The sequence below is a fragment of the Roseateles sp. 22389 genome (assembly GCF_052044995.1).
Classification (GTDB): Bacteria; Pseudomonadota; Gammaproteobacteria; order Burkholderiales; family Burkholderiaceae_C; genus Roseateles.
Genome location: NZ_JBQEOF010000026.1, coordinates 1 through 56,414, shown reverse-complemented (window position 1 = coordinate 56,414; position 56,414 = coordinate 1). Strand labels below are relative to the sequence as shown.

Annotated in this window: 47 protein-coding genes and 1 pseudogene (1 of these 48 running past the window's edge); 12 read left to right on the top strand and 36 right to left on the bottom strand. The window is 69.7% G+C overall.

The features are described 5' to 3' along the window. The 3 genes in view from ACTJKJ_RS25030 to ACTJKJ_RS25020 are tightly spaced (at most 18 nt apart) and all read right to left on the bottom strand, a layout consistent with a single transcriptional unit that may run on beyond the window. Window positions 1–783: the 5' portion of a TRAP transporter large permease gene (locus tag ACTJKJ_RS25030; protein WP_440822828.1), read on the bottom strand. The gene continues 510 nt to the left of window position 1, outside the view; only the first 783 of its 1,293 coding nucleotides appear in the window; the start codon lies at window positions 781–783; its stop codon lies beyond the left edge, outside the window. A gap of 18 nt (window positions 784–801) precedes the next feature. Beyond that, on the bottom strand, window positions 802–1,341 hold the full coding sequence (locus tag ACTJKJ_RS25025; RefSeq protein WP_440822826.1) for a TRAP transporter small permease: 540 nt from the start codon (window positions 1,339–1,341) through the stop codon (window positions 802–804). Beyond that, complete coding sequence (locus ACTJKJ_RS25020; protein ID WP_440822851.1) at window positions 1,338–1,832, bottom strand: gluconokinase; 495 nt, start codon at window positions 1,830–1,832, stop codon at window positions 1,338–1,340. The genes ACTJKJ_RS25025 and ACTJKJ_RS25020 overlap by 4 nt, the downstream gene beginning before the upstream one ends. Window positions 1,833–2,178: 346 nt before the next feature. Between ACTJKJ_RS25020 and ACTJKJ_RS25015 the strand changes: the two genes are divergently transcribed. Continuing rightward, the gene (locus ACTJKJ_RS25015; RefSeq protein WP_440822824.1) at window positions 2,179–3,201 is read left to right on the top strand and encodes a LacI family DNA-binding transcriptional regulator; all 1,023 of its coding nucleotides are present in this window, start codon (window positions 2,179–2,181) and stop codon (window positions 3,199–3,201) included. Window positions 3,202–3,289: 88 nt separating this feature from the next. Here the strand turns inward: ACTJKJ_RS25015 and ACTJKJ_RS25010 are convergent, their stop codons facing one another. The 9 genes from ACTJKJ_RS25010 to surE all read right to left on the bottom strand — a co-directional run bounded on the left by ACTJKJ_RS25010 (window position 3,290) and on the right by surE (window position 15,935). Then, window positions 3,290–6,562 (bottom strand): efflux RND transporter permease subunit, encoded by a 3,273-nt coding sequence (locus ACTJKJ_RS25010; protein WP_440822822.1) that lies wholly within the window; start codon window positions 6,560–6,562, stop codon window positions 3,290–3,292. Between the two features lie 153 nt (window positions 6,563–6,715). After that, complete coding sequence (locus ACTJKJ_RS25005; RefSeq protein ID WP_183479898.1) at window positions 6,716–7,870, bottom strand: efflux RND transporter periplasmic adaptor subunit; 1,155 nt, start codon at window positions 7,868–7,870, stop codon at window positions 6,716–6,718. Window positions 7,871–8,138: 268 nt separating this feature from the next. Next, window positions 8,139–9,380, bottom strand: a complete 1,242-nt coding sequence (locus ACTJKJ_RS25000; protein WP_440822820.1) for an MFS transporter — start codon at window positions 9,378–9,380, stop codon at window positions 8,139–8,141. A gap of 56 nt (window positions 9,381–9,436) precedes the next feature. Next, window positions 9,437–10,546, bottom strand: coding sequence for a chorismate synthase (gene aroC, locus ACTJKJ_RS24995; RefSeq protein WP_440822818.1), 1,110 nt, complete (start codon window positions 10,544–10,546; stop codon window positions 9,437–9,439). A gap of 101 nt (window positions 10,547–10,647) precedes the next feature. Further along, window positions 10,648–12,096, bottom strand: a complete 1,449-nt coding sequence (gene rlmD / locus ACTJKJ_RS24990; RefSeq protein WP_440822815.1) for a 23S rRNA (uracil(1939)-C(5))-methyltransferase RlmD — start codon at window positions 12,094–12,096, stop codon at window positions 10,648–10,650. Between the two features lie 146 nt (window positions 12,097–12,242). Next, entirely contained in the window at window positions 12,243–13,376 is a 1,134-nt protein-coding gene (gene rpoS, locus ACTJKJ_RS24985) for an RNA polymerase sigma factor RpoS (protein WP_440822813.1), read from the bottom strand. A 24-nt stretch (window positions 13,377–13,400) separates the two neighbouring features. Next, the gene (locus ACTJKJ_RS24980; RefSeq protein WP_183479920.1) at window positions 13,401–14,282 is read right to left on the bottom strand and encodes a peptidoglycan DD-metalloendopeptidase family protein; all 882 of its coding nucleotides are present in this window, start codon (window positions 14,280–14,282) and stop codon (window positions 13,401–13,403) included. Between the two features lie 55 nt (window positions 14,283–14,337). Further along, on the bottom strand, window positions 14,338–15,183 hold the full coding sequence (locus ACTJKJ_RS24975) for a protein-L-isoaspartate(D-aspartate) O-methyltransferase (RefSeq protein ID WP_440822811.1): 846 nt from the start codon (window positions 15,181–15,183) through the stop codon (window positions 14,338–14,340). Next, complete coding sequence (surE, locus tag ACTJKJ_RS24970; RefSeq protein WP_183479922.1) at window positions 15,180–15,935, bottom strand: 5'/3'-nucleotidase SurE; 756 nt, start codon at window positions 15,933–15,935, stop codon at window positions 15,180–15,182. Before surE ends, ACTJKJ_RS24975 begins: the two co-directional genes overlap by 4 nt. A 107-nt stretch (window positions 15,936–16,042) precedes the next feature. On the opposite strand from surE, the gene ACTJKJ_RS24965 reads away from it, so the two are divergent. Then, complete coding sequence (locus ACTJKJ_RS24965) at window positions 16,043–17,020, top strand: NADPH:quinone oxidoreductase family protein (RefSeq protein ID WP_440822808.1); 978 nt, start codon at window positions 16,043–16,045, stop codon at window positions 17,018–17,020. An 82-nt stretch (window positions 17,021–17,102) separates the two neighbouring features. After that, window positions 17,103–17,846 carry a LuxR C-terminal-related transcriptional regulator gene (locus tag ACTJKJ_RS24960; protein WP_091724848.1) on the top strand — a complete coding sequence of 248 codons (744 nt, stop codon included), beginning with the start codon at window positions 17,103–17,105 and terminating at the stop codon, window positions 17,844–17,846. Between the two features lie 43 nt (window positions 17,847–17,889). Here the strand turns inward: ACTJKJ_RS24960 and ACTJKJ_RS24955 are convergent, their stop codons facing one another. From ACTJKJ_RS24955 to ACTJKJ_RS24915, 9 genes are all read right to left on the bottom strand, one after another. Then, window positions 17,890–20,283, bottom strand: coding sequence for a TonB-dependent receptor plug domain-containing protein (locus tag ACTJKJ_RS24955; protein WP_440822805.1), 2,394 nt, complete (start codon window positions 20,281–20,283; stop codon window positions 17,890–17,892). Between the two features lie 137 nt (window positions 20,284–20,420). Next, entirely contained in the window at window positions 20,421–21,191 is a 771-nt protein-coding gene (locus ACTJKJ_RS24950) for a DUF1828 domain-containing protein (protein WP_343603077.1), read from the bottom strand. Between the two features lie 2 nt (window positions 21,192–21,193). Then, entirely contained in the window at window positions 21,194–21,697 is a 504-nt protein-coding gene (locus tag ACTJKJ_RS24945; protein ID WP_440822803.1) for a hypothetical protein, read from the bottom strand. 117 nt (window positions 21,698–21,814) lie between these two features. Next, window positions 21,815–22,426, bottom strand: a complete 612-nt coding sequence (locus ACTJKJ_RS24940; protein WP_440822801.1) for a GNAT family N-acetyltransferase — start codon at window positions 22,424–22,426, stop codon at window positions 21,815–21,817. A 47-nt stretch (window positions 22,427–22,473) separates the two neighbouring features. After that, window positions 22,474–23,718: an MFS transporter gene (locus ACTJKJ_RS24935; protein ID WP_440822799.1), complete on the bottom strand. Its 1,245-nt coding sequence runs from the start codon at window positions 23,716–23,718 to the stop codon at window positions 22,474–22,476. Window positions 23,719–23,988: 270 nt separating this feature from the next. Continuing rightward, window positions 23,989–26,064 (bottom strand): alpha/beta hydrolase family protein, encoded by a 2,076-nt coding sequence (locus ACTJKJ_RS24930; protein WP_440822797.1) that lies wholly within the window; start codon window positions 26,062–26,064, stop codon window positions 23,989–23,991. Window positions 26,065–26,219: 155 nt separating this feature from the next. Continuing rightward, window positions 26,220–27,686 carry an efflux transporter outer membrane subunit gene (locus tag ACTJKJ_RS24925; protein WP_440822795.1) on the bottom strand — a complete coding sequence of 489 codons (1,467 nt, stop codon included), beginning with the start codon at window positions 27,684–27,686 and terminating at the stop codon, window positions 26,220–26,222. Between the two features lie 17 nt (window positions 27,687–27,703). Beyond that, a complete protein-coding gene (locus ACTJKJ_RS24920) occupies window positions 27,704–30,910 on the bottom strand; it encodes an efflux RND transporter permease subunit (RefSeq protein WP_440822793.1) in 3,207 nt (1,068 codons plus the stop codon). After that, window positions 30,910–32,211 (bottom strand): efflux RND transporter periplasmic adaptor subunit, encoded by a 1,302-nt coding sequence (locus tag ACTJKJ_RS24915; RefSeq protein ID WP_440822791.1) that lies wholly within the window; start codon window positions 32,209–32,211, stop codon window positions 30,910–30,912. Before ACTJKJ_RS24915 ends, ACTJKJ_RS24920 begins: the two co-directional genes overlap by 1 nt. Before the next feature lie 144 nt (window positions 32,212–32,355). On the opposite strand from ACTJKJ_RS24915, the gene ACTJKJ_RS24910 reads away from it, so the two are divergent. Next, window positions 32,356–33,747, top strand: coding sequence for an ATP-binding protein (locus ACTJKJ_RS24910; RefSeq protein ID WP_297384955.1), 1,392 nt, complete (start codon window positions 32,356–32,358; stop codon window positions 33,745–33,747). Next, window positions 33,740–34,486 carry a response regulator gene (locus ACTJKJ_RS24905; RefSeq protein WP_297384953.1) on the top strand — a complete coding sequence of 249 codons (747 nt, stop codon included), beginning with the start codon at window positions 33,740–33,742 and terminating at the stop codon, window positions 34,484–34,486. The genes ACTJKJ_RS24910 and ACTJKJ_RS24905 overlap by 8 nt, the downstream gene beginning before the upstream one ends. A gap of 75 nt (window positions 34,487–34,561) precedes the next feature. Here ACTJKJ_RS24905 and ACTJKJ_RS24900 read toward each other — a convergent pair whose 3' ends face one another. Beyond that, window positions 34,562–36,427, bottom strand: coding sequence for a GDSL-type esterase/lipase family protein (locus tag ACTJKJ_RS24900; RefSeq protein WP_297384951.1), 1,866 nt, complete (start codon window positions 36,425–36,427; stop codon window positions 34,562–34,564). Between the two features lie 137 nt (window positions 36,428–36,564). After that, the gene (locus ACTJKJ_RS24895; RefSeq protein WP_147240431.1) at window positions 36,565–37,044 is read right to left on the bottom strand and encodes a VOC family protein; all 480 of its coding nucleotides are present in this window, start codon (window positions 37,042–37,044) and stop codon (window positions 36,565–36,567) included. 266 nt (window positions 37,045–37,310) lie between these two features. Between ACTJKJ_RS24895 and ACTJKJ_RS24890 the strand changes: the two genes are divergently transcribed. Together ACTJKJ_RS24890 and ACTJKJ_RS24885 are read left to right on the top strand one after the other, a co-directional pair. Beyond that, window positions 37,311–39,551, top strand: a complete 2,241-nt coding sequence (locus tag ACTJKJ_RS24890; RefSeq protein ID WP_297384947.1) for a TonB-dependent siderophore receptor — start codon at window positions 37,311–37,313, stop codon at window positions 39,549–39,551. Window positions 39,552–39,740: 189 nt separating this feature from the next. Next, window positions 39,741–40,784 carry a GAF domain-containing protein gene (locus tag ACTJKJ_RS24885; protein WP_297384945.1) on the top strand — a complete coding sequence of 348 codons (1,044 nt, stop codon included), beginning with the start codon at window positions 39,741–39,743 and terminating at the stop codon, window positions 40,782–40,784. A 33-nt stretch (window positions 40,785–40,817) separates the two neighbouring features. On the opposite strand, the gene ACTJKJ_RS24880 is transcribed toward ACTJKJ_RS24885, so the two are convergent. The 3 genes and pseudogenes from ACTJKJ_RS24880 to ACTJKJ_RS24870 all read right to left on the bottom strand — a co-directional run. Beyond that, window positions 40,818–41,825, bottom strand: coding sequence for a Bug family tripartite tricarboxylate transporter substrate binding protein (locus ACTJKJ_RS24880; protein ID WP_440822787.1), 1,008 nt, complete (start codon window positions 41,823–41,825; stop codon window positions 40,818–40,820). Then, window positions 41,825–42,295: an AtuA-related protein gene (locus tag ACTJKJ_RS24875; RefSeq protein WP_440822849.1), complete on the bottom strand. Its 471-nt coding sequence runs from the start codon at window positions 42,293–42,295 to the stop codon at window positions 41,825–41,827. The genes ACTJKJ_RS24880 and ACTJKJ_RS24875 overlap by 1 nt, the downstream gene beginning before the upstream one ends. Window positions 42,296–42,433: 138 nt before the next feature. Further along, a pseudogene (locus ACTJKJ_RS24870) lies at window positions 42,434–43,852 on the bottom strand (acyclic terpene utilization AtuA family protein); the annotation flags it as partial. A gap of 70 nt (window positions 43,853–43,922) precedes the next feature. Between ACTJKJ_RS24870 and ACTJKJ_RS24865 the strand changes: the two are divergent. After that, on the top strand, window positions 43,923–44,954 hold the full coding sequence (locus tag ACTJKJ_RS24865; protein WP_440822785.1) for a LysR family transcriptional regulator: 1,032 nt from the start codon (window positions 43,923–43,925) through the stop codon (window positions 44,952–44,954). A gap of 108 nt (window positions 44,955–45,062) precedes the next feature. Here ACTJKJ_RS24865 and ACTJKJ_RS24860 read toward each other — a convergent pair whose 3' ends face one another. From ACTJKJ_RS24860 to bluB, 3 genes are all read right to left on the bottom strand, one after another. Next, window positions 45,063–45,920 carry a MipA/OmpV family protein gene (locus ACTJKJ_RS24860; protein ID WP_440822783.1) on the bottom strand — a complete coding sequence of 286 codons (858 nt, stop codon included), beginning with the start codon at window positions 45,918–45,920 and terminating at the stop codon, window positions 45,063–45,065. Window positions 45,921–45,993: 73 nt separating this feature from the next. Further along, window positions 45,994–46,401, bottom strand: a complete 408-nt coding sequence (locus ACTJKJ_RS24855) for a hypothetical protein (protein WP_091724865.1) — start codon at window positions 46,399–46,401, stop codon at window positions 45,994–45,996. A gap of 123 nt (window positions 46,402–46,524) precedes the next feature. Then, window positions 46,525–47,250: a 5,6-dimethylbenzimidazole synthase gene (gene bluB, locus ACTJKJ_RS24850; protein ID WP_297384935.1), complete on the bottom strand. Its 726-nt coding sequence runs from the start codon at window positions 47,248–47,250 to the stop codon at window positions 46,525–46,527. Between the two features lie 87 nt (window positions 47,251–47,337). Here bluB and ACTJKJ_RS24845 point away from each other — a divergent pair, with 87 nt between their 5' ends. Then, window positions 47,338–47,892 carry a GNAT family N-acetyltransferase gene (locus ACTJKJ_RS24845; protein WP_440822781.1) on the top strand — a complete coding sequence of 185 codons (555 nt, stop codon included), beginning with the start codon at window positions 47,338–47,340 and terminating at the stop codon, window positions 47,890–47,892. 16 nt (window positions 47,893–47,908) lie between these two features. On the opposite strand, the gene ACTJKJ_RS24840 is transcribed toward ACTJKJ_RS24845, so the two are convergent. Next, window positions 47,909–48,709, bottom strand: a complete 801-nt coding sequence (locus ACTJKJ_RS24840) for a bestrophin-like domain (RefSeq protein WP_440822779.1) — start codon at window positions 48,707–48,709, stop codon at window positions 47,909–47,911. 250 nt (window positions 48,710–48,959) lie between these two features. On the opposite strand from ACTJKJ_RS24840, the gene ACTJKJ_RS24835 reads away from it, so the two are divergent. Further along, entirely contained in the window at window positions 48,960–49,289 is a 330-nt protein-coding gene (locus tag ACTJKJ_RS24835) for a DUF4148 domain-containing protein (protein ID WP_091724868.1), read from the top strand. A gap of 64 nt (window positions 49,290–49,353) precedes the next feature. Here the strand turns inward: ACTJKJ_RS24835 and ACTJKJ_RS24830 are convergent, their stop codons facing one another. Next, window positions 49,354–50,283: a LysR family transcriptional regulator gene (locus ACTJKJ_RS24830; RefSeq protein WP_440822778.1), complete on the bottom strand. Its 930-nt coding sequence runs from the start codon at window positions 50,281–50,283 to the stop codon at window positions 49,354–49,356. Between the two features lie 111 nt (window positions 50,284–50,394). Here ACTJKJ_RS24830 and ACTJKJ_RS24825 point away from each other — a divergent pair, with 111 nt between their 5' ends. Beyond that, a complete protein-coding gene (locus ACTJKJ_RS24825) occupies window positions 50,395–51,168 on the top strand; it encodes an SDR family oxidoreductase (protein ID WP_440822776.1) in 774 nt (257 codons plus the stop codon). A gap of 63 nt (window positions 51,169–51,231) precedes the next feature. On the opposite strand, the gene ACTJKJ_RS24820 is transcribed toward ACTJKJ_RS24825, so the two are convergent. Continuing rightward, the gene (locus ACTJKJ_RS24820) at window positions 51,232–51,537 is read right to left on the bottom strand and encodes a YMGG-like glycine zipper-containing protein (protein ID WP_091724871.1); all 306 of its coding nucleotides are present in this window, start codon (window positions 51,535–51,537) and stop codon (window positions 51,232–51,234) included. A 235-nt stretch (window positions 51,538–51,772) separates the two neighbouring features. Here ACTJKJ_RS24820 and ACTJKJ_RS24815 point away from each other — a divergent pair, with 235 nt between their 5' ends. Beyond that, complete coding sequence (locus tag ACTJKJ_RS24815) at window positions 51,773–52,093, top strand: plasmid stabilization protein (RefSeq protein ID WP_091724872.1); 321 nt, start codon at window positions 51,773–51,775, stop codon at window positions 52,091–52,093. A 9-nt stretch (window positions 52,094–52,102) separates the two neighbouring features. Here ACTJKJ_RS24815 and ACTJKJ_RS24810 read toward each other — a convergent pair whose 3' ends face one another. The 4 genes from ACTJKJ_RS24810 to ACTJKJ_RS24795 form a co-directional block, all read right to left on the bottom strand. Next, window positions 52,103–52,396, bottom strand: a complete 294-nt coding sequence (locus tag ACTJKJ_RS24810; protein ID WP_141225299.1) for a hypothetical protein — start codon at window positions 52,394–52,396, stop codon at window positions 52,103–52,105. Between the two features lie 872 nt (window positions 52,397–53,268). After that, window positions 53,269–53,724, bottom strand: a complete 456-nt coding sequence (locus tag ACTJKJ_RS24805; RefSeq protein ID WP_440822847.1) for an RHS repeat-associated core domain-containing protein — start codon at window positions 53,722–53,724, stop codon at window positions 53,269–53,271. A 10-nt stretch (window positions 53,725–53,734) separates the two neighbouring features. Then, window positions 53,735–54,247 carry a hypothetical protein gene (locus tag ACTJKJ_RS24800; RefSeq protein WP_440822773.1) on the bottom strand — a complete coding sequence of 171 codons (513 nt, stop codon included), beginning with the start codon at window positions 54,245–54,247 and terminating at the stop codon, window positions 53,735–53,737. A 15-nt stretch (window positions 54,248–54,262) separates the two neighbouring features. Beyond that, the coding region (locus ACTJKJ_RS24795) for an RHS repeat domain-containing protein (RefSeq protein ID WP_440822771.1) at window positions 54,263–56,414 on the bottom strand (2,152 nt) is incomplete at its 5' end.

Here is a 56,414-nt window from a genome sequence, read left to right as displayed (position 1 = left end):
GTGCACGACGAAGCTGATGACCAGCGCGTAGAACGCCGCGACCACCGCGGCCTCGGTCGGCGTGAACACCCCGGTCTTCATGCCGCCGATGATGATCAGCGGCATCAGCAGCGCCCAGAACGCCTGGGCGGTGGCCTTGAGCCGCTCGCGCATCGGCAGCGCGGTGCCCGGCGGCAGGTCGATCTTGCGCAGCTGCAGTTTCCAGGCGACCAGCAGCCCCAGGCCCATCACCAGCCCGGGCACGATGCCCGAGAGGAACAGCGCCGAGATCGAGGTGTTGGTCGTCACGCCGTAGATCACGAACGGCATCGACGGCGGAATGATGGGCGCGATGATGCCGCCCGAGGCGATCAGCCCGGCGGAGGTCGCCATCGGATACCCATGGCGTCGCATCATCGGCAGCAGGATGGTGGCCAGCGCGGCGGTGTCGGCCAGCGCCGAGCCGCTCATGCTGGCCATCAGCACCGAGGCGCCGATCGCCACGAAGCCCAGCCCGCCGGGGATGTGGCCGACCCAGGCCTGCGCCATCTGGATGATGCGGCGGCTGATGCCGCCGGCGTTCATCAGCTCGCCGGCCAGGATGAAGAAGGGCACGGCCAGCAGCGGGAAGCTGTCGATGCCGGCCACCAGGTTCTGCGCCAGCAGCTGGGTGTCCCAGAACTCCAGCGCCCAGGCCATGCCGGCGCCGGTCAGCACCAGCGCGAAGGCCATCGGGATGCCGATGCCCATCAGCAGCACCATGCCGCCGACGAAGACGATGAAGGACAGTGCCTCGTTGCTCATGATCGACCTGCCCTGCCCTTACTCGACGTCCGACTCGTGCTCGAGGTCCAGCGGCTTGCCGCGGACCAGTTCCCAGGCCGCCATCGCCGCGATGGCGGCGCAGGACAGTAGCGCCGGCAGCGGCAGCAGCGCGGTCGGATAACCCAGCACCACCGAGCGGCTGTCCATGCCGACGACCACCTGCTGCCAGGCGCCCCAGCCCACCAGGCCCGCCGCGGCGATGACCGCGACGCGGATCACCCCGGTGACCGCCCGCAGCGCGCCGGGCTTGCCGCGCAGCGGCAGCAGCAGGCTGGTGAAGGCCATGTGCTCGCCCAGCGGATAGGCGGCGGTGGCGCCGATGAAGACCATCCAGACGAAGAGCAGCCGCGACAGCTCCTCGCTGGCCGCGATGCCGCCGCCGAAGCCGTAGCGCAGCACGACGTTGACGAACACCGCCAGCGCCATCACGCCCAGGCACAGCGCCATCGCGGCCTCGCCGGCCAGGAGCAGGCGCGAGCGCGGCGCGGCGGCGTCCGCGCCGGCTGCGGAGGAAGGATCGTGGTCGGACATGCTCATGCGTCGGTCTCCTGGGAGGGGGGGGCGGCGAGCAGCGCCAGCGCGCGCCCGACCTGCTCGTCCAGCGGCAGCGCCGCCGGCACGGTGACGACGCCCGGCTCGCCGGTCGGCGGCTCGAGCGTGGCGAACTGGCTGTCCACCAGCGTCGCCGAGAAGAAATGGCGGTCGGCTCGCGCGGCCACGCGCTCGAGCGCCAGCGGCTTGTCGATGTCCATGTAGACGAAGCGCACCGCCGGGCAGGCGGCGCGCAGCCGCTCGCGGTAGGCGCGCTTGAGCGCCGAGCAGCTCAGCACCACCGGCGCCTGCGTGCGCAGCATCTGCCCGAGCTGGTCCAGCCAGCCCCAGCGGTCTTCGTCGGCCAGCGGCTGGCCGGCCTGCATCTTGGCGATGGAGGCCGGCGCGTGGTGCGCGTCGCCCTCGATGAAGCCCCAGCCCAGCACGCGGGCCAGCGCCTCGCCGACGCTGGTCTTGCCGCAGCCCGCGACCCCCATGACGACAAGGGCCGTGGCCGGGATCGGGCCCGGGATCGAAGCGGCGGTGGCGGTCGGCGAAGTCATTGGATAGCGCTATCCCACTGGCTGAAAAGAGACGGCGAGCGGTGGTCCGTAATCGCCGTCGTGTCCTCGTCACGCAAGGAAGTTCCCCGGTCCGGCAGGTGCCACGGTGGGCGTCCGACGGTTGGGATAGCGCTATCTTAGGTGGTGCATCCAGGCACCAGGAGAGGGATTACGCGTAGTTTCGGGGCGTGGCGATCGGTGGGCGGCCGCGGTTCGCCGGGCCGGGGCCTCGGGTCCGACCCGGCTGGCGACGCAGGGGGATAGCGCTATCCTCCCGCCGATGAACCCGCCCTCCTCCAAACGCCGCCGCGCCACCGGCCGGGCCACGCTGCAAGACGTCGCCTTGGCCGCCGGCGTGAGCCCGATCACCGCCTCGCGCGCGCTGCGCGGCGAGCGCAGCGTGGCGGCGGAGCTGGTCCAGCGCGTCACCGCGGCGGTCGCCCAGCTCGGCTACGTGCCGGATCCGGCGGCCCGGGCGCTGGCGTCCGCGCGCAGCAACCAGGTGGTGGTGCTGATCCCGCTGCTGTCGAACGCGCTGTTCGTCGACCTGCTGGACGCGGCGCAGCGCACGCTGCTGGCGGCCGGCTACCAGAGCCTGATCGGCGTCACCCACTACCACCCCGAGGAAGAAGAGGCGCTGCTGCGCACCTACCTGATGAACCGCCCGGCGGGGCTGCTGGTCACCGGCTTCGACCGAACCGACGCGGCCCGGGCGCTGATCCACGGCAGCGGCGTGCCCTGCGTCCACGTGATGGAGAACCGCGGCGAGCCGGGGCTGTATTCGGTCGGCTTCTCGCAGCAGGCGGCCGGTCATGCAATGACGGCCGAACTGATGCGGCGCGGTTATCGCCGCATCGCCTTCGCCGCGGCGCAGCTGGACCCGCGCACGCTGCAGCGCGCGCAGGGCTATCGGGAAGCGCTGGGCGCCGCGCACGATCCGGCGCTGGAGTTCATGGACGCGGCGCCGTCGTCGTTCGCGCTCGGCGCGGCGATGTTCGAGCGCGTCCTGCAGGCCGTGCCCGATGTCGACGCGATCTTCTTCAACAACGACGACCTGGCCCAGGGCGCGCTGCTGCAGGCGCTGCGGCTGGGCATCGCGGTGCCCGAGCGCGTCGCCGTCGCCGGCTTCAACGACCTCACTGGCGGCGGCCAGATGCTGCCGCCGCTGAGCACCGTGCGCACGCCTCGCGGCGAGATCGGCCTGGAGGCCGCGCGCATGCTGGTGGCGCTGATGCGCAACGAAGCGGTCCCCGAGCCCTGCCTGGATCTGGGCTTCGAGCTGGTCCTGCGCGAGAGTTGCTAGACGCCGTCATGAACGACAACGCCGGATCGTTGCCGATCCGGCGTCCGTGCCATCGACGACGGGCGCCTGGCCCGTCGCGCGTGCGGCCTCAGTCGGCGATGCCTGGCGTCGGCGTGCCTGGGCCGATCGCCGGGCTTGCCAAGCGGTCGTCCGCCGTGGCGTCGAGATCCGCATCGGACGGCGTCGACGTCGCCGCGAAGGTCTTGCGGCCCTTCACCAGGTAGGAATAGATCACCGGCACCACGACCAGCGTCAGGATCGTCGAGGTGATCACGCCGCCGATGATCGCGCGCCCCATCGGCGCCTGGATCTCGCCGCCCTCGTTGAGCGCGATCGCCATCGGCAGCATGCCGAACACCATCGCCGCGGTCGTCATGATGATGGGCCGCATCCGCGTCAGGCCGGCCTGCAGCAGCGCCTCCGGCACCGACAGGCCCTGGTCCTTGCGCGCATGGTTGGCGAAGTCCACCAGCAGGATCGCGTTCTTGGTCACCAGGCCCATCAGCATCACCAGGCCGATCATCGAGAACACGTTCAGCGTGGTCTTCCACAGCAGCAGCGCCAGCATCACCCCGATCATCGCCAGTGGCAACGAGGCCATGATCGCGATCGGCTGCACGAAGCTGCCGAACTGGCTGGCCAGCACGATGTAGATGAAGATCAGCGCCAGCCCCATCGCGATCAGCAGGCCGTTGAAGGCCTCCGCCTGCTGCTTGCCGTCGCCGTCGACCATGAAGCTGATGCCCGGCGGCAGCTGCGTCTCCTTGATCAGCTTCTGCACGTCGGCGTTGACGTCGCCGCCGGGGCGGCCCTGCACGCCGGCGTAGACCGCCTCGCGGCGCTGCAGGTTCTGGCGACGGATCACCTCGGGATTGAACACCGGCTCGATGGTCGCGACCTGCTCCAGCGCGATCGGCGAGCCATCGCGGGCGAAGGCCACCGGCAGGTTGCGCATCTGCTCGATGCTCTGGCGCTGCGCCTTGGGCAGGCGCAGCAGCACCTCGACCTGGTTGCCGTCGGGCGTGGTCCAGTAGGTCGCGATGTCGCCGTTGACGTAGGCCCGCAGCGAGGACGCCACCTGCACCGCGTTGAGCCCCAGCTCACGCACCGCCGAGTCCTTGAGCTTGACCGCGTAGGCCGGCAGCCCCGGCTTGACCGTGGTGTCGACGTCCACCGCGCCCTTGATCTTCTTGACCTTCTCGGCGAAGTCCTTGGCCACCTGGGTCAGCACCTCCGGATCGGACCCCAGGATGGTCACCCACACCGGGCGGTTGAAACCGACGCTGACCTCGACGCCGGGGATACGCGCGATCTCGGCGCGGATCGCGTCCTCCACCTGCATCTGGGTGCGCTTGCGCAGCTTGCGGTCGACCAGCGCGATGTCCAGGTTGGCCTGGTTGCGGCCGGTGGCCATGCCCTCCCCGCTGCTGCCCACGACGGTCGCGACGGTCTTGATCTCGGGGAAGGTGGCCAGGATCTCCTCGACCTGGCGCACCTTGGCCTCGCCGCGCTCCAGGCTGGTGGCCACCGGCATGCGCAGCGTCAGGTGGGTGAAGCCCTGGTCGATCTGCGGCTGGAACTCGCTGCCCACCGCCGGCACCAGCAGCAGGGCCAGCACGAAGCTGCCGATGCCCGAGCCGGTCACGATGCCGCGCGGCGTGATGGTGGCCAGCCGCAGGCGGCGCGGCGCGCTCGTCAGGCGCTGGCCGTCCGGCCCGAACGGGCGACCGAAGGCCGGCAGCGGCGGCACCAGCATCCGGTAGCGGCGGCCGGAGAACACCCAGCGCAGCGTCTTCTCGTAGACGTCGTGGAGCAGGTCCATGCCGCGGTCGGTCGCGCGCACCAGGTGGCCGATGACCGGCACCTTCTTGATGTAGGTGCTCGGCGGATCGGGCCAGACCGAGGACAGCATCGGGTCCAGCGTGAAGCTGACGAACAGCGACACCAGCACCGCCACCGCGACGGTGATGCCGAAGGGATAGAAGAACTTGCCGACGATGCCGCCCATGAAGGCGACCGGCACGAACACCGCGCAGATCGCGAAGGTCGTGGCCATCACCGCCAGGCCGATCTCGTTGGTGCCGTCCTCGGCCGCGCGATGGTGGTCCTTGCCCATGCCGACGTGGCGCACGATGTTCTCGCGCACGACGATGGCGTCGTCGATCAGCAGGCCGATGCACAGGCTCAGCGCCATCATCGTCATGAAGTTCAGCGTGAAGCCGAAGGCATAGATCGCGATGAAGCTGGAGATCACCGAGATCGGCAGCGTCAGCCCGGTGATGATGGTCGAGCGCCAGCTGTGCAGGAACAGGAACACGATGGCGATGGTCAGCAGCGCGCCCTCGATCAGCGTGTGGCGCAGGCCGTCCAGCGAGTGCTTCACGAAGTCGCTGTTGACGTAGACCAGCCGCAGCTCCATGTCCTTGGGCAGCGTCTTGCGCATCTCCTCGACCGCCGCCTTGACCGCCTCGCCGGTGGCGACGATGTTGGCGTCCTGCTGCTTGAAGATGTTGAAGGTGACGGCGGGCTGGCCGTTGATGCGGGCGATGCTGTCGAGCTCGCGCTCGCGCTCGCTGAGCGTGCCGAGGTCACCCAGCGTCAGCGGCAGGTCGCCGCGGCGGCCGACAACGACATTGGCGAATTCCTTCGGATCCTTGACCTTGCCCTCGACGCGCAGCATCGCGTCATCGAAGCGGTTGGAGATCAGGCCCACCGGCGCGTCGGTGTTGGCGGCGTTGAGCGCCGCCGAGATCTGCGCCGGCGTGATGTTGAAGGCGCGCAAGCGAGTCGGGTCCAGGTCGATGCGAACCTCGCGCACCGCCATGCCGCCGACGTCCACCTTGGCCACGCCCTCGACGCGCCCCAGCCGCTTGGAGACGGTCAGGTCGGCCATCATCGACAGCTCGCGCAGCGTGCGGTCCGGGCTCATCAGCGCGGCCACGATGATGGGCTGCGCGTTCTCGGTCTGGAAACGCTGCACCATCGGCGGCTTCACGTCGCGCGGAAACTGCGCCTGGGCCTGCGCCACGCGGTCGCGGATCTCCTGCATGCCGCGGTTCATGTCGGCGTTCAGCGAGAACTCGACCGAGGCCTGCATCCGGCCCTCGAAGCTGCGCGACTGCACCCGCTCCACGCCGGCGATGGTGTTGAGCGCCTCCTCGAGCGGCTTGGCCACCTCGCGCTCGACCGCCTCGGGCGAGGCGCCCGGGTACTGGATGTCGATCTGGGCACCGGGGAAGGTGATGTCGGGCGACTGCTCGACGCCCAGCTTGGAATAGGCGACCAGCCCCAGCACGCACAACGCGACCATGACCATGGTGGCAAAGACGGGGTTGCGGATCGAGACACGGGTCATCCACATGGGAAGCTCCCTTCGAGGGTTCGGTTCGGTCGTGGCCGGTCGGGCCGGTCGGGCCAGGCAGACGCGCGCGGCACCGGCGGTCGGCCGTTCTTGTCGTTCTTTCCGCCAGGCCCCGGGCGCGGCAGCGCCGCCGCCGCTGGGCCCGGGCGGCGATTACTGGGCGGTCGCGCCGCTCGCGGCGACGCTGGCCATGCTGGCCTTGGGCGCGCGGATCTCGGCGCGCTCACCTTCCTTCAGGTTGTCGAAGCGCGCGCCCAGCACCTGCGACTGCGGCGTCACGCCAGCCAGGATCTCGACGCGCCCTTCGCGCGGATCGCGCCGGCCGGTGGTCACGATGCGGCGCACCAGCATGCCCTTCTCGATCAGCCAGACATGTTCCTGGCCGGACACCGCGCCCACCGCCGTGGACGGCACCGTCAGGCGCGGCTTGTCGTCGGGCAGCTCGACGCGGGCGACGGCGTACTGGCCGGCACGGAAACGCTCGCCGGTGTTGTCCAGCGTCAGCGTCACGCCGATCGAGCGGGTGCCGGGCTCGGCGGCCGGCGCGATGCGGGCGATGCGGGCCGTCACCGGCTCATCGCTGCCCTCCACCTTCACCTGCACCGTCATGCCGGGCGAGAGCTTGCCCACCTCGTGCGTGCCGACCAGGCCGGCGAGCTCCAGCTTGGACAGGTCGACGATGGTCAGCACCTGCTGCTCCGCGGCGACCTTCTCGCCGGGCAACGTGTGCCGCTTGGCGACGATGCCGTCGATCGGCGAGATCAGCGCGGCCTGGCGCAGCAGCACCTCGCTGGTGCCGAGCTGCGCCTGCGCGGACAGCATCTGGCCGCGCGCGGACTCGAGCTGCGCGCGGGAGTTGTCCAGCGCCGTCGGCGCGATGAAGTTCTGCGAGGCCAGGCCCTGGTTGGCCTTGTACTGGCGCTCGGACTGCTCGTACATGGCACGGGCCGATTCGACGCTGGCGTTGCGCTCGGCGACCTTGTGGCGCAGTTCCTCCAGGTCCAGCTGGCCCAGCGACTGGCCGGCCTTGACCCGGCTGCCCTCGCCCACCGTCAGGCGGTCCAGGCTGCCCGAGGCCTTGGCGCGGACGATCACGGTATTGGGCGCGACCAGCGGGCCGGAGAACTCGATCAGGCCCGGCATCGGCGCCATCGTCGGCTTGATGACCTCGCCCGCCTGGAACTCCAGGGCCGGCTTGGCCGCGTCCTTCTTCGCCGCCGGAGCGCTGCTCCCGCTCGTGGCGTACACGCCGGCGCCGCCCGCCAGGACGGCCACCGCCACGCCACCCAACCACCATTGCTTGCGCATGATCTCCCCCATCCGTCGACACGGGATCACCGGTTCGATGATCCTTGAATGCGGCGGAGTGTAGGAATCCCCAAATTGATGCGGGAGACAGACGCGACGAACTGCTGTTTGTGCGTCATGGCCTGCTTATCTCTGGGACTGAAATCGGCCGTCTCAACGACAAATTGCTAGTCGGAGCGACGAAAGCGCAGAAGGAGGCGATGGCGCCCGATTGCCTTTTGGCTTTCGGAACCGGTGCGGCCATAGCGCCGGACCAGGCGGGCGGCGCTCAGGCCGGCTGCAGCGGATCGCGTTTCGCGCAGCGCCAATGACAGGCCGCGCCGACGAGCGCGAAGGCCGACGCGGCCCAGAAGCAGGCCGCGTAGCCATGACTTTCGGCGAGCCAGGCGCCGCCCAGGCTGCCCAGCACGCCCGAGACCCCGTAGCCCAGCACCGCGTACAGCGCCTGGCCGCGGCCCTGCAGCCGGCCGGGGAAATAGCGCCCGATCAGGCCGATGCAGGCGGTGTGCTGCGCGGCGAAGGTGACCGCGTGGCAGCACTGGAGCAGGACCATCGCCACGAGACTCGCGCCCAGCCCGGCGGTGCCCGCCAGCCGGAACGCCGCCAGCAGCGCCGCGACGATGAGCCAGTGATGCAGGTGCTGCTGCCGGACCCAGCGGCCCTGGAAGGCGAACCAGGCGATCTCCGCCGCGACCGACACCGCCCACAGCGCGCCCACCTGCCCCTTCCCGTAACCGAGCCGGTCCAGGTAGAGGCTGTAGAACGCGTAGATCGCGGTGTGCGCCAGCACGGTGAAGAACATCCCGAGGAAGAACCAGCCGACCTCCGGTCGGCGCAGCGTGGCGGCGATGGAGACCGGCGCGGCCGCGTCGTGCTGGACGGCGGCTCTGCGCGGCAGCCGCCAGGCGGCGATCACCAGCGTCGTGAGCCCCGCGACGATGGTCCACGGGAACACCGCCATGCCGGCCGCGTCGAACCACCAGCCGCCGCCGACGACGGTCGCCAGGAAGCCGACCGAACCCCACAGCCGCACACGGCCGTAGCGCTTCGGATCCATGCCGCCGCTGGCGGCCAGCTCATGCGCGATCAGCGCCTCGTTGAGCGGCGTCACGCAGGCGTTGAAGAAGTACATCAGGAACACGACCAGCGTCAGCCCGAGCACCGACGCGCCACTGCCGCTGCCGCCACCGCTGGGCGACACCAGCAACAGGCCACAGGCGCTGATCCAGCAGGCGAGCGCCGCGACCCGGATCAGCTCGACGCGCCGGCCGCTGCGGTCGGCCACCAGGCCCCACAGGTAGGGCGCGAACAGCCGGGTCCAGCTCTGCATCGACACCAGCAGCCCGATCGCCACCACCGGCAGGCCGAGCGACTTGTACCAGAGCGGCGCGAACGGGTTGAACAGGCCGATGCTGCCGTAATAGGCGCAGCCGAGCAGCGCGCTCGCGCGCAGCACGCGGGCGCCGTCCGGCGTCGCCGGGACGGCCGACGGGGCGGTGGATCGGGCCATGAGGCAGTCGGAGGGACGGACGGGGACCGCGCCGGCGTGCGGGCGCGGTCGCGGCTTCAGCCCGCGTCAGAGCGATGCGCGGCGATCGCGGGGATGGGCAGCTCGACGTCGGCGCACTGCGCGCGATCCATCAGCACATGGTCGATGACGACCAGCGCCAGCATCGCCTCGGCGATCGGCGTCGCGCGGATGCCGACGCAGGGATCGTGGCGGCCGAAGGTCTCGACCGTCGTCGGCTCGCCGGCGCGGTTGATGGACGCCTTGGGGGTGCGGATGGAGCTGGTGGGCTTGATCGCGATCGACACGCGCAGGTCCTGGCCGCTGGAGATGCCGCCCAGCACGCCGCCGGCGTTGTTGCTGGCGAAGCCCGCCGGCGTCAGCTCGTCGCCATGCTGGCTGCCGCGCTGGCGCACGCTGTCGAAACCGGCGCCGATCTCGACGCCCTTGACCGCGTTGATGCCCATCATCGCGTAGGCGATGTCGGCATCGAGCTTGTCGAACAGCGGCTGGCCCAGGCCGGCCGGCATGCCGGTGGCCTCGACCATCAGCTTCGCGCCGACCGAGTCGCCGTCCTTGCGCAGCGCGTCCATGTAGTCCTCCAGCGCCTGGATCTGCGAGGCGTTGGCGGCGAAGAAGGGGTTCTGGCCGACATGATCCCAGCCCTCGAAGGCCAGGTCGATCTCGCCCAGCGCCGTCATGCAGCCGCGGAACCGGACGCCCAGTTCCTGCTTCAGCCATTTGCGGGCGACGGCGCCGGCGGCCACCATCGGCGCGGTCAGCCGGGCCGACGAGCGCCCGCCGCCGCGCGGATCGCGCAGGCCGTACTTGCGCCAGTAGGTGTAATCGGCGTGGCCGGGACGGAAGGTGTCGAGGATGTTCCCGTAGTCCTTGCTGCGCTGGTCCACATTGCGGATCAGCAGGCAGATCGGCGTGCCGGTGGTCAGGCCCTCGTAGACGCCGGACAGGATCTCGACCTGGTCGGGCTCCTGCCGCTGCGTGACGTGGCGCGAGGTGCCGGGGCGGCGCCGGTCCAGCTCGGGCTGGATGTCCTCGACCGACAGCGCCAGCCCGGGCGGGCAGCCATCGATCACGCAGCCGATGGCCGGGCCGTGACTCTCGCCGAAGTTGGTGACGCGAAACAAGCTGCCGAAAGTGCTGCCGGACATCTGGAGAACCTGCCGAGGCGAGAAACCGAAGCTGCCGATTCTACGAGCGCGCCCCGGGCCGAGGGCTCATCCTGCGCCCGACCGGACCGCCACCAGCCTCATCAAGCGATGAAGCCAGCGCTCGGCGGCGGCGAGGCGTCGTCCTGCGCCGCGGTCCGGGCCTGCGCCTGCGCCTGCGCCTGCGGATCCCGCTCGAAGACGGCGATCGATTCCACGTGCGCCGTGTGCGGGAACATGTTCACCGCGCCGGCCTGCACGCAGCGGTAGCCGGCCACGTTGACCAGCAGCCCCGCGTCGCGCGCCAGCGTGGCCGGCGCGCAGGACACGTAGACGATGCGCTCGGGCGGCGTCCAGCCGGGTGCCAGCGACGGGTCCTGGACCAGGTCCGCCAGCGCCTTGACCAGCGCGAAGGCGCCCTCGCGCGGCGGATCGATCAGCCAGCGGTCGGCGGCGCCGTCGGCCACCAGCAGCTGCGGGGTCATCTCGAACAGGTTGCGCGCGACGAAGCTGGCCTTGTGGTCGAGTCCATTGCGCTTGGCGTTCTCCCGCGAGCGCTGCACCAGCGCCTCGCTGCCCTCGATGCCGAGGACTTCGCGGGCCTGCGTCGCCAGCGGCAGGGTGAAGTTGCCCAGGCCGCAGAACCAGTCGATGACGCGCTCGCCGGACCGCACGCCCAGCAGGCGCAGCGCGCGGCCGACCAGCACCGTGTTGATGTGGTGGTTGACCTGCGTGAAGTCGGTCGGCTTGAACGGCATCACGACGCCGAACTCCGGCAGCGTGTAGGCCAGCTCCGGTCCGTCCGCATCGAGCAGGTGCACCGTCTCCGGCCCCTTGGGCTGCAGCCACCATTGCACGCCGTGCTCGGCGGCGAAGGCGCGCAGCCGGGCGACGTCGCCCGTGCTCAGCGGCTCCAGGTGGCGCAGCACCAGCGCGATCACCTGCGTGCCGCCGTTGTCGCCGATGGCCAGCTCGATCTGCGGCAGGCGGTCGCGGCCGTCCATCGCGCCGATCAGCTCGCGCAGCGGCAGCAGCATCGCGCTGACCTTCTCGGGCAGCACCTTGCAGACCTGCATGTCGGCGATGTAGCGGCTCTTGCGCTCATGGAAGCCGACCAGCACGTGGCCCTTCTTCGGCACGTAGCGCACCGACAGGCGGGCGCGGTAACGGTAGCCGGTGGCCGGCCCCTCGATCGGGCGCAGCAGCGCCTCGGCCTTGACCTTGCCGAGGTGCCACAGGTTGTCCTCGAGCACGCGCTGCTTGACCGCCACCTGGGCGCCGGGATGCAGGTGCTGCATCTTGCAGCCGCCGCAGGCGCCGGCATGCAGCCCGAAATGCGGGCAGACCGGCCGCACCCGCTGCGCGCTCTCGCGGCGCATCGCGACCATCGCGGCCTGCTCCCAGTTGTTCTTCTTGCGGCCGACGGCGACCTGGACCTCTTCGCCGGGCAAGGCGCCCTCGATGAACACGACCTTGCCTTCGCTGTTGTGGGCGACGCCCTGCGCTTCAAGGTCCAGCGACTCGACCTTCAGCCATTCCGATACATCAGTCATGGGCGCGCATTATCCCAGCGCAGATCGCGACAGGCGCTCGACGGAACTCCCTCTCCCCGCTTGCGGGGAGAGGGTTGGGGGTGAGGGGTCGTCGCAGTACGGCGGTGCTAGCCAGGGGAAGCACCGGTGCCAGCGCCGTTCAGGGTTCAGAAAATCGAATCCCGGCTGATGCCCTGCCGCATCATGTTGCGCTTGAGCTTGGCCAGTGCCTCGATCTGGATCTGCCGGATGCGTTCGCGGGTCAGGCCCAGCCGCACGGCGAGGATGTCCAGCGTCTCGGGCTCGCGGTCGGCCAGGCCGTAGCGGCCGGCGAGCACCTCGCGCTCGCGGTCGCTCAGCGAGGCTAGCCCGCTCTTGAGCAGGTCCTCCAGCTCATGGCTGAGCCGGTGGCCCGCCGGGTCGACCGCCTGCTCGTCGGCGACCAGGTCCAGCATCGATTCGCCGCCGTCGCCATTGCGGTCCACCGGCGAATCCAGCGAGCTGGGCAGTTCGGCGTAAGCGAGCAACTCGGCGATCTCGTCGACCGGTCGGCCCAGCGCCTGCGCGACATCCTCGGCGCGCACCGCGCCTTCGCCGCCGCGCTGCGCCGCGAGCGCCTCCAGCGCGCGGCGCGCCTTCAGCACCTGGTTGAGCTCGCGCACGATGTGTACCGGCAGCCGCACCAGCCGCGCCTGATGCATCAGCGCGCGCTCCACCGCCTGGCGGATCCACCAGCTGGCGTAGGTCGAGAAACGGAAACCGCGCTCGGGCTCGAACTTGCCGATCGCGTGCATCAGGCCGAGGTTGCCTTCCTCGATGAGGTCGCTCATCGGCAGGCCGCGGCCCAGGTAGTTCTTGGCGATGCTGACGACCAGCCGCAGGTTGTGCTCGATCATCGCCTGGCGCGCCTCGAAGTCGCCGGCGCGCGCCTTCACGGCGGTGTCGTACTCCTCCTGGGGCGTCAGCAGCGGGGTGCGCCGGATGTCGCGCAGGTAGGCCTGCAGGGCGTTGGTCGCGTCGCCGTCGGCGGGACCCAGGTCGCCCTTGCCGTTCCTGGACTTGCTCTTGCCGTCCTCGGATTCGGCGCTGCGCAGCGCGCGGACTTCGTCGTCCTCGTCGGCCACGACCTCGGGACTGTCCGCCGCATCGCCCTCGGCCGGCGCGGCGGCCTCATGGTCCTCGGCCGGGTCGGCGGACTCGGCCGCCAGCTCGGGCGGCAATCTGAAACGGCCTGGATGACCGGGGCGGTCCAGGCCGTCGGGCGAGAGTCCATCTGACGAAGAGGCGCGTTGCAAGGTCATGTTGCGGCGCCTCCTTGAGCGCCCTCAGCGCGCGGGCAACAGCTTCGACGGATCGATCGGCTTGCCCTGCTTGCGCACCTCGAAGTGCAGCTTCACCGAATCCGCGTCGCTGCTGCCCATCTCGGCGATCTTCTGGCCCTTGCGCACCACCTGGTCTTCCTTCACCAGCAACGTCTGGTTATGCGCGTAGGCCGTCAGATAGTTCGTGCTGTGCTTGATGATGATCATGTTGCCGTATCCGCGCAACCCCGCGCCCGCGTACATCACGCGGCCATCGGCGGCGGCGAACACCGGGTCGCCGGGCTTGCCGGAGAACGCCAGGCCCTTGTTGCGGACTTCGTCGAAGCCCGCGGCCACCGGGCCGGAAGCGGGCCAGCCCCAGCTGATGTCGTCGTCGTCGCGGGTGGCGGGCGCGGGCGTCGCGGCGGCGGTCGCGGGCGCCGAGGCGGCGGACGCGCTGCCCGTCGCCGGAGCCGGGGACTTGCCATCCAGCGGCCGGGTCTCGACTTTCGAGCTCGCCAGCGGCTTGGTCGTCACCGCGGTCGGGTCCACGCCCGGGGGCGCCACGCGCAAGACCTGACCCACTTCGATCAGGTTGGGGTTGTCCATGCCGTTCCAGCGCGCCACGTCCTTCCAGCCCTGGCCGTTGTCCATGGCGATGCGGATCAGCGTGTCGCCGGGCTTGACGGTGTAGTAGCCGGGCTTGCCGGCGTTCTCGGCGCCGGGCAGCGGTTTCGATTCCGGCGCGGGCGTCACCGCGGTGCCCGGGATCGCGGACTGCGCGGACGCGCCCTTGCCGACGGCGCGGTCCTCCACCGGCGCGCGATGCGGTGTGTTCTGGCAGCCCGTGAGCGCCAGCACCACCACGGAGACCCAAAGCAGCGGAGAACGGAAGAGATGTTGCATGCGCGCGTGTTTGTCGTTGCGAAAGCCGAAGCGCGGGAGCCGTGAGGCTGCCGCGCTACAGGACCCCCGATTTTAGGGGCACGAACAGGACCGCTTCGTGCAGGCTGCGCACGAAGCGCGAGCCCGCCGTGTCACGGACGTGGTCGATGAGCACCAGCACCTGGCCGCGGCCGCTGGGCGCGGTCATCGGCGCGACCAGCCGGCCGCCCGGCGCGAGCTGGTCCAGCCAGGCCTTGGGGATGTCGTCGCCGCCAGCGGCCGAGATGATGCTGTCGTAGGGCGCGGACGGCGGATGGCCCAGCATGCCGTCACCGTAGACCAGCCGCACCTGGTGGTGGCCGACCAGGTTCGCGCGGGCCTTGTCGTGCAGCGGCCGCAGCCGCTCGACCGACACGACCTGTTTCGACACTTGCATCAGCAGCGCCGCCTGGTAGCCGCAGCCGGTGCCGATTTCCAGCACCTTGCCGAGATGGCCGCGTTGGCGCGCGCCCGGCGCGTCCAGCATCAGCGCCATCATCCGGCCGACGACCGACGGCTTGGAGATGGTCTGGCCGTGCCCGATCGGCAGGCTGGTGTCCTCGTAGGCCTGCGTCGCCAGCGCGGAGTCGACGAAAGCATGCCGGTGCACCGTCGCCAGCGCCTGCAGCACGCGCTCGTCCGTCAGGCCTTCGCGGCGCAGCCGGTCCACCATGCGCTGGCGCACGCCGGCGGAGTCCAGCCCCAGGCCGATCGGCGTCGTCTGGCGCGCCTTGATGGCGGCGGCCTGCTGCCAGTGGCCCTGCGGCTTGAGCGGCTCGCGGGCCTCGGCGGCCGCGGCCGCGGACGGCGTGCCCGGGCGCGCCGGGGCGAGCTTGTCCAGCGACAGCGGGAAGCGCTTGGGCCGGGGCGGCAGCGAGGTCATGGACGGCCGGCGGTCTGCAGCCGCTGGCGCCAGTCGTCCAGCGTCGCGTGTTCGGTGAGGTCGACCTGCAGCGGCGTGATCGAGACGGCGCCGTTGCCGGTGGCGTGGAAGTCGGTGCCCTCGCCGGCCTCGCGCTCGGCGCCGGCCGGGCCGATCCAGTAGATCATGTCGCCGCGCGGGCTGCGCTGCTGGATGGTGGCCTCGCTGGCATGGCGGCGGCCCAGCCGCGTGATGCGGCGCGGCAGCGCGGCGGCGTCGGCGCGGTTGGGGATGTTCACGCTCAGCAGGAAGGGCCGGTCCAGTCCGCCGGCGATCACGTCCTGGACCAGCGCCCGGACCACGGCGGTCGCGGCGTCGAGGTGGCCCCAGCCCTTCTCGACCTGCGAGAACGCGATCGAGGGTACGCCGAACAGGTAGCCCTCGGTGGCCGCGGCGACGGTGCCGGAATACAGCGTGTCGTCGCCCATGTTGGCGCCGTTGTTGATGCCCGAGAGCACCAGGTCGGGCTTGTAGTCGAGCAGGCCGGTCAGCGCCAGGTGGACGCAGTCGGACGGCGTGCCGTTGACGTAGCGATAGCCGTTGGACGCCGTGTAGACCGACAGCGGCCGGTGCAGCGTGAGCGAGTTGGACGTGCCGCTGGCGTTCTGCTCGGGGGCGATGACTTCCACCGTGCCGAGCCCTTCGCAGGCGCGGACCAGGGCGGCGATACCGGGGGCCAGGTAGCCGTCGTCGTTGGCGATGAGGATGCGCATGGGGCGGCATTGTAGGCAGGCCGTCACCCCGGCGACGCGGCCCGCGCGGCGCGCTGCCTATCATGCGCCCCGACCCTCCGCCGGAGGCCTGGACAAGGAGACGAGAGATGAAGGCTTGGCTGTGCGAGAACCCCGTCGGCGTCGAGGCGCTGCAATGGAAGGACCTGCCGTCTCCCACGCCCGGGCCGGGCCAGCTGAAGGTGGCGATCAAGGCGGCGAGCCTGAACTTTCCCGACCTGCTGATCATCCAGAACAAGTACCAGATGAAGCCGCCGCTGCCCTTCGTGCCGGGCACCGAGTTCGCCGGCATCGTCGAGGCGGTGGGCGACGGCGTGAGCGGCTTCAAGCCGGGCGACGCGGTGGCGGCCTTCACCGGCACCGGCGGCTTCGGCACCGAGGCGCTGGTCCCGGCCGCGCTAGCCATGCCGCTGCCGCCGGGTTTCCCCTTCGAGGACGCGGCCGCCTTCATCTGCACCTATGCGACCAGCCACCACGCGCTGATCGACCGCGCCGCGCTGCAGCCGGGCGAGACGGTGCTGATCCTGGGCGCGGCCGGCGGCGTCGGGACGGCGGCGATCCAGATCGCCAAGGCGGCCGGCGCGCGGGTGATCGCGGCGGCCTCGTCCGACGAGAAATGCGCGCGTTGCCGGGAGATCGGCGCCGATGCCACCATCAACTACACCCAGGGCTCCTTGCGCGACGAGATCAAGGCCCACACCGAGGGCCGCGGCCCCGACGTCATCTACGACCCGGTCGGCGGCGACCTGGCCGAAGCGGCCTTCCGCTCGATCGCCTGGCGCGGCCGCTACCTGGTGGTGGGTTTCGCCCAGGGCGCCATCCCGGCGCTGCCGCTGAACCTGGCCCTGCTCAAGGGCGCGTCGCTGGTGGGCGTGTTCTGGGGAGAGTTCGCCAAGCGCGAACCCAAGCGCAATGCCGCGATGATGGCGACCCTGGCGCAATGGTATGCCGCCGGCAGGATCCGGCCGGTGATCGACCAGGTGCTGCCGATGACGTCGCTGCCGCAGGCCTTCGAGCGCATGGCCTCGCGGCAGGTGGTGGGCAAGCTGGTCGTCGTCAACGGCTGACCGCCCGTCGACACCCTGTTTCACGGGGCATGCAAGCCGGGGGGGCGCTGCTAGGATGCGGGCAGCTTTTGCTCCCCACACCATGGCCGTCAAAGTTCTCATCGTCGAAGACAACCCCGTCGCCCGCAGCTTCCTGTGCCGCGTGGTGCGTGAAAGCTTCAGCGATGGCATGGAGATCACCGAGGCCGGCGACCTGGAAGGCGCCCGCCGGCAACTCGCCAAGGTCGAGAGCGACGGCAGCGCCGGCAACGGCTACAAGCTGATCCTGATCGACCTGGAGCTGCCGGACGGCAACGGCATGGAGTTCCTGGGCGAGCTGTCCGGCAAGCCGGCGGTCAAGATCGTCACGACGCTGTACTCGGACGACGACCACCTCTTCCCTGCCCTGCAGCGCGGCGCGGACGGCTACCTGCTGAAGGAGGACCGTTTCGAGGTGCTGGTCGAGGAACTGCAGCGCATCGTGCGTGGCCAGCCGCCGCTGTCGCCGGCGATCGCGCGGCGGCTGCTGTCGCATTTCCGGCCGGGCTCCACCGGCGATTCGGGGCCGATGGGACTGAACTCCGGCTTCGGCAGCCTGACCTCGACGGCCACGCCCAGCGGGCGCGGCGTGACGCTGGATCCGGTGCCCGAATGGGAACGCCTGACCCCGCGCGAGAACGAAGTGCTGACCTACCTCAGCAAGGGCTTCACGATCAAGGAGATCGCGAACCTGATGGGCATCAAGTGGTTCACCGTCAACGACCACATCAAGTCCATCTACAAGAAGCTCAACGTCTCCAGCCGCGCCGAGGCGGCCGTGCTGGCGAGCAAGCAGGGGCTGGTCTGAGGCCCGTGGCCGGCGCTCGCCGGCCGGTTCCGCGCCAGGTGGATCACCACCGATAACCCACCTTCGCGTAGTACTGCCGCCCATTGAAGCCGAAGGGCGAGAACTGGTTGTAGGCCAGGATCCCGCCGATGGCATTGGCGGCGATGACCCGATCCGGATAGCGGTCGGTGAGGTTGTCGACACCCGCGCTGACCTGCCAGGCGCCCTGCTCCCATCCCGCCGACACATCCAGCAGCCAGGCCGCGCCGAAGGTCTGGTCGTTCGCCGCGTTGGACTGGCGGATGACGAAACTGCCGTAGCGGCTGGCGGCCACGCGGCCGCTCCACGGTCCCCACCGGTGTTCCGCGCTCGCGACCAGCTTGTCCTTGGGCGAGCCGACGGTCGCCCGCGCCAGCGTCACGCGATCGATCAGCGTCAGGTTGTTGGCGCTCAGCAGCGCCGGGTTGTCGTCGACATGGCGCACCGAATTCCTGTTGTGGTTGTAGGCCAGCGTGTACTGGCCGCGGCCGGCACCGCCCCAGTCCTGCTGCCAGGTGCTCACGACATCGACACCGCGGGTGCGCGTGTCCAGCGCGTTGGTGAAGTAGCGCCCGGCACTCACCAGCACGCCCTGCGCGGCCAGTTGGTCCCGCAGCGCGGTCGGCAACGAGAGGTTGGCCGACAGCAGGATGCGGTCGTCGATGTCGATCTGGTAGACGTCCACCGTGGTCTGCCACTGCGCCAGGGGCTGCAGCAGCAGGCCCAGGCTGAGGTTGCGGGACTTCTCGGGCTTCAGCGGCTTCGCGCCCAGGGCCGCGGCGGCGGCGGACTCGACCGGGAAGGTGCCCGCTTCCACCAGCGCGCCGTTGATCAGGTTGGTCGAGGTGGTGGCGAAGAACCGCTGCGCCAGCGACGGCGCACGGAAGCCGGTGGACACGGTGCCGCGCAACGCCACGGCCGGCGACCAGGCATAACGGCCCGACAACTTCGCCGAGCTCGCGCCGCCGAAGTCGTCGTAATGCTCGGCCCGCAGCGCGGCCGAGGCGCTGAAGGCCTGCGTCACGCGGCCTTCCAGGCTGGCATAGGCCGCCACGTCGCGGCGCGCATGCGCGCCGGCATTGCCAGGCTGGAAGCCGGGGAAACCGGACGCGCCGCCGCTCTGGTACGACGCGGGCTCGCCGGCGTCGATCTCGTAGCGCTCGCGGCGAGCCTCCGCGCCCAGGGCCAGCGTCCAGGGCGCGGCCAGGCCGAGGTCGATTTCGCGCGAGAGATCCAGGTTGAGCACTGTCTGCTGGTTGCTCAGCCGGCCCGCGTCGAAGCGCGTCGGGCTGGCATTGCCCAGCGAGTAGTTCGCGGTGTCGGTGACGTCGATGTCGAAGCGGTTGCGGCCATGGTTGAGGCTCGCGTCCCAGGACCAGCCGGCGAGTTCGCCCCGCACGCCGGCGATCAGGCCGACGTCGACCGTGGTGCTGCGCTGCAGCGGAAGGAAGCCCTCGGGATACAGGTCGGCGACGTCGTTGGCCACCGCGGTGGCGCGGGTGCGCCAGAAGGCGGCGGACACCGTGTCGCGATGGCTGAGCGTGGCGACGGCATAGGCCTGCAGCGCGCCGGCCAGCGGCAGCTCGGCGTTCAGCACGGCGGCCTGCTGATGGCTGTCCGGATCGCCGAGCCGGTTGTTGACCTGCACGAAACGCGGCTCGGTCGCCGCCTCGCGGGTGTCGACGCCGGCGCGGTTGGTCCGCTGCTGATGGCGGTTCTCGAGCGCGAAGCGGATCCATCCGTCCTGCCCCAGGGCGAATCCGGCGCTGGCGGATTCGGTGTGCCGCAAGCCGTCGCCGGCATCGGTCTGGCCGAGTTCGGCGTTGACGCTGCCGCCGCGCGCGCCCTTCTTCAGGACGATGTTGATGACGCCGGCGATCGCGTCGGACCCGTACTGCGCCGCGGCGCCGTCGCGCAGCACCTCGATGCGCTCGATGGCGGCCAGCGGAATGGTGTTCAGGTCCACCGGCGCGGCCCCCCGCCCCTGCGTGCCGTTGATGTTGACCACCGCAGTCGTGTGGCGGCGCTTGCCGTCGATCAGCACCAGCGTCTGGTCGGGCGAGAGCCCGCGCAGCTGGGCGGGCCGCACGGCGTCGGAGGCGTCGGTCAACGACGGGCGCGGGAAGTTCAGCGAGGGCAGCAACTGCCCGAGCGCTGTCGCAAGCTCGGTGGTCCCGGTGCGCTGCAGGTCCGCGGCGCTGAGGACGTCGACAGGCGACTCGGACTCGGCGACCGTGCGATTGACGCGGCGCGTGCCGGTGACGACGACCTGCTGGAGCTGATCCGCCGATGCCGCCGCCGAAGGCAACGAGCTTTGAGCATGCACCGACGGCGCGAAGCTGGCGATGGCGGCGAGCGCGACGACGCTCAACGGGATGGCGTGGCGGTGCGGCAGAGGAAATGGCGAGCGAAGGACCATGGGGCTTTCAAGGATTCATCGATCAAGACAGTTCCGTAGCCTGCGTGAGCCAGCATGCCCGGACAAAGAAGCTCGGCGCAGATGCTCATGCGGAGGGAGTACTCGACAGGCAAGGAGCGAAGACCGAGGTGTAGCGCTCAGGCCCGAAGCCTGTGATCGATCTTGTCGCGGATCGCGCGCTTGTCGTCGAGCCCGAACACCATGTCGTTCGCCACCTTGGCCAATCGCTCGATGTCGGCCTTCGACACATCCCCGAGATCATTGACGACCACCAGGGAATCGAAGTTGCCCGCGTAAGTCTTCAGGTGCTGAAGCGTGATGGCAGTCAACCGCGCCTTGTCCGCCCCCTTGACTCCAAACAGGTAGAGCGGTGCGCGAGCCCCCTGAACGTAAAAATCGATCGGATAGTTCTCACTGGCGGGGACGTCGGGGTCCACATAGTCCCTGATCAATCGATCACCGCCGACGACATCACGCAGGACGGAGTTGAGGTCGTCATAGAACGTGGATTCGACTCGTCCACGGCTCCAGAGCCCAAGATCCTCAAGACGGCAGATGCACCGCCCCAATCGGAACAAGCCCTGCACGAGTTCCTCCGCGCCGGCTTTGACGACCAGTTCCCCGTCCTGATCCGAAACCCCGCACTCTCGCAGAACCTGCTCATAGAGCTTGCCGCGCGCGCCGCTCAGAAGTTTGGACAGATCGTTCTCGTAGCTGAGCCGCATCAAGGTCTTGGCGAGATCGCTCAATCGCCAGCCTTCCCCTTCTTGCGAAAGGTGGACGACGGGGTGATCGCCGTCCCGCCCTTCAAACGGCAGCGACACCATGAGCTGCCCCCTTCGCTCGACGACTTGCACCTCGCGGCAGAGCATCGTGCACAGCTGCTGCTGAAGATTCGTTCGACTCATGTTCAGCGCCCCCTCTCGAGCAGCTCTTCCGCAGGCTCGATGCTTGCGCCATCCAGGTCCAGCGGCAGATTGGCAATCGCGCACAAGTCGGCAAGATGCCGTGTCGCGCCGACGAGATCGCCATAAGCCTCGCAATGCTCGGCAAAATGTTCCGGTTTCATTCCTTCGGCGATGTATCGCTCGGTGGCGACGTGCACATGGCATCGATAGTCGAGGCGGGCCCCTTCCAGCGGATTCCCGTGAAGATGATCGGGCCCATTGCACCGCACGAGCGTCAGATCCTCACCGTCACCATCGAGCACGCTCAATCCGCATGAGAAGGCATTCGGATCCACCATGTTCTGACGCTGATAGACCCGGAACCGGTGCCGGCCGTCCACGCTCTCGACGTCAAAAGTCCGTCGCCTCGACTTCTTCTGCTCCGTCCACCGCGCCCTGGGATTGCGCACCGCCTTCGGCATCTCGATCAGCGATTTGATCGACTCGTCTGTCATCCACTGCTTCATTGACCACGCCCTCGCTTCACCTGAGACCGAAGCCCAGTCTAGGCACGCCCTAGCAGGTCGATTTCAAGCGAGTTGGCATGAACGCAACGCTTCACAGCGCGCCGGCCGGACTGCCGCTCACGCCACCGGCCGCTGCGTCTCCCCCCACCCCGGATTGATCAACGCGAAGGTCTCGTGGTCGCGCCACGCGCCGTCGATGAACAGGTAGCGCGGGCTGAAGCCCTCGCGCCGGAAGCCCAGGCGTTCCAGCACGCGGCGGCTGCGCGCGTTTTCCGGCCTCACCGACGCCTGCACCCGATGCAGCGACACCGCCGGTCCGAAGGCCTGGTCGAGCAGGCACTTCAGCGCCTCCTGCATCAGGCCGCCGCCGACGCAGCCCTGGTCCAGGCTGTAGCCCAGCATCGCGCTCTGGAACACGCCCCGCACCACGTCGGAGAGCGCGCACTGGCCGATCACGCGATCCGGCGCCTCGTGCAGCGACAACCAGAAGCGCCAGATCGTGCCGGCCTCGAAACCGGCCTCCTCGCGCGCCAGGCGGGCCCGCGTGGGCTCCAGCTCCCAATGATCGGCCGGCCGCGTCGGGTCCCAGCGCGCGAGGTGCGCGGCGTTGCGGGACTGGTAATCGATGATGGCTTCGGCCATCGCGGGCGCCGAGGCGTGCATCAGCAGGCGCGCGGTGCGCAGCCGCTTGAGCGGCGATCCGGCTTGGGGCTGGGGTTCGGACGACATGCCGCGACTGTAGGGCCTCGCACCGCGGTCCTCACCGCGAAGCCAGCTCAGCGCGGCGGCGTTGACGGCGTTGACGGCGTTGACGACGCTGCCGCGTTTCGCGCCGGAATCCACACCCCCAGCATCCCCGCCGCCAGCAGCGCCAGCCCGCCGGTGACCGCGATGCCGCCGGCCAGCGACGCGGTCGCCACCAGCGCCGAGAGCAAGGCCGGGCCGCAGGAGCCGCCCAGGTCCGAGAGGAAGCGCCACACCGCGAGGAAGTAGGCGCGGCCGTGGCGCGGGGCGTGGTCGGCGCCCAGCGTCATGATCAAGCCCGACCCGATGCCGTTGCCCAGGCCGATCGCCGTCGCGGCCGCCAGCAGCGAGACGAAACCGGTGCTGAACGGCATCGCCAGCAGAGCCAGGCCGATGAGGACCATCGACGGCACCGCCACCCAGCGCCGGCCCTTGAGGTCCATCACGCGTCCGGCCGGATAGAACAGCAGCATCTCGATGCCGCCGGAGATGCCGTAGATCAGCGAGGTCACCGCCGGCGCCAGCAGCAGGTGGTCCGCCCACAGCGGAATCACTGCCTGGCGCGAGGCCCGCACCGCGCTGACCAGCAGCACGCCCAGCCCCAGCGTCAGGAACACGCGGCGGTGGTCGGCCAGGATGCTGCCGAGCGTGACCGGCGCCGGCGCGCTCGCGCCCGCGAGGTGCGGCGGCAGCTCCAGGTCGGGCAGCCGCGCGCCGATGGCCGCCGCCGCCAGGACGCCTGCGATGCCCACGCCGAAGGCCGCCGACAGCCCGAAGGCATGGACCGCCGCGGCCGACAGGAAGGGGCCGATGAACATGCCGATGCGCATCACGCCGCCCAGCGTCGAGAGCGCCCGCGCGCGATAGACGGCCGGCACCGCCTCGGTGAGATAGCTCTGGCGCGCCAGGTTGTAGACCGCCTGCGACATGCCCACCATGAAGCAGCCGATCGCCAGCGGCACCACGCCCGGCAGCAGCACGCACAGCGCCATGCCGAGCGCGCTCCACACGCCGGCCGCCACGATGGCCCAGCGCTCGCCCCAGCGCATCGTGATCAGCGAGGCCGGGATGTTGTTGAGCAGCGAGCCCAGCCCGATCAGCGTCACCACGAAGGCCGCCATTGACACGGATGCGCCCAGCTCGCGCGCCATCAGCGGCACGATCGGCAGGATGGCGCCCTCGCCCAGGCCGAACAGCAGCGACGGCCCGAAGGCCGGCACCGCGATCCTTCGGAACGAGAAGCTGGCGACGGGATCGGCGCTGGGGGTGGGCTGCATGGCGGGGACAGGCTGCGAGGTCCGGGACGACGATAAGCGAGGTCGGTCCGCACCGATGCCGCCACTCGCCCGTCCCGCGCCGGCCGCCCGGACATCGCACAGCCCTGCGCACCGAGGGCCACGTCAACGGCCATGGGCTGGCCGATGGCTTCGCCTACGACGACGTCGGCGGTCTCAGCCCCTCGCCGCACACGAACGCGCCGACGACGGTGACCTGCACCATCGGCTGGTAAGCCGCGCCGCGCGGGNCTCCCGGCGAGGCCGGGCGCCTCACTGCGCGCTGGTCGGGGTCGCGGGATCCTTCGTGGCGAGGTGCTTGGCGAGGAAGCGCTCCATCCGCCCGAAGAAGTCGACGTCCGTGGCCAACATGCGCCAGCCGTGGCCTTCCCCGTTGTAGGTGACGTACTCGACGTCCTTGTGGCCGGCCCGCTCGAGCGCACGGCGGAAGTCGGTCGCGTGGTCGATCGGCACGCGGCGATCGTCGATGCCGTGGGCGATCAGGACCGGCGCCTTCAGGTCGGCCGCGCGGCGCAGCGGCGAGGTGCGCCGCAGCCGCTCGGCCTCCTTGACGCGGTCGCCGATCATCGCGGTCATGCCGAAACGGCGCGAAGCATCGCTCGCGTCGCTCCAGTCCAGGGTGAACAGGTAGTCGAGGTCGGTCACGCCGGCCCAGCTCACGCCGCAGCGGTACTGCCCCGGGTCCTTGATGAGCGCCATCATCGATGCGTAGCCGCCGTAGCTCGCGCCCGCGATGCAGACCCGCTTCGGATCGACCAGGCCCTGCTTGACGGCCCAGGCCAGCGCATCGCTGAGATCGTCGATCATTCCCTCGCCCCATTGCCGCCAGCCGGCGCGGAAGAGCCGGTCGCCATAGCCGCTGCTGCCGCGGAACTCGGGTTCGATCACGACATAACCGCGCGAGGCCAGGAACTGCGGCAAGGCGTTCCAGCCCCAGGAGGTGCCGCGCACGAAGGGCCCGCCGTGCACCAGCATGACGGCCGGACGCGGACCGGCCGCGGCGCCGCGAGGCTTGGTGACCATCACCGGGAATTCGAGCCCGTCACGGGCGCGCACGCGCGACAGGTCGACCTGCGCCATCTCCGCGGCGCGGATCCACGGCCGCGCGGCGCCGAAGGCCAGCAGCTTGTGGGTGCCCTGGTCGTAGAGGAAGTACTCCGGCGGCTGCGTGTCCGACATCGAGGTCACCATCACCCGCCCCGTCTTGAGGCAGCGCCGGCAGGCCAGCCGGTTGATGCGGCCCGGCAGCGCGCCGTCGACCTCGGCCTGCATGCGCTTGAGCGTCGGGTCGAACCAGTGCGTCGCCGGCGCGTCGTTTTCATAGTGCAGGCCCAGCAGGCGCCGGCTCTCGGCGTCGAAGACCGCCTCGCCCTGGAAGTCGTAGCCCTGCAGCGAGACCAGCGGCTCGTCCTCCTGCTTCAGCGTCTTGGGATCGATGCGGTACAGCGCCTGCGTGCCCGCCGGCGTGCCGGCGATCACCAGGCGCAGGCCGCGGCCGTCGGAGGCCAGCGGCTCCGCCGTGGGCGAGTTGACCCAGTCGCCAGACTGCGCCAGCGTCCAGGCGCCCTCGGCCGTCTTGAAGTACAGCGCCTCGCGGTCCTCGTCATGGGTCTGCAGCGCCCAGGGCTCGCCGCCGGGGTCGAGCTCCCAGCGGACCACGTTGGGCGGCGACTTCGCCTCCAGCGTCCGGCGCTGCTGCGTCTCGATGTTCAGGCGGGCCAGTTGGACCGACTTCAGGTCCCAGCGCGCGTCGTAACGGCCGTAGCCGACGATGACCTCGCCGCTGTCGTCGTCGGGCACGTCATAGAGGAACCATTCGAAGGGCAGCGCGCGCGTGATGATGCGCGACTCGAGCCGGCTTTCCTGCGCGTAGCGCGTCAGGATCAGCTGCCGGCGCTCGCTGCCGTCGCGCTTGACCGTCCACAAGCCGGCGCTGTTGCCGTCGCGCCGCCTGCCGGCCTCGTCCTTGCCGGAGGTGTAGACCAGCCGGTCGCTGCCCACCCAGTCGAAGAAGGCGATGTCGGAGTCGGTGAAGCTGGCCACCACCGTGATGCGGTTGCCCTGGTCCGGCTCGATCACCGCGAGCGCGCTGCGTTCGCTCTCCGAGTTGCTGACGATCATCGCGACCGCGCGGCCGTCCGGCGACAGCTTGGGGCGACGCACCTGCGGGTCGCGGAAGAAGTCGGCGATCGGCGGTGGTGAGGCGGCCGTCGTGGCCGCCGTGGCCTGCCCTGCGGGCGCGCCTTGCGCCGTTCCCATCAGGCCCAGCGCGGCCAGCGCGCACAGGCTCGCCCAGGCGGTCAGCCGCCCTGCGCGAATTCGATTCATCCCTCGCTCCCTGAAACAAGAATGGTGTGGTTCGTGTCCCCGCATTCTTGGCCAGTTCGCTCCGGCCCGGCACCGGGTCGATCCATGAGGGAAAAGCCTCGGTCGTGATCGACACGACCGGGGCCGCGTCACCACCGCGTCACCGCGTCACCTCATCAGGGCGTCCACCGGCCGCCGAGCGCGCGCAGCAGCGCGACGCGATTGACCTGCTCGGTCTGACGCAGCGTGACCAGCACGCGCTGGGCGGTGGTCAGCTGCCGCTGGGCGTCCAGCAGCTCCAGCTGGCTGCTGCCGCCGAGCCGGTAGCTGCGCTCGGCCAGGCGCAGCGACTGCGCCGCCGCGTCGACCTGCGCCTGCTGCGCATCGAGCCGCTCGGCCAGTTGATCGCGCACCGCCAGCGCGTCCGCGACCTCGCGGAACGCGGACTGCAGCGCCGACTCGTAGTTCGCCAGCGCCTCGCGCCGGCTGGCCTCGCTGACCTCGACCTGCGCGCGCCGGGCGCCGCCATCGAACAGCGGCAGGTCGATCTGCGGGACCAGGCTCCACACTCCGCTGCCGCTCTCGAACAGGCCATCCAGGTCGGGACTGCGCGTGCCGGCGCTGGCCGTCAAGGTCAGGCGCGGGAAACGCGCGGCGCGTGCGGCACCGACGTCAAAGGCCGCCGCGCGCAGGCGCTGCTCCGCGGCGCGGAGGTCGGGGCGCTGCAGCAGCACCTCGGCGGGCAGGCCGCCGGGCAGCTCCGGCAGCGCGGTCACCATGGGCAACGCGGCCTGGGGCGTGGGCAGCAGCCGGTCAGGCACCGGCTGCCCGACGAGCAGCTCCAGCTGCAGCCGTGCCTGCGTGACCGCGCCGACGCTTTCCGCCGCATCGCCCCGTGCCGATTCGAAGGCGGCGCGCGCCCGCGCGCGGTCGAGGCCGGACGCCGCGCCCAGCGCGTACTGCCGCTCCGCCAGGTCGAGGGAGCGCTGCTGGCTGTCGCGCAGCGCCTGGTTGAGCACCAGTCGCTGCTGCGCCGCCGCCAGCGACAGCCACGCGGTCGCGACTTCGGCGGCCAGGCTCAGCCGCGCGCTGCGCTGCGTCTCCTGCTCCGCGAGGAAGCGCGACAACGCCGCGCCCTCGAGGCTACCCAAGCGGTTGAACAGGTCGATCTCGTAACTCGCCAGGCCCAGGTTGACGCCGTAGGTGGTCGTCGCGCCCTCGCCGTTGGTCGTGCGCTGGCGCGTCGCGGAGGCGCCCAGGCCGATCTCCGGCAGGCGATCCGCCGCCGCGATACGGTACTGCGCCCGTACCCGCTCGACGGCGGCCGCGCTCGCGCGCAGGCTGCGGTTCTGGTCGAGCGCGAGCGCCACCACCTCGTCCAGCCGGGCGTCGGCGAAGAAGCCGCGCCACTCGTGCGCGGCGGCGGTCGATGCTTCGGTCGAGGCCGCGTTCGCGGTCGGGGCTGCGGTGGGCGTCGCGGCCGAGGCCGAGCCGGCGCCCGATGCCGCCGAAGCCGGGGCGGCCGGGGGACGGAAGTCCTCGCGCAGCGGCGGACGCGGCGTGTCGGTCGACGGCACCAGGCTGCCGCACGCGCCCAGGCCCAGCAGCAGCGCGATCGCCGCGCACCGGGTCGTCAAGCTCATGGATGCATGCGCGCGCCTCATGTCCGCGCCTCCGGCCCGGCCGCATCGCCAGCGGCGTGAGGGCCCTCGTCGGTGGGCCTCGTCCCGGCATCGCGGGCGGTCCCGGTCCTCTTCATGCGGCTGAAGCGCTGCTTGACCCACAGGTAGAACAGCGGCACGAAGAAGATGCCCAGCAGCGTCGCGCTGCCCATGCCGCCGAGCACGCCCACGCCGATCGCGCGCTGCGAACCCGAGCCCGCGCCACTGGCGTAGGCCAGCGGCAGCACGCCCATCATGAAGGCGAGCGAGGTCATCAGGATCGGCCGCAATCGCTGCCGGCAGGCCTTGAGTGTGGCGTCGAGCAGACCCATGCCCTGCGCCAGCAGTGTCTCGGCGAACTCGACGATCAGGATCGCGTTCTTCGCCGACAGGCCGACCGTCGTCAGCAGGCCGACCTGGAAGAACACGTCGTTCATCTGCCCGCCGAGGTGGCTGGCCGCGAGCGCGCCGATGATGCCCAGCGGCACCACCAGCATCACGCTGAAGGGCACCGACCAGCTCTCGTACAGCGCCGCCAGGCACAGGAAGATGAACAGCACCGAGACCGCATACAGCATCGGCGCCTGATCACCGGACAGCCGCTCCTGGTAGCTGCGGCCGGACCACTCGAAGCCGATGCCCGGCGGCATCTCGCGCAGCACCTGCTCCATCGCGGCCATCGCGGCGCCCGAGCTCACGCCCGGCGCGACGTCGGCCTGGATCTCATAGGCGGCGCTGCCGTTGTAGCGGACCAGCTGGCGCGGACCGTTGGTCCAGCCCGCCTTGGCGAAGGCGCTGAAGGACACCATCTCGCCGCTGCTGTTGCGCACGTACCAGAAGCGCAGCGCCTCGGGATCGGCGCGGTAGGCGCCCTCGCCCTGCACCAGCACCCGCTTGACGCGGCCGCGGTCGAGGAAGTCGTTCACATAGCTGCTGCCCAGCGCGATCGACAGCGTGTCGTTGATCGTCGAGGTCGTCACGCCCAGCGTGCCCGCCTTGTGGTCGTCGATGTCGATCTGCAGCTGCGGCGTCTCGGTCAGGCTGTTGGTGCGGGCACGGCTGAGTTCGGGCCGCTGGTTGGCCAGGTCGATGAGGCGGTCGCGCGCGGCGATGAGCGCCTCCGAGCCGACGCCGCCCAGGTCCTGCAGGAACAGCTGGATGCCGGCACTGCCGCCCAGGCCGCGCACCGTCGGCGGCTGCACGACGAAGATGTTGGCGTCGCGCACGCGCTTGCCGAGCTCGCGGCTGAAGCGCTCGGCCAGCGCGCCGGCGCCCTGCGCCTTGCCGGTCCGCTCGGACCAGTCGGTCAGGCGGATGAAGCCCTGCCCCGAGCCCTGGTCGCCGCCAGCGCCGCGCACGATGTTGTAGAACTGGACTTCCTTCTGGTCGGCCAGGTAGCCCTCGATGCTCTGGGCGACGGCCTCCATCCGCTCCGCCGTGGCGCCCGGCGCCATGCGCACCTGGATCTGCAGGCCGCCCTGGTCCTCGTCCGGCAGGAAGGAGGTCGGCAGCGTCTTGTAGAGCGCCGCCAACCCCGCGATCAGCAGCAGGTAGACCATGAAGCTGCGCACGCCGCGCGCCGTCAGCCAGCGCACGCGCGACACATACCGCTCGGTGAAGCGGTCGAAGCCGCGATTGAAGCCGCCGAAGAACCAGTCCAGCTGCTTGCCGAAGGGCCCGCCATGCGCGGCATGCTCGCCCTTGTGGACCGGCTTGAGCAGCGTCGCGCACAGCGCTGGCGACAGGCTCATCGCCACCAGCACCGACAGCACCATCGCGCTCACCACGGTGATCGAGAACTGGCGGTAGATCACGCCGGTGGAGCCGCCGAAGAAGGCCATCGGGATGAACACCGCCGACAGCACGACCGCGATGCCGACCAGCGCGCCGCTGATCTCCTTCATGCTGGCGCGGGTCGCGTCGCGGGGGCTCAGGCCCTCCTCGCGCATCAGGCGCTCGACGTTCTCGACCACCACGATCGCGTCGTCGACCAGCAGGCCGATGGCCAGCACCAGGCCGAACATGGTCAGCGTGTTGATCGAGTACCCCGCCAGCGCCAGCACGCCGAAGGTGCCCAGCAGCACCACCGGCACCGCGATCGCCGGCACCAGCGTGGCGCGCAGGTTCTGCATGAACAGGTACATGATCACCACGACCAGCACCATCGCCTCGATCAGCGTGTGCACCACGCCCTCGATGGAGACGCTGATGAAGGGCGTCGTGTCGTAGGTGAAGGTGACCTTCATGCCGTGCGGGAAGAAGGGCTCGAGCTCCTTGAATTTGGCCTTGACCAGCTCGGCGGTCTTGAGCGCATTGGCGCCGCTGGCCGGCACGATGGCCATGCCGGCGGCGGTGACGCCGCTGCTGCGCACGTTGGTGGTGTAGCTGTCGCGGCCGAGCTCCACCCGGGCCACGTCCTTGAGCCGCAGCGCGGAGCCGTCCGGCTGCACGCGCAGCACGATGTTGCGGAACTGCTCCGGCGTCTGCAGCTTGGCGCGCGCGGTGATGATCGCGGTGAGCCGCTGGCCCTCGGGCACCGGCTGCGCGCCGAGCTGGCCGGCCGAGACCTCGGTGTTCTGCGCCAGCAGCGCGTTGCGGATGTCGCCTGGCACCAGCGCGTAGCGCTGCAACCGCGCCGGGTCCAGCCAGATGCGCATCGCATAACCGGAGCCGAAGACGTTGATGTCGCCGACACCCTCGATGCGGCTGATGATGTCCTGCAGCGTGCTGGACAGGTAGTCGCCGAGGTCGGCGGAGCTGACATTCGGATCGTCGCTGGTGAGCATGACCACCATCAGCGGCTCGGAGCCCGCCTTGGTGACGCGCACGCCCTGCGCCTGCACCGCCTGCGGCAGCCGCGAGAGCGACTGCGAGACCTTGTTCTGCACCTGCATCTGCGCCAGGTCGGGATCGGTGCCGGCGACGAAGCTCAGCTGCGTGTTGGCGCCGCCGGAGGCATTGCTGGTGGACTCGATCGAGAACAGGCCGTCGATGCCCTTGAGGTTCTGCTCGATGACCTGGGTGACCGAGTCCTCGATCGCCTTGGCCGAGGCGCCGGGGTAGCTGGTGTTGATCGAGATGCGCGTCGGCGCGATGTCCGGATAGCGCTCCAGCGGCAAGCCGAGCACCGCGGCGATGCCGGCCAGCATCACGACGATGGCCAGCACCCAGGCGAAGATCGGCCGGTCGATGAAGAAGGCGGCCATCAGAGGCTCCCGCCCGAGGCCGGGCCCGAAGCCGCCATGGACGCGGTGACAGACGCGGGGACGGACGCCGCGCTGGCCGCACCGCCGGCCGGGGCGCCCGGCTGCTCGCCGCCCTTCTTCTTGCCGGCGCCGGCTGGCACCGGCGTCACCACCTGGTTGGGCCGCACGCGCTGCAGGCCCTCGACGGCGAGCTTGTCACCCGGCTTCAAACCGCTGGCGACGACCCACTGGTTGCCCATCGCGCGCTTGAGCACGAGGCGGCGCAGCTCGGTCTTGTTGCCCTCGCCGACGACCAGCGCGGTCGCCTCGCCGGTCGGCGACCGGGTGACGCCCTGCTGCGGCACGACGATCGCGTCGCGGTCGACGCCCGCCAGCAGCTGCGCGCGCACGACCATGCCGGGCATCAGCATGCCCTGCGGATTGGGCACGACCGCGCGCAGCGTCACCGCGCCGGTGCCGCGGTCGACGGTCACGCCGCTGACCTGCAAGGTGCCGGGACGGGCGTACACGGTGCCGTCCTCGAGCACGACGCGGATCTGGCGGCTGCCCTGGCCGTTCGGGCCCTCGCCCTCGAGCTGGCGGCGCAGCTGCAGGATCTCGGCGCTGCTCTGGACGATGTCCACATGCATCGGATCGAGCTGCTGCACCGTGGTCAGCGCCTGCGTCTGGTTGGCGGTGACCAAGGCGCCGGCGGTGACGGTGGAAACTTCGATGCGGCCGGAGATCGGCGCCGCGATGCGGGTGCGGTCCAGCTGCACGCGCGCGGCGTCGAGCGCGGCGCGGGCCACGGCCACGTCGGCCTGGGCCTGCCGCAGCGCGCTGGCGCTGTCGTCGGCGCTCTGGCGGCTGAGCGCGTCGGCCTTGAGCAGCTCGGCGTCGCGCTCGGCGCGGGTGCGGGCGACGGCCACCTGGGCCTCGGCCTTCTGCAGCGCGGCCGCGGCGCGCGCGCGCTCGGCCTCGTAGCTGGCGGCATCGAGCTGGTAGAGCGCCTGGCCGGCGCGCACCGTCGTGCCTTCCTCGAAGAGCCGCTTCTGGACGATGCCGCTGACCTGCGGGCGGATCTCGGCGACCTGGCTCGCCGACAGGCGGCCAGGCAGCTCCAGCGCCAGCGGCGCGTCCTGCGTCGCGACGATGACCACGCCCACTTCGGGCGGCGCGGGCTGGGCGGAGGCGGTTTTCTTCTCGCCGCAGCCGGCGGCCAGGACGGCCACCAGGGCGATCAGCAGGGACAGCGCGGCGGGACGCGGCATCGACGCGCGCGGACCAGCCGCCCGCGCGCAGGGTGTCAGAATCTTCGGCATGGCGGCGGATGCTGGCCCACGAATGTGGAGACACCTTGAAGATCGCGTCCGCCGCGCGGGCTCCGCCCAGACGGCTTGCCTGCCGCACGCGGCGCCGGTCATCATGCGGCCCGCCCTGCTCCACTCGCCGCCCCGTTCTCCTGGATGAAGCTCCCGTTCACGCTCACCGCCCGGCTGTTCATCGCCGTCTTCAGCACCGCCATGGCGGTCGCGCTGGCGATGGGCGTGTTCTCGCACATCAACCTGAACCGGGACTTCATCGGCTACCTCAACGAGCAGGCGGTCAACCGGCTGGAGCTCGCGCGCACCAGCGTCACCGCCGGCTATCGGGAAAACGGCCGCAGCTGGGACTTCCTGCGCCAGAAGCCGGAGCTGTGGGGGCGGCTGCTGCGGCCGCTGGTGCCGGAGGCGGAGATGCCGGCGGTCAAGCACGGGCCGGCCGACCTGACCGGCGCGACGCGGCGCTTCACGCTCTTCGACGAGAACCGCGAGCGGGTGGCGGGCTATGCCGGGCCGGTCGAGCCGACGATCGAGCGGCCCATCATCGTGGACGGCCTGACCGTGGGCTGGCTGGCGCTGACCCCGATCGAATCGGTCAGCCCGGGCGCGGAGAAGCATTTCTACGACGCGCAGCTGCGCTCGGCCTGGGTGGTCGGCGGCGCGGCGGTGCTGCTGGCGGCCGGCGTGGCGTACTGGATCTCGCGCCGGCTGCTGCAGCCGGTGCGGCGCGTGGCGGACGCGACGCACCGCCTGACCGCCGGCGACTTCGGCGTGCGGGTGCGGGAGACGCGCGGCAACGACGACATCGCCGGCCTGCAGCGCGACTTCAACCAGCTGGCGCTGACCCTGCAGCGCAACGAGGCGATGCGGCGCGAGTTCCTGGCCGACGTCTCGCACGAGCTGCGCACGCCGCTGGGCGTGCTGCACGGCGAGCTGGAAGCGCTGGAGGACGGCGTGCGCAAGCTCGACGCGCAGGCGCTGCGCTCGCTGCAGGGCGAGGTCGCCATCCTGCACAAGCTGGTCGACGACCTGCACGAGCTGTCAATGGCGGACGTGGGCGCGCTGGCCTACCGCAAGTCGGAGGTCGACCTGCTCGAGCTGATCGGCGTGACGGCCGGCGCCTTCGGCGAGCGCCTGCACGGCAGCGGCCTGTCGCTGCAGTTGGACCTGCCCGAGCAGCCGCTGCGCGTCTTCGGCGACGAGCGCCGCCTGCGGCAGCTGCTGGGCAATCTCTTCGAGAACAGCTGCCGCTACACCGATGCCGGCGGCGCGCTGAGCATCAGCGCCCGGCGCAGCGGCGAGCATGCGGTGATCGACGTGCAGGACACCTCGCCCGGCGTCGGGCCGGAGCACCTGCCGCGGCTGTTCGAGCGCTTCTTCCGCGTCGATGCCTCGCGCAGCCGGCGCGGCGGCGGCTCCGGGCTCGGGCTGTCGATCTGCCAGCGCATCGCCGAGGCCCACGAGGGCCGCATCGAGGCCCGTCCCTCGCCGCTGGGCGGCCTGTGGATGCGGGTGGAGCTGCCGGTCCATGGCTGAGCGCGCGGCGGGCCCGGCGCCGATGCCGATGGAACCGGGGCCCTCGCGGGTGCTGGTGGTGGAGGACGAGCCCAAGCTCGCGGCGCTGCTGGCGGACTACCTGCGCGCGGCCGGGCACGAGCCCGAATGCGTGGCCGACGGGCGCGAGGTGATCCCGGCCTGGACGGCGCGGCGGCACGACCTGATCCTGCTGGACCTGATGCTGCCGGGCATCGACGGGCTGACGCTGTGCCGCGAGCTGCGCGCGGTCAGCAGCGTGCCCATCCTGATGCTGACGGCGCGGGCGGACGAATCGGACCGGCTGGCCGGCCTGGAGACCGGCGCGGACGACTACATCGCGAAGAACCCCTTCAGCCCGCGCGAGGTGATGGCGCGGGTGAAGGCGGCGCTGCGCCGAAGCCGCGCGCACGAAGTGGAAACGGCGGCCGCGGTGGCCGCCTTCGCGGCGGGCAGCGAGCCGCTGTCCATCGATGAATCCGGCTGGAAGGCGAGCTGGCGCGGCCAGCCGCTGGACCTCACGCCGATCGAATTCCGGCTGCTCCACATCCTGGCGACGCAGCCGGGCCGGGTCTACGCGCGGACCCAGCTGCTGGACCTGCTGCACGTGGACGGCCGCGAGGTCACCGAGCGCGCGGTCGACAGCCACATCAAGAACCTGCGCCGCAAGCTCGAGAAGGCCGGCGCGGGGGCGGACCGGATCCGGTCGATCTATGGGGTGGGATACCGGTTCGAGCGATGAAAGGTGGAAGGGCCCCCGAGTCGCCTCAGGAGCCCCGCGCCGATCGCCCCCTCGGGACCGCGCTCGCGACTCGCCTTACTGCTTGTAGAAGGTCACGTCATCGACGTTGAGCCAGCCGGTGCCCGTCGAGTCGCTCGTCCAGAACCCGATCTCGGCGTTCCCGTTGCTCACGTTGATGTTGCTGAGAGTGAGCTGCGTGTAGCCATCGGACGCCACCGTGGCGACGGCCACCTGGCTGCCGCCGAAGTTCTTCACGTACAGCTGGTGTCCGGCCGTGCCTCGCACCCAGGCCTTCACCGTGTACAGCCCGTTCGGGAGGCCCGTGAGGGTCTGGGCGGTGTAGGCCCAATACGCCCCAGTGCCGCTGTGCACCAGGTGGGATGCTCCGGAATTGGGACGCGTCGTAGCGGTGGACACCGCGCCCCCTTGCGACCCCGTGAACCAGCCGCCCAGCCCGTTCTCGAAGCCAGCGTTGCTCAGCAGGTTCACGCCACCGTCGATCACGTCCACGCGGTCGGCCGTGACGAAGGTGTTCGACGCGCTGGCGTTCTTCATGCCGGTGGCCCGCACCTTCAGCGTGTGGCCACCCGCCGCCAGCACGGGGCTGCTCCACAGCAGCACGTCATCCTTGCGAGCGGCCGAGTAGGTGTCGATGGCGACTTCCGCGCCGCCGTCGATGGACACCGCGGCGATGCCGTGCGCCGGCGCCTGACCGCCATACAGCTTGACCTGCGTGCCGTTGAAGGGCACCTGGTAGTAGGCGCTGGTCAGCCCGGACCAATGGTTGTCGTTCTGGTAGGCGCCGGTCTGGCTGCCACTGGGCCAGTTGGCGGTGTTGTCGTAGCTGAAGCTCGTATCGTTGCGCGTCACCCGGCCCAGGTAGGGCAGCAGGATCGGCAGCAGACGGTTGCTCACCTTGACGTGGCCGGTGTCGCTGGGGTGCAGGCCGTCGGTGAAGTCCGTGGACCCGCTGGACGAATCCAGCCAGCCGGCGGTGTCGATGTAATGCACCTTGGCATCGCCCGCATTGACGCGCGCGGTCACCGCCGCCTGCGTCTCGGCCTGGTAGAAGCCGCCGAAAGTGCGCAGCGCGAAGATGTCCGCGTTCGGATACTTGGCCCGGATGTTCTGCAGGAAGCCGGTGTAGCGGCTCTGGAACGTGGCCGTGGGCACCGAGTTGAACGAGTCGTTGCTGCCCAGGTTCACGACGACCAGCCTGGCCGTGTAGTTGGCGAAGTTCCAGGCCGGGTTGCCGGTGCACGCGACGTCGGGGCAGCGGTTGGCCTGCCACAGCTTGAAGTACAGCGACTCCATGCCCGGGAAGGTGTTGTCCGAGTAGTGATACCCGTCCGACAGGGTGATCCCGGGATAGGAGACCTGCGTGTGATCGGCGGCCATCCGCTCGCCGGTGAGCCAGGCGTAGTCCGAGACCGCGACGTCGGTCGTCGTCACGCCGGAGGTGATGGAGTCGCCGACGAACTCCACGAGCGGGAGAGCGTCGGGCCGCACCGTGACGGCGCCGGCGTCCAGCACCAGGCCCTGGAACGGCAATTCCGTCTTCTCGTACTTGGCGACGATCTTGAGCGAGTGCGTTCCGTTGGCCAGCGGCGCAGGCGTCAGGTTGATGGTGCCGACGGCATCCCAGTAGGTGGTGGGAACGCCGTCCACGATGGCCATGAAGACGGTCTTCTCGGCCAGCTTCACCTTCACCGTGGTGCCGGTGAACTTGGTGGACAGGTACGAGCCGTTCCAGTAACTGCGATACGTGGCGCTGCTGCTCTTGTCCCAGCGTCCGACGTAGTTGATGTTGGTGTCCGTGGGGTCACCGTTGCCGGTGGCGGCCAGGACGGAAGCGCTGCAGGAGAACGCCATCCCCATCAGCGCCAGACGAAGGAAATGCGGGGGCGCGATCGCCCGGACTGAACCACGATGACCGGTCATGTCTCGAAACCTTTCAACGCAACGCGCCATCACTTCGGAGTTGATTTAGCGCTAAATCCCGGTGGTATCCTAGTTCATGCACCCCACGAACTATCTAGGGAAACACCCGACCGAGGCGTGGGAGGCGCGGCTGTGCCTCAACCGCGCCGCGCCGCCTCGATCTTCGCGATGTCGATCTTCCCCATCTCCATCATGGCGGCGAAGGCGCGCTGGGACGCGGCGCGGTCCGGATCGTGCAGCGCGTCGGTCAGCACGCGCGGCGTGATCTGCCAGTTCACGCCCCACTTGTCCTTGCACCAGCCGCAGGCGCTCTCCGCGCCGCCGTTGTCGACGATCGCATGCCAGAGGCGGTCGGTCTCGGCTTGATCGTCGGTCGCGATCTGGAAGGAAAAGGCCTCGGTCTGCTTGAACTGCGGCCCGCCGTTCAGGCCGATGCAGGCCACCCCGCAGACGGTGAACTCGACCACCAGCACGTCGCCCTGCTGCCCCGACGGGAAGTCGCCCGGCGCCCGCGTGACGCGGCCAACCTGGCTGTCGGGGAAGGTCTTCGCATAGAAGCGCGCGGCCTCCTCGGCATCGCGGTCGTACCAGACACAAATGGTGTTCTTCGCAAGCATGGGGATCTCCATCAAGGGATTGCAACGAGGATCGGCGAGACATCGTCCGCGGCGCCGGGCGGTCGGGCAACCGGCATACCCCTGGCGAGGCCTCGTCTCCTCCCCCACGACGAGCGGCCGCGTGCCATTTCGACAACAGCTCGCACGCCTCGTCACGCGCTGCGCACGCGCCAAATGAGAATGTTCTCAAATAGGAATTACTATCAACAACTTCCCCATTTCCTGATGCCTGCCGGCCGACAAGGCTGGCGAGGTCTCCTGTTGCCATGCGAATCCGATCCCTCCCGCGCCTGGTCCGGCGCCCCGCTGCACGTTCGAGCTTCCGCCATGCCGGCATCGCCGCGGCGGCGTCCCTGTTCGCGGCGGCCGTCGCCGCCCAAGGGTCGGCTGCCGGCGCCGCCTCGACGACATCGGCCGCGCCCGCCGATGACGCCGACAAGCCCGTCACCATCGCCCCGGTGACCGTCAGCGGACAGCGCGCCGAAGGGTATGCCGCCTCCGAGACCGCCTCGGCGACCAAGCTGACGCTGTCGCCGCGCGAGACGCCGCAGTCGATCACCGTCATGACGCGGCAGCGCCTGGACGACCAGAACCTGACCTCGCTGCGGCAGGTGCTGGACGTGACGCCCGGCGTCTACTCCAACGCCTACGACACCGAGCGCGTCCTGTTCTACGCACGCGGCTTCCTCGTCGACACCCTGATGCATGACGGCGTGCCCGCCCACACCAACTTCAGCACCGGGTCGGTGGACGAGACGCTCGACACCGCGCTCTACGACCGCATCGAGGTCGTGCGCGGCGCCACCGGCCTGATGACGGGCGCCGGCAATCCGGCGGCGTCGATCAACCTGGTGCGCAAGCACGCGGACAGCCGCACGACCACCGCGTCGCTGAAGCTGACCGCCGGCTCCTGGAGCAACCGCCGCGCGGAACTCGACGCCTCCACCCCGCTGACCGCCGACGGCCGCATCCGCGCCCGCGGCGTCGCGGTGGTCGAGAGCACCGACAACTACCAGGACCTCTATCACAAGCGCCGCAACGTGCTCTACGGCGTGGTCGACGCGGACCTGACGCCGGCCACGCGCGTGTCCGCCGGCTTCGAGTACCTGGAGAACAAGCCGCGCGGCAACACCTGGGGTTCGTTCCCGAAGTTCTTCTCCGACGGCACGCAGGCCGACTGGCCGACCTCGGTGACCACGGCGCCGGACTGGTCCTACTGGGACCGCAAGACGCAGACCGTCTTCGGCGAGCTGCGCCACCAGTTCGGCAATGGCTGGACGCTGCGGTCGTCGCTGAGCCGCCGCGTCTACAAGGAAGACGTCAAGCTGTTCTACGTCTCGGGCTGGCCCGATCCGGCGACCGGCGAAGGCCTGGCGCCGTGGGCCTACCGCAGCAAGGGCAAGATCACCGAGACCGCGCTCGACGTCCACGCCTCCGGCCCCTTCGAGTTGATGGGCCGCCAGCACGAGCTGGTCCTCGGCTACAACGGCTCGCGCGCGAAGAACACCGGCACCGAGCAGGCGGTGGCCGGCGACCTCGCTCCGGTGGGCAACTTCTTCGAATGGAACGGCAGCTACCCGGAACCCGCCTGGGCCGATCCCACGCCGCTGAACAACATCAAGACCGACCAGGACGCGGTCTACGCCGCCGCGCGGCTGTCGCTGACGGACTCGCTCAAGCTGATCGGCGGCTCGCGCTACGGCCGCTGGAAGATCGATTCCTTCTACGTCTACGACTCGCCGACGACGTCCAAGTACGACTACACCAAGGCCATCCCCTACGCCGGCTTGGTGTGGGACGTGCTGCCCGAGCTCTCGGTGTTCACCAGCTACACCGGCATCTTCAAGCCGCAGAGCAGCCGCGACATCAACGGTCATTACCTCGACCCGATGGACGGCAACTCGGTGGAGGTCGGCATCAAGGGCGAGCACTTCAACAAGCGCCTGAACACCTCGCTGACGCTGTTCAAGACCAAGCAGGACAACGTCGCGGCGCCGGTGCTAGACCCGGTGACCGGCGCGCCGGTGCTGCTGCCGGACGGCACCACCGCCTCGCAGGCCATCGACGGCACCCGCACCCGCGGCTTCGAGTTCGAGCTGTCGGGCCGGGTGGTCGACGGCGTGCAGGCCTCGCTGGGCTGGACGCGCTACATCACCAAGGACGGCGACGACCAGACCATCCGCACCTTCATCCCGAGCACGATGGTGCGACTGTTCGCGACCTGGGACGCGGCCCGCTGGGTGCCCGGCCTGACGCTGGGCGGCGGTCTCAACTGGCAGTCGTCCAGCTCGGCGGCCGTCGGCACGCCCAGCGGCGGCACGACGCTGCGCCAGGGCAGCGTGACCAACCTGTCGCTGATGGCGCGCTACCAGGTCTCGCCCAAGGTGTCGGTGCAGCTCAACGGCAACAACCTCCTGGACCGCAAGTACTTCGTGCTGGACCAGTACGACAACACCTACTACGGCGCGCCGGCCAACTACTCGGTCTCGCTGCGGCTCGCGTACTGAGCCGGCTTCGGCGGCGGGAGCCTCCTCGGCGCGGCGGCAGGCCACCCGGCCGCCACGCGCGTCCATCCCGGGATCGGGTGACGCGCGGATGCCGCGCACCGGGAACGGACAGGGATACTCGACGGGCGACCGCGAGCCGGTGAATCACCGGTAGCGGTCGCCCGCCCTGCCCGCTTCCGAAGGAATCCCATGAGTGCAGCGTCACTCCTCGTCCTGCTGATGGCGGCCTGCATCGCGGGCCTGCTGTGGGGGCTCGCGCGTCAGCGCCGTGCGCACCGTGCGGCGCTGGCCCAGGCCGAACGCATGGGCCGCGTGCTGCTCACGATGGCGCGTGCGAATCGCCTGGTGCTGCGCATCGACGATGAACGCGCCCTCTTCCACGAGGCCTGCCAGATCTGCGTCGACGCCGGCGACGCTGCCCTGGCCGCCGTCTACCTGCGCGACGGCGAACTGGCGCACCGCGTGGCCTTCGCCGGCCCGGCGGCGCAGGTGCTGCGCAACGTGCCGGACCCGCTGGACCTGCGCCTGGCGGAGGTCCAGGGGACCTACACCGCGCGCGTGCTGCGCGACGGCCGCAGCGCCGTCAGCAACAACTATGTGCTGGACGCGCAGGCTGGCCGCTGGCGCGAGGAGGCGGTCGCCCAGGGCATCCGGGCGATCGCCTGGATCCCGATCCGCCGCGCGGGCGAGGTCGCCGGCGCGCTGATGCTGTGCGCACGCGTGCCCGACTTCTTCGATGACGAGCTGATGGCGCGGCTCGAGGAACTCGGCGCGGACCTGTCGTTCGCGCTGGACAGCGTGGACAGCCGCCGCGCGCGCGAGGCCGCGCTGCGCGAGATCGAGGCCGGGCGGGACCGCTTCCAGCGCCTCTTCGACGCAGCGCCGGTGCCCATGGCGATCGTGTCGGTGGAGGACCGCCGCATCGTCGAGGCCAACCAGGCGCTGTGCCGGCGCTACGGCAAGACGGTGCAGGAGGTGGCCGGCACGACCACCGCCTCGCATGCCTACGGCGTGATCGCCGAGGACCGCGATGTCTTCTACCGCGTGCTGGGCACGCAGGGCCGCGTGACCGACATGGTGGTGCGGCTGCGCGACGCCGCCGGCGCCATCCATCCGGCCGTGCTCAATGCGGAGCCGCTCGAGTACATGGGACGGCCCTGCTGCCTGATCATCAGCCTGGAGCTGCAGCATCTGCCCGGCCCGGGATGGCCGGAGCAGGCGCCAGCGCGCTGAGGGCGCCGCGATCGGCGCGCCCATCGCCTCGCCTCACTCCGGCTCGATGCCGGCGGCCTTGATGATCTGGCCCCACTTGCGCGTCTCGGCTTCCTGGAAGGCGCGCAGCTCTTCCGGCGTGCTGGACCACGCCTCAACGCCGGCGCTCTCGAAGAAGGCCTTCGCCGGCGCGCTGCGCAGCGCCGCGCCGAGCAGCTCGCGCAGGCGCTGAACGACCGGCGCGGGCGTGCCCGCCGGCACGTAGGCGGCGAACCAGTAGCTCATGTCGTAGCCCTTGACGCCGGCCTCGTCGAGCGTCGGCACATCGGGCAGCAGCGGCGAGCGGCGCGTCATCGAGAAGCCCAGCGCCCGCACCTTGCCGGCCTTGATCTGCGGCAGGCCGGTGGCCGTGTCGGTGATCATGAAATCGACCTGGCCGCCGATCAGGTCGGTCAGCGCGGGCGGATTGCTCTTGTAGGGCACGTGCAGCAGCTGCGTGTGGGACAGCTGCTGGAACTGCTCGCCGGCGACGCGGCTGGAGGCGCTGCCGCTGCCGAAGCTGACCTTGCCGGGCTCGCGCCTGGCGCGCGCGATGACATCGGCGACGCTGCGGTACGGGCCGTCGGCCTTGACCACCATCACCTGACCGCCCTTACCCAGGCCGGTGACCGGCGCGAAGTCCTTGACCGGGTCGTAGGACAGCTTGCGGAAGAGATGCGGATTGGCGGCCTGCGTGGTGTTGGTGGCGATCAGCACCGTGTAGCCGTCGGGCGCGGCGCGCGCGACCTGCTGCGCCGCGATCATGCCGCTGGCGCCGGCCTTGTTGTCGACGACGACGGCGATCCGCGTCTGCTCGGTGATCGCCTGGCCCAACGCCCGCGCCAACTGGTCCGTCGCGCTGGCGGCGGCGAAGGGCACGAGCAGCGTGATCGGCTTGCTCGGATAAGCCGCGGCGCCGGTCTGCGCCTGAGCGAGGTTGGTCCATGCGAGGGTCGCGGCGCATGCGGCGCACGCGGCGACCAACACCGCCCGGCGGCGGGTCGTCGGTTTCAAGACAGTCATCAAGCAGTCTCCATCGTCTCGTTGTGATCCATGCCCGGGCCTCTCAGCCACGGGACCAGCGTCTCCGGCACCATCAGCGGCATCGCCAGCACGACGAAGGACAAGGCCTTGCCGTGGCTGTCCAGGTTCAGCGCATCATTGACGCCACCGTCGAGCACGCCGTCCAGCACGAAGTTGATCGCGCCCAGGCGCGGCAACAGGTGGCGCGTCACCCGCGTCGGGCGGCGGGACGCAAACTGGCGCGCGACAGCATCTTCGGTCAGTTGCTCAACCAGCAGCGGATACAGCGCCAGGTGCCAGGCGATCACGCTGATGTTGGAACGGTCGCCCTTGTCGCCGGTGCGGCCGTGAGCGGCAGCGCGGAGTTCGACTTGGCGGGTGGGGGTTGAGGGCTCCGGTGCTGGGTGCGCTGGGTCTGCCGTGAGCGCTGCGGAGGCCGTCGGCCGGGAGGCCAAGCGCGGGCTCTCCACGGGGCATGGGGGATCCCTCCTGGACCCCCAAGCCCCATTCCGGCCCCACCCACCCTCGCTGCCAGCGGAAGACCGCGTGATCACGCCCTCGCGGCCATCGGGAGACGGCGTGGCGGCGCCCTCGTTGCCATCGGAAAACAGCGTGACGGTGGCGGGGGCATGTTCTCGGGGGAACAGGCAGGAACGCAGGCCCAGGCGCGGCCGAAGATTCGTGCGGACACCGCCGCCGCCCGCAGGACCACAGGTGTAGAGCGCAGTGACCTCGCGGGTCAGGCGGTCGGCTCCGGCACGGTCCGGATGGTTCGCGGCGACACGCAGACGCACATCGCTGGCGTCGCCCGCCGCGCGTCGCCGCAAGGCATCGCCGGCGTCATCGCCCAGCACACTCGTCACACCGATCAGGTCGATCCGCAACGGGCCCTGCCGGTCCCGTGCATCCAATCGCGCCCGCAGCACCTCGCCGGCGAGCCGCGCGCGCGCCTCGGCACCGGGCCCCGCATAGGAAATCTCACCCTCCGCCAACCAGCCGTTGGCGAAGAAGACATTGGCCTTGAAGGTCGCCGGGCGCGGATGACCCCGCACACCATCCAACCGCACCGCGTCCGGGCCAACCGGCGTCACGCTCGCGGCGCTGATGTCGGCGACGACGTCCGGCGTCAGGTAGGCAGCCGGATCGTGCAGCTCATACAGCAGCTGCTCCTTGACCGTGTGCGTGTCGAGGCGACCACCCGTGCCATCGGCCTTGAAGATCGTGCAGGCGCCGTCGGCGTCGATCCTCGCGATCGGGAATCCGACGCGGCTGAGGTCCGGCACCTCCTTGAAGCCCGGATCGGCGTAATAACCGCCGCAGACCTGGGCGCCGCACTCGAGCAGGTGACCGGCCATCGTCGCGCCGGCCAGCCGGTCCCAGTCATCCAGCGCCCAGCCGAAATGCGCGAGCGCCGGCCCCACGGTCAACGACGGATCGGCCACCCGCCCCGTTACCACGACATCAGCGCCCCGCCGCAAGGCCTCGGCGATGCCTTCGGCACCGAGATAGACATTGGCGCTGGCGATAGCGCCGTCGGGCAGCGGCGGGCCGTCCTGCCTGAGCGCCGCGGCGAGCAGCGCCCGCTGCTCCGGCGACACCAAGGCATCGCCGGCCACCACCGCCACGACCGGCGGGCGCAGGCCGAGCTCGGCCGCGATCGCGGCCACCCGTCGGGCCGCCGCGGGCGGATTCGCCGCGCCGAAGTTGCCGACGATCGGGATGCGATGCGCCAGGCAGTCGGCGAGCACCGGCCGCAGCATCTCATCCAGCAGCGGCTCGTAACCGGCCTCCGGATCCCGTTGGCGTGCGAGTTGAGCCAGCGCGAGCGTGCGCTCGGCCAGCGTCTCGAAGATCAGCACGGCAGGACCACCCAGCCGGATCAAGGTGTCCACCACCGGCCGGGCGGCGTCGGTGCGGTCGCCCGAGAAGCCCGCCGCGCAACCGACCAGCAAGCCACCAGCGTCGGAGGTCGCGGTGGTCGAGAGTGTCACGTCGGTGGCGCTGGTGGTGTCCTGGCGGGTGTCCATGTGGGCGACTCTAGTCGTGCCGGCCTTATCGGAGAATTCGATTGTTTGGATTCATTCATCGGGATTGCCAATGAATCAGCTCGCGCCGCTCTCGCCCTCCGCGCCGGATTTTCCGCTGGCCAACCTGTCGGCCCGGCAGCTCGCGGCCTTTGTCGCGCTGGCGGAGGAGCGCAGCTTCACCCGCGCGGCCGCGCGTTGCCATCTGTCGCAGCCGGCCTTCAGCGCGCTGATCCGGACGCTGGAGGACGGCCTGGGCGCGCGGCTGTTCGACCGGACCACGCGCACGGTGGAGCCCACCGCCGAAGGCGCGCTCTTCCTGGAGCCGGCCCGGCGCCTGCTGCAGGACATGCGGCTCGCGGCCGACGACCTGCGCGACCACGTCGCGCGGCGCCGCGGCCGGGTGGCGCTGGCCGCGTTGCCGGCGCTGGCGGCGGGATGGCTGCCGCCGCACCTCGCGGCCTTCCGCCGCGCCTATCCCGGCATCGAGCTGGACCTGGCCGACGTGCTGTCGGAAAGCTGCGTGGAGCGGGTGCGCTCCGGCCGCGCGGACCTGGCGCTCGCCGCCCTGCGCGCCACCGCGCCGGAGCTGTCCGTCGAGCCCTTCCTGTCGGATGTCTTCTTCCTGGTCTGCCGGCGCGACCATCCGCTGGCACGCCGCCGGAGGCCGTCGCTGGCGGAGCTCGAAGGCCAGCCGCTCATCGGCCTGGCGCGGCACAGCAGCGTGCGGCAGGCGCTGGACGCGGCGCTGCCGGGCCGGCCGCTGGCGCCCGTGCTGACCCTGGAGCAGTTGAGCTCGGTGGCCGGCATGGTGGTCGCCGGACTGGGCGTGACGCTGGTGCCGGCGCTGACGCTGTTCCACTTCGCCCATCCGGACCTGGTCGCCCGCCCGATCGCCGAGACCGGATTGCAGCGCCACATCTACCTGATCCGCCGCCGCGACCGCGCGCTCTCGGCCGCGGCCGAGGCGATGGCGCAGTCGCTCTGGCGCTGGGCCGGCGAGGGCCCGCGCCGTCCGGGCATCACGGTGCATGCGGCGCCGGCGTCGACGCCCGCCCGCATGACCGTCGGGCCGGCTACGGCAACGCCGGGCCGACGCGGATGACGACCAGGCGCAGGCCGGGATCCTCGGGCTCCGCCGACAGCGTCCGGCCATGCGCCTCGGCGATCGATGCGGGCTGACGCCTGGCCCCCGATCGCGCGCGGCGCGGCATCAGAAGCGGTACAGGTAGCCGACGAAGACGCGATTCTCGGTCGAGCCGTCCACCAGTGGGCTGTCCTTGATGCCGCTGCCCAGGCTGGTCACGCCGACGTCGACGAAGACCGCGTTCTTCGGATTGAACAGGTAGGTGCCGCGCAGACCCAGCTCGGCGTTGACAGTCGACTTGCCCTGGTAGGCGGCCCGCGTCGCGGTGACCTCGCTCGCGCGGACGCCGTAGTAGTAGTCGACGTATTTCTTGTCGACCCACTGCGCGCCCAGGCGCGGCGTCAGCATGACGTGCTGGCCCAGGCGCCAGGAGCGCTCCAGCGTCAGCGCCAGGCGCTGGCCCTTGCTGTGGCCGGAGGCATCGGCGGTCCACTCGGCGCCCAGCTCGGCGATGTCGCTCTTCCAGCTTGCCTTCGCGCCGGCCCACAGTCCGCCCTTGCGCTCGGCCATGCCGTTCAGGATGGGCGCGTCGCCAGCCTCGTAGCCGCTGCCGTCCCACTTGGCCACGAGGCCGAAGTCGACCTGGTGACCCGGCGCGACCTGCCAGCGCGGCAGCTTCACCGTCAGGCCCGGGCCGAAGACGCGCACCCAGCGGTTCTCGTACTGGATCATCGGCAGCGCCCTGTTCTCGCGGTCGATGTCTTTGTAGGCCTTCTGGGTGCTCACCACGCCCACGCCCAGGCCCCAGGAGGACGACTCGCCCTCCTGGCCGGCCGGGCCGCCCGGACCGGCCGCCAGCACGCCCGACGGGGCCGCGGCGCAGAGCACCGCGGCGGAGGACAGGGAGGCGCGCGCCAGCGCCGTGCGGGCGTGCGAACCAGCAAGCGATCGGGCGAGCGAGAGGAGTCGTTTCTGCGTGAGCATGAGAGTTCCCGGGAGGGCGGTGAAAGGAGGCCGCATCCTCGAAGGGCACGTCTTACTGCGCACTTACCAACGATCACGCGCGCGGGCCCGGCGCGACCGTCCCCACCGCCTTGAGCGCCGCGATGGCTGCCGTATGCGCATGCACCAGCGGCGGCGACTGGTCGAAGCGCTGCGCATACCGCTGCTTGAACGGATCGGCGCTGTCGCGGTCCAGTCCCAGCAGATCACGCGCGCGTTGCGCCACCGCACGCGGCGTGGCGGCCGCGTCGGCGGCGCCATCGATGGCTTCGTCCAGCATGGTGATCAGCCGGCTCAGCGGCTCCAGCCAGCGCATGTCCTCGCTGAAGGCCATGACCTGCAGGAACTCGCCCGCGCTCTGCGGACCATGCTGTTTCTCGAAATCGCCGCGCTCCAGGTCGACCAGCGCGCGGTGGAGGTCGAGCAGCGCGCGGCGCAGTTGCTGGCAGGTATCAGTGGTCATGGGGCCGTCCAGTCATGGGAAGGCGCAAGCGTACAGGGGCTTGCGGCGCGGCGCCTGTCCCCTTTGGCAGACGCTTGGCAGAACGCTCGGCAGACGGTTTCACAGCCGGCTCGGGCCGGCGCCTCAGGGCGCCGGCGGCTCCATCAGCATCTCGCGCAGCGGCCGTGCCTGGCGCCAGCCGGTGGCTTCGAGCATCGGCTGCTCGTAGAAGTCTGGGACCGGGCCGAGGCACAGCAGGCCCAGTGGCTCCGCGCCCTCGGGCAGGGCCAGCGCCTGGCGCAGCGCTGCGGGGTCGAACATCGAGACCCAGCCCAGGCCCAGGTGCTCCGCGCGCGCGGCGAGCCACAGGTTCTGGACCGCGCAGGCCGCGGAGCACCAGGCCATCTCGCGCGGCAGGCTCAGGCGGCCGAAGACGGTGCCGTCGTCCGGCGCCAGCACGATGGCCAGCAGCTCGGCGCAGTCGCGCAGGCCTTCGACCTTGAGCCGCAGGAACTCCGCGCCGCGCTCACCGAGCGCCTGCGCGGTGCGCCGGCGCTCCGCCTCGACGATCGGCATCAGGCGCTCGCGCCACGCGGTCGTGCTCAGCCGCATGAAACGCCAGGGCTGCATCAGCCCGACCGAGGGCGCGGCATGCGCCGCCTGCAACAGGCGCTCGAGTTGCTCGTCGGGCAAGGGCGCGGACGGCGTGAAGTGGCGCATGTCGCGACGCAAGGCGATCGCGCGATAGACGGCGGCGCGCTCGGCGTCGTCGAAGCGGTGTTGCGGGTCCGGCGCGGCGGTCGGGGTCGCGGATGAAGTCGCGGAGAAGGCCGAAGGGCGCGGCGAATCGGCGGAAGACGGCAGAGTCATGCCGCGATTGTCGGCCGGCGCACGAGCCATACTGTCGGCCGGTTTGACAAATCCGCGCTGCCGATCCCGGCTTGCGTCCCTTCCCGAATGTCTGTTTCACTGCCATCCCCCGAGTCCACCGCGTCGACCCTGCGCGGCCCGCTGCGCCTGTCGCCGCTCATCGACGCCGACCTCGACGCGATGGCCGCCCTGCTGTGGGACGAGCGCGTCTACCAGCACATCGGCGGCCTGCCGGACTCGCCGGCGCTGGTCGCGCTCGGCCTGCGCCGGGCCCTGGCCGGACCGCCCGAGGACCATACCGACCAGCGCTGGCTCAACTACGCGATGCGCCTGGCGGCGACCGGCGAGCTCATCGGCCGGCTGGAAGCGACGGTCCACGACGGCATCGCGGAAGTCGCGTTCCTGCTGGGGACCGCGCACTGGGGCCGCGGCCACGCGACCGAGGGCCTGCGGTGGCTCCACGAGGAAATCGCCCGTGTCAGTCCGGGCGTCGCGTGCTGGGCGACCACGCTGCCGGAGAACGCACGCAGCGCCCGCCTGCTGACGCGCTGCGGTTATGTGCCGATGGATCCGGCGGCCGCGCCACCGCTGCTGACCTACGACGACGGCGACCTCGTGTTCCGGCGCCCGGCCGCGGACTGACGTCGGCCCGGGCCGATCAGCGCGGCCCCTGGTCCCAGCTCTCCATGCCCGACAGCGTCCGCTCGTAGGGCCGCGGGCTGATGCTCAGGTCGCCGACGAAGGGCCGGTCCATCTGGGCGATGAAGAAGAACACCAGCCCGGTCGAGAAGGACAGGAAGATCACCGCGGCCCGGTTGAACGCCGTGGCCGGCAGCACCAGCAGCGGGATCAGCGACATGACGCCGCCCGCGATCACGACGAACCAGAGCGATGCCGGCACGGTCGACTCGCTGGCGCTGACCCGCTCGCGCCGGAACTTCAGCATCTCGTTGGTGCGGGCCCAGATCTCGTGCAGCAGCGCCTGCTGGGCCGCGGTGTCCGGCTCGATGCGCTGCACGGCGCGGAAGATGCGGTTGACGTGCAGGCCGCCGCCCGCCGTGCCGGTGCCGCCGGGCGTGCCCTGCATGTCCTGCCACTCCTCGTCGAGGATGGACCGCGTGTACGCGCGGACCCGCTCGCGCGCCTCGAGCGCCGGCGGCGTGCCCATCACGGCCAGGTCGCGGGACAGCGCGCTCAAGGTCACCGCCTCGCTGCTGACCGCGGAGTCCGCGCTGCGGAACGACTCCCACACGGACACCGCGCAGAAGGCCAGCAGCAGCGAGTTCAGCGTGGCCACCAGCGCCAGCAGCGTCAGGGCCAGGCCCTTGTCCGTGTCATCGAAGCGCGGCTTCCACAGGCGGTGCACCAGCTCGAAGCTGGCGAGCGCCGGGATGATCCAGCCGGCGAGCAGCAAGGATCCGAACTGCCAGACCGGCAGGTGATAGAGCCACAGCGGCATGGGGGGCCTCGCGAAGGATGGTGATGGCCTTCAGCGTAGGAATGCCGCGCGCTCGCGGCCATCGGCAATCGGCGGAAGCGGCGGGGACAAATGACGGAGGGCGGCGATTGTTGCGCCATGCACAACGGCGCATTCCGGAGTCCGCCATTTATGCGATCCGGGGCACTGCCTACTCTTCGTCCATCGGCAAACGCAACAGCGAACCGAACGACGACACCCCGATCCACCGCTCTCCTGGAAGGACACCATCATGAATGCCAAGACCCTGATCGCCTCCGCCCTGATCGCCCTGTCGACCGCCGCCGTGCCGGCCTTCGCGCAGAGCTACAGCCACCTGGACCCCATCACCCCGAGCCAGAAGAGCCGCGCCGAAGTGCTGGCCGACCTGGCGATCTATCGCGAGTCCGGCCTGGCCGCCGTCGACCGCACCGAGGACTTCGCGCTGAACGCCGGCCAGCGCGCCCAGGCTGAGGCCCGCTACGCGGCGCTGAAGGCTTCGCCCAAGTACGCCGAGCTGGTGCAGCGCTTCGCCGCCAAGGACGCCAAGGGCGCCGCCACCGACGGCGTGGCGGCCCGCTGATCCCCCGGCCGCGACGATCCGCGGCCTCGGCAGGCCAGTGCCCCGCCTCGTCGCCGCCTCGCGTTCAGCCGGCGGCGAAGCGCTCGGCGTGACCCCGCGCGCGGAACTCCTCGATGACGTGGTCGACGAACACCCGCACCTTGGCCGGCACCAGCTTGCGGCTGGTGTAGTAGATGGACAGCGGCCTCGAATCCGCGGACCAGTCGGGCAGCACGCGCACCAGCTCGCCCCGCTCCAGCAGCGGCAGGGCATGCGGCCGCGGCAGCATGGCGATGCCCATGCCGCTGGCCGCCGCACGCGCCAGCGCCTCGGGATCGTCCAGCACCATCACCGGCCGCACGCTGGCCACGACCTCCTCGCCGGCGCGGCTCTTCAAGGCCCACGGCAGCAGCCGCCCCGAGCTCAGCGAGCGGCGCAGCAAGCCGCGATGACGCGCCAGCTCCGAGGGATGCATCGGCGCCGGATGCGCCGCCAGGTAGCCCGGCGAGGCCACCAGCACGATGCGCAAGCGCGCCAGCTCGCGCGCGATCAAGGCATCGGTGAGCTCGATGCCGCCGCCGATCGCGACGTCGAAGCCCTCGGCGACGAGGTCCACCTGCCGGTTGTCGAAATGCAGGTCGGGCACCACGTCCGGATAGCGGCGGACGAAGCTCTCCATCATCGGCACGAAGTACTCGCGTCCCACGGTGTAGGCCAGCGCGACCTTCAGCGTGCCGGCCGGCTTGCCGGCGCCCTGCCGCAGGTCGGTCAGCGCATCGCCGATCTCCGCCCACGGCAGCCGGACCTGGCCATACAAGCGCTCGCCGTCGGTCGTCAGCGCCAGCCGGCGCGTGCTGCGCTGGAACAGGCGCACGCCCAGGCGGGCCTCGAACTGAGCCACGCTCTTGCTGACGGCCGCGGGCGTCAGTCCCAGGCGGCGCGCGGCCGCGGAGAAACTGCCGTCGTCCGCCGCGGCGATGAAGGCGTCCAGGTGGCTGCGAAGTTCGGTGGACATGGGATTCGATAGGGATGGTTGAAGCTGAGTGTCAGCTTCTGAGACTACCGGAATCAGGTCGCAGCGCCCAGACTTCGTTCATCCCAACTCCCTTTTCAAAAGGACGACGCCATGAGCACCTCGACTTCCACCTCCACTGCCACCTCCACGCCGCTGGCCGGCAAGGTCGCCTTCATCCACGGCGGGTCGCGCGGCATCGGCGCCGCGTCGGCGCGCCGGCTGGCGCGCGAGGGCGCCACGGTCGCGATCGGTTATGCGTCCTCGGCGATCGCGGCCGAGGCGCTGGCGGAAGAAATCCAGGCCGCGGGCGGCCGGGCGATCGCCATCAAGGCGGACGCCACCGACGCGCAGGCCCTGGCGGCCGCGATCGACGGCGTGGCCGAGCGCTTCGGCCGCCTCGATATCCTGCTCAACAGCGCCGGTGTGCTGCACGTCGCGCCGACGGAAGACTTCTCGCTGGCGGACTTCGACCGCACGCTGGCGGTCAACGTACGCTCGGTGTTCGTGGCCTCGCAGGCGGCCGCCCGGCATATGCGTGAAGGCGGCCGGATCATCAACATCGGCAGCACCAACGCGCAGCGCATGCCCTTCGCCGGCGGCGCGGCGTATGCGATGAGCAAGTCGGCGCTGATCGGCCTGGTCAAGGGCATGGCGCGCGACCTGGGGCCGCGCGGCATCACGGTGAACAACGTGGCGCCCGGGCCGGTCGACACCGACATGAACCCGGCCGACACGGATTTCGGCGCGGGCCTGCATGGCCTGATGGCCGTGCCGCGTCACGCCAAGGCGGACGAGATCGCGGCGATGGTGGCCTACCTGGCCGGACCGGAAGCCGGGTTCGTCACCGGCGCCGACCTGCTGATCGACGGCGGATTCGCCGCCTGAGGCCGAGGGCGCCAGTCAAGGGATCGACAGGTCGACGAATCGACGGACCGTCGGTCCGACGGATCAACGAACCGTATGGCGCCGGCCGTCCTCGTCGACCCAATAGCGGCCGCCCTGGCCATCCGAGTAGACCTGGCGCTCGCGGCCGTCGACGACCAGCCGCCCGATGAGCGCCCCGGCGACCGCGCCGACCGCCGCGCCCGTGAGGGCGTTGCCGCCGGTCGCCGCGCCGATGACGGCGCCGCCCACCGCGCCCACGGCCGCATTGCGCGCGTCGTCACGACGCTGCTGCCGGTCGGAAGCGCAACCGACGCTCAAGGCCGCGCAGGCGATGACCAGCGCAGCGGTGCTGAAGGGGGAGGTATTCATGAGAAGTCTCCTGAAGGGTGATGTTCGCCCGCCCTCCTCCGGCGCGACGAGACCACCGCCTCATCGCGCGGCGGAGGGCAGCGCACGACTGATGCATCACGCCTTGAGCGGCAAGGGGCATGCCCTGTCGGCGGCAGTAGCTCGAACGGCACGGGCGGCAAGGCGTAGCGAGAAGCAACGAGCGGCGGCGGTACGGCGATTGCCGCACCTGGGTATCCCACTTCAGGAGAGCGCCATGCCTCGCGGAGACAAATCCTCGTACACGGACAAGCAGAAGCGTCAGGCCGAGCACATCGAAAGCGGCTACGAGCACCGCGGCGTGCCCAAGGACGAAGCCGAACGGCGCGCCTGGGCCACGGTCAACAAGGAAACGGGCGGCGGCAAGAAGTCGGGCTCGGGCCGCGGCCAGGCCGAGAACCACGAGCCCTCGCGCAAGGGCGGACGCCTGGGCGGCAAGGCCGCGGCGAGCCGCACGGCGGCGGAGCGCTCAGCCTCCGCGAAGAAGGCCGCGGCGACCCGCAAGCGCAATGCGGCGGCGCGCGCGGCCCATCATTGAGAACGAGGGTCAGCGGTCCTCGCGGGAGGAATCGCTGTCCTCACTGCGGTCGTCACGGGACGCCTGGTTGCGCTGGCTGCCGGGCGACTGCTGGCTGGACGGCTGCTGGGAGCGCTGGTTCAGCTGTCCCTGCTGACCGCCGGACTGGCTCTGCTGGGACTGCTGGCGCTGGCCTTGCGAGCCGCCGCCCTGCTGCCCGCCGGGCTGGTTCTGCTGCCCTTGCTGCCCCTGCTGATGCTGGTTCTGCTGGCTGGAACCGCCCTGGGGTTGCGGCGATGACTTCGTGTTGGGTTGCTGGGCCATGGTGATCTCCATGTTGAGCACGCCGGCAACTTCGCCGGCAGCTTGGATGGGCAATGGTCATGCCGGCGGGGGTGCGACAGATGGACGAATCAATCGACGCCGCCCACGCCGTCCTCCGAACGCCATCTGCCGACCAGAGCAGGTATTACCAGAACGCGGCAACCTTCTACCGCTATAAATTTTCTTTAGAAACTTAGTATCGTGATGGGCCGGAAAACTGACTGCGATATCTAGTAGTCCACATAGATTAGCCCTAATCGACTCTGCAGTTCATGCACGAGTTCTCGCGCCTCCTCCTCAGAGCCGAGATAAATCCCATCGAGACCAATAGCCATGTCTACACCTCTAATTTGAGGAGATGTATCTAGATAGTCGACACACCCCGTATTCATCTTGGGAATCAGCTCTCCTGCATCAGCCAGCAACTCTTCCCATGCCAACGACTCCCCAATCTTGGGCGCGCGGATCAAAGAAATTCGCCCCTCCGATGCGCCAATCGGATTTACAGGGGAATAAAATACAGGAATGGTGATATGCGCAATCATTATTTAAGGAGACAAAGGATGACTTGGGATACAAATGCCATTTGTCATTATTATTTCTTGCGACACGTCAAGACCCATCGGACGGCCCATGGCAATCATTTCATCAATCTTATCCATCTTACCAAACAGGTCCTTTTGGTACCCTATTCAAGTCCCATTCATGTGAGTCACAGTGGGATTCGGCGTTGAACATGCGTTCCTGTAGGCCGCCAAGTCAAGTGTCACTTGAAGTTCGGAAGTTTCTCCGCCAGCATCATGAGTAAAGGGGCCAAGTGATTGAGAAGCAAAGGGACTGCCAGTGTATTGCCTCAACTTCTCTTCATGCTCCTACAGTTGCTTGCACAGGCCTTTGCATGGGTCTTTGCTTGGCGGTTCAGACGGACACCGGTCCTCGCCGATAGCCCGAGCAATTGGAACGACCAGTCTTCCTGCATTTGGCACAGCAGTTGAACTGATGATTTCAGCCTCAATACATACAGCCGCATTGGCTGGATTCGCGCATGCGGCAGTCGACTGCAGCCCTTCCGGGTCAATGGAGCTGAGCGGGTTTCCGCCCACGTACGCGTATGTGTTGACGCCGCCGTCTAAGCCGATCGGATCACTTTGAACGTAGCTCCGCCCAGGCACCCATCCGCCGTAGTTGCAGGCGTCTTCTTGAGGCGTGACGCGGAGTTGCAAAGTGAAGACGACGACGGCCCCTGCAATTTCAAGAATTTCTTCTAGAGGCCCATTTGTCGCGGAGGTTATGGGCGTCCGAAGCCACTTATGGCAAAAAGGCTGCATCTCGCCCGTTTCACTGCGACTGCTGCAACTCAAGCCACTTCGCCTCAATCCTTCTGCGGATAGGTTTATCTATTGATTCGTTCTGAATAAGAACGTCCAAACCTACAAAGGCCGCGTGCCTCTCCAAAGAGTTACCGCCCGCCAACTTCATCAAAGCATCGGCTGCTTGGTCAGGGGAGTACGCTCTCGCTATAAGGTCTCCAACGCTATGCCGCACAAGCTCGTCGGCAATGACCCCAACCTTTTCAAGCAGCGTTGTCAATAAACGGGTCTGTTGCTGCGGCGTGTATTTACAAAAATCGACGTTAACTTCCAAAAGAAAGTGTGCCATTCCTCGCGTCCGCATGACGCGCGTGTCTGAAAGCATTTTCAATAGGAAATCAAACCCTTCGTCCGGAATGAACTTGCATTCCAGCGTCAAGTCGTCATACTTTTCCGACGCGGCATGAATTGCACGAGGCAACTCTTTATCACTTGCGGCATTCACTTCGCTCCACAAATCATCAAAATCATTGGCGCTCATTTGCATGTCCACAAATTATCTAGCTGCAGCGGCAGCCGCAGCGCCAACCCCGACTAGCACACCGCAAGGTTCAGCCGCTACGCATGCCATGATTACTGTTGCACCAGCGGCCGCCCCAGCGCCATAAAGCAAGTTTTTCTTTGCGTTTGGAGACAGCGCTGGCGAGGGACACGACTCTGGAGCACCAGCAGCGACACCGGGAGGGCTCGGAGGGTCATCCTCACATTCATCCGCATAACGCTGCTCCAACTTTCGCAAAGTTGAGTCTTCCCAATTGATAAGAGTCCGATGTCCTCGCCGCGACTGGGAAAGAAGCTCATTCGGTCCAACGCGCTCCGGAATTTGATTTGGCCTGGGTTTGTCGTAATCAGCCCAACGCTTATCAAGCTTTTCGTTTTTGCGGGCCATTTTCTCTCGAAGAGCAACGCAATGTGCAGAATTGGCAGGTAGCTTTTGGAGCCCAAATGGGTCGCTATAGCTCAGCGGATTGCCTTCGACGTAGGCGTACGTATTGATGCCCCCGTCAAGTCCGATGGGGTCACTTTGAACATACCTCCCCGTCGTCCCGTCATAGTCCCGGAAGTAGTTGTAGTTCAGCCCCGACTCCTTGTCGAAGTACTGCCCCGGGAAGCGCAGGTTGACGACCAGGTTTTCCAGTGAGTTCGGGATGGTCTCCGCCGCGGTCGTTCCAAACGGCTCAGCCAGCCAGCGCCAGCGCACGTCGCCGGCCGAGTTCACGATAACCCGCGGCGCATTCAAGTGGTCCGAGTACGCGTAATACACGCGCGGCTCGCTGGTCGTCGAGTTCGTCAGCACCGCGATGAGCGTATTGCCCAGCCACACGAACTCCTGCAGCGCGCCGCCAACGCTGTTGTACTCCCCGAGCAGTTGCCCGTTCTGGTCGTACACGAAATGCGGCCTCGAGCTGCCAACGACCTTGCGCACGCGCTGACCGCCAGCGTCGTAGTTGAAGCTCGTCGTCACGCCCGCACGCGTGAGCGTCGCGAGCCGGTTGTCCAGCCCATAGGTGGCCGTGTAGGCGCTGCCCGTGTCGCTCAGCGTGTTGCCTGCGGCGTCGTAGCCGAAGCTGCGAGTCGGATTGCTGACGTTGGAGAGTCGGTTGCTCGCGGCCTCCGTCGTGTAGGTCGATGCCACGCCATTGAGCGTGACCTGTGTCCGGTTGCCGTTGGCGTCGTAGCCGATGTTCCATGACGCAGCCGGCGTGACGATGCCGGTGAGCCGGCCCAGTTCGTCGTAGCCAAAGCTCTGGTTCATGGCCTGCGCGGTCGCCGTGACCATGCCCGAAGCCGTCTCCAGGTGCGTGTAGCTGACGATCCGATCGGCCGCGTCGTAAGTGAGGTCCCGGGTGATCGTGTCCAGCGGGTACCGCACCAGACGGCCATATTGGTCGAAGACCCGTTCGTAGGTCTTCGTGCCGCTGGTCATGTGGAACAGCCACCCGCGCGCGGCTCCGAAAGGCTCCCACTGGATCTGGCTGATCAGCGGCTTGGCCACGCTGCTTGAGTCCTTGGCCAAGCTCAGCCCCACCGGCAGTCCTCGGTCGTAGCTGATCGTCAGTACCCGGCCTGATGGGTAAGTGATGCTGGTGATGTTGCCCGCGCCGTCATAGCCGTATCGCGTGGTGCTCACCACGGAACTCACGGTTTGGATCACTGTGGTGACTCGGCCCAGGGCGTCATAGCCGTACTTGGTGCTGCCTCCGGGGAAGGCGGCAGTGGTCAGCCGGCCGATTCCGTAGGTGGCCGTACCGCCGGTTTCGTCATAGGTCCAGCTATAGCTCACGCTTGCCTGACCGCTCTTGGCAAACACCGCCGACTTCACCCGATTGAGGTCGTCGTAGGTGTAGGTGGCCAGCACGCCACGGCTGTCCAGCCGCGTGAGCAGGTTGCCATTGGGGTCGTAGGTGCTGGTGGCGGTGCCCGTGTCCGGGCTGGTGAGCTGCGTGAGGTCCCCCAGTCCGTTGCGCTGATAGCTCGTCACCAGGTTGCGAGGATCCGTGACTTGCTTGATCTGATCGATGCCGTCGAAACCCAGCGTCGTCACGCCGCTGCGAGCGTCGGTGTTGGTCTTCACGCGATCCAGCGCGTCGTAGGCAGTGCTGGAGGTGAAGCCGAAACCCGCCACGCCCTTGGCCTTGATGACCTTG

Coding starts and splice junctions, on each gene's coding strand:
- ACTJKJ_RS25020 (WP_440822851.1), bottom strand. CDS start 1,832: ATGGGGGTCGCGGGCTGCGGCAAGACCAGCGTCGGCGAGGCGCTGGCC.
- ACTJKJ_RS24910 (WP_297384955.1), top strand. CDS start 32,356: ATGAAGCTCCCGTTCACGCTCACCGCCCGGCTGTTCATCGCCGTCTTC.
- ACTJKJ_RS24830 (WP_440822778.1), bottom strand. CDS start 50,283: ATGTCCACCGAACTTCGCAGCCACCTGGACGCCTTCATCGCCGCGGCG.
- ACTJKJ_RS24845 (WP_440822781.1), top strand. CDS start 47,338: ATGTCTGTTTCACTGCCATCCCCCGAGTCCACCGCGTCGACCCTGCGC.
- ACTJKJ_RS25025 (WP_440822826.1), bottom strand. CDS start 1,341: ATGAGCATGTCCGACCACGATCCTTCCTCCGCAGCCGGCGCGGACGCC.
- ACTJKJ_RS24930 (WP_440822797.1), bottom strand. CDS start 26,064: ATGAATCGAATTCGCGCAGGGCGGCTGACCGCCTGGGCGAGCCTGTGC.
- ACTJKJ_RS24895 (WP_147240431.1), bottom strand. CDS start 37,044: ATGCTTGCGAAGAACACCATTTGTGTCTGGTACGACCGCGATGCCGAG.
- ACTJKJ_RS24920 (WP_440822793.1), bottom strand. CDS start 30,910: ATGGCCGCCTTCTTCATCGACCGGCCGATCTTCGCCTGGGTGCTGGCC.
- ACTJKJ_RS24900 (WP_297384951.1), bottom strand. CDS start 36,427: ATGACCGGTCATCGTGGTTCAGTCCGGGCGATCGCGCCCCCGCATTTC.
- ACTJKJ_RS24935 (WP_440822799.1), bottom strand. CDS start 23,718: ATGCAGCCCACCCCCAGCGCCGATCCCGTCGCCAGCTTCTCGTTCCGA.
- ACTJKJ_RS24960 (WP_091724848.1), top strand. CDS start 17,103: ATGGCCGTCAAAGTTCTCATCGTCGAAGACAACCCCGTCGCCCGCAGC.
- ACTJKJ_RS25005 (WP_183479898.1), bottom strand. CDS start 7,870: ATGCGCAAGCAATGGTGGTTGGGTGGCGTGGCGGTGGCCGTCCTGGCG.
- ACTJKJ_RS24825 (WP_440822776.1), top strand. CDS start 50,395: ATGAGCACCTCGACTTCCACCTCCACTGCCACCTCCACGCCGCTGGCC.
- ACTJKJ_RS25015 (WP_440822824.1), top strand. CDS start 2,179: ATGAACCCGCCCTCCTCCAAACGCCGCCGCGCCACCGGCCGGGCCACG.
- ACTJKJ_RS24880 (WP_440822787.1), bottom strand. CDS start 41,825: ATGACTGTCTTGAAACCGACGACCCGCCGCCGGGCGGTGTTGGTCGCC.
- ACTJKJ_RS24890 (WP_297384947.1), top strand. CDS start 37,311: ATGCGAATCCGATCCCTCCCGCGCCTGGTCCGGCGCCCCGCTGCACGT.
- bluB (WP_297384935.1), bottom strand. CDS start 47,250: ATGACTCTGCCGTCTTCCGCCGATTCGCCGCGCCCTTCGGCCTTCTCC.
- ACTJKJ_RS24950 (WP_343603077.1), bottom strand. CDS start 21,191: ATGAGTCGAACGAATCTTCAGCAGCAGCTGTGCACGATGCTCTGCCGC.
- ACTJKJ_RS24955 (WP_440822805.1), bottom strand. CDS start 20,283: ATGGTCCTTCGCTCGCCATTTCCTCTGCCGCACCGCCACGCCATCCCG.
- ACTJKJ_RS24835 (WP_091724868.1), top strand. CDS start 48,960: ATGAATGCCAAGACCCTGATCGCCTCCGCCCTGATCGCCCTGTCGACC.
- ACTJKJ_RS24940 (WP_440822801.1), bottom strand. CDS start 22,426: ATGTCGTCCGAACCCCAGCCCCAAGCCGGATCGCCGCTCAAGCGGCTG.
- ACTJKJ_RS24800 (WP_440822773.1), bottom strand. CDS start 54,247: ATGAGCGCCAATGATTTTGATGATTTGTGGAGCGAAGTGAATGCCGCA.
- ACTJKJ_RS24820 (WP_091724871.1), bottom strand. CDS start 51,537: ATGAATACCTCCCCCTTCAGCACCGCTGCGCTGGTCATCGCCTGCGCG.
- surE (WP_183479922.1), bottom strand. CDS start 15,935: ATGCGCATCCTCATCGCCAACGACGACGGCTACCTGGCCCCCGGTATC.
- ACTJKJ_RS24975 (WP_440822811.1), bottom strand. CDS start 15,183: ATGACCTCGCTGCCGCCCCGGCCCAAGCGCTTCCCGCTGTCGCTGGAC.
- ACTJKJ_RS24915 (WP_440822791.1), bottom strand. CDS start 32,211: ATGCCGAAGATTCTGACACCCTGCGCGCGGGCGGCTGGTCCGCGCGCG.
- ACTJKJ_RS24815 (WP_091724872.1), top strand. CDS start 51,773: ATGCCTCGCGGAGACAAATCCTCGTACACGGACAAGCAGAAGCGTCAG.
- rlmD (WP_440822815.1), bottom strand. CDS start 12,096: ATGACTGATGTATCGGAATGGCTGAAGGTCGAGTCGCTGGACCTTGAA.
- ACTJKJ_RS25010 (WP_440822822.1), bottom strand. CDS start 6,562: ATGTGGATGACCCGTGTCTCGATCCGCAACCCCGTCTTTGCCACCATG.
- ACTJKJ_RS24905 (WP_297384953.1), top strand. CDS start 33,740: ATGGCTGAGCGCGCGGCGGGCCCGGCGCCGATGCCGATGGAACCGGGG.
- ACTJKJ_RS24925 (WP_440822795.1), bottom strand. CDS start 27,686: ATGAGCTTGACGACCCGGTGCGCGGCGATCGCGCTGCTGCTGGGCCTG.
- rpoS (WP_440822813.1), bottom strand. CDS start 13,376: ATGACCTTGCAACGCGCCTCTTCGTCAGATGGACTCTCGCCCGACGGC.
- ACTJKJ_RS24860 (WP_440822783.1), bottom strand. CDS start 45,920: ATGCTCACGCAGAAACGACTCCTCTCGCTCGCCCGATCGCTTGCTGGT.
- ACTJKJ_RS24885 (WP_297384945.1), top strand. CDS start 39,741: ATGAGTGCAGCGTCACTCCTCGTCCTGCTGATGGCGGCCTGCATCGCG.
- ACTJKJ_RS24805 (WP_440822847.1), bottom strand. CDS start 53,724: ATGCAGCCTTTTTGCCATAAGTGGCTTCGGACGCCCATAACCTCCGCG.
- ACTJKJ_RS24865 (WP_440822785.1), top strand. CDS start 43,923: ATGAATCAGCTCGCGCCGCTCTCGCCCTCCGCGCCGGATTTTCCGCTG.
- ACTJKJ_RS25000 (WP_440822820.1), bottom strand. CDS start 9,380: ATGGCCCGATCCACCGCCCCGTCGGCCGTCCCGGCGACGCCGGACGGC.
- ACTJKJ_RS24980 (WP_183479920.1), bottom strand. CDS start 14,282: ATGCAACATCTCTTCCGTTCTCCGCTGCTTTGGGTCTCCGTGGTGGTG.
- ACTJKJ_RS24945 (WP_440822803.1), bottom strand. CDS start 21,697: ATGAAGCAGTGGATGACAGACGAGTCGATCAAATCGCTGATCGAGATG.
- aroC (WP_440822818.1), bottom strand. CDS start 10,546: ATGTCCGGCAGCACTTTCGGCAGCTTGTTTCGCGTCACCAACTTCGGC.
- ACTJKJ_RS24855 (WP_091724865.1), bottom strand. CDS start 46,401: ATGACCACTGATACCTGCCAGCAACTGCGCCGCGCGCTGCTCGACCTC.
- ACTJKJ_RS24840 (WP_440822779.1), bottom strand. CDS start 48,709: ATGCCGCTGTGGCTCTATCACCTGCCGGTCTGGCAGTTCGGATCCTTG.
- ACTJKJ_RS24810 (WP_141225299.1), bottom strand. CDS start 52,396: ATGGCCCAGCAACCCAACACGAAGTCATCGCCGCAACCCCAGGGCGGT.
- ACTJKJ_RS24965 (WP_440822808.1), top strand. CDS start 16,043: ATGAAGGCTTGGCTGTGCGAGAACCCCGTCGGCGTCGAGGCGCTGCAA.